At 65.0% G+C, this 55,594-nt stretch carries 56 protein-coding genes and 1 tRNA gene (2 of these 57 only partly in view); 27 read left to right on the top strand and 30 right to left on the bottom strand.

Annotation, left to right across the window (positions count from 1 at the left end):
- The 6 genes in view from IP83_RS14510 to IP83_RS14535 are tightly spaced (at most 52 nt apart) and all read left to right on the top strand, a layout consistent with a single transcriptional unit that may run on beyond the window.
- A protein-coding gene (locus IP83_RS14510; protein WP_231625061.1) for an acyl-CoA thioesterase II crosses the window boundary here: on the top strand, nt 1-89 show its final stretch. The gene continues 745 nt to the left of window position 1, outside the view; only the last 89 of its 834 coding nucleotides appear in the window; the start codon falls outside the window, past its left edge; its stop codon occupies nt 87-89.
- A complete protein-coding gene (locus IP83_RS14515) occupies nt 86-1,324 on the top strand; it encodes a serine hydrolase (protein WP_054122943.1) in 1,239 nt (412 codons plus the stop codon). Before IP83_RS14510 ends, IP83_RS14515 begins: the two co-directional genes overlap by 4 nt.
- A gap of 21 nt (nt 1,325-1,345) precedes the next feature.
- Nucleotides 1,346-2,602 carry a 3-hydroxyacyl-CoA dehydrogenase gene (locus tag IP83_RS14520; RefSeq protein ID WP_054122944.1) on the top strand — a complete coding sequence of 419 codons (1,257 nt, stop codon included), beginning with the start codon at nt 1,346-1,348 and terminating at the stop codon, nt 2,600-2,602.
- Between the two features lie 14 nt (nt 2,603-2,616).
- On the top strand, nt 2,617-4,197 hold the full coding sequence (locus IP83_RS14525; RefSeq protein WP_054122945.1) for a class I adenylate-forming enzyme family protein: 1,581 nt from the start codon (nt 2,617-2,619) through the stop codon (nt 4,195-4,197).
- Between the two features lie 11 nt (nt 4,198-4,208).
- On the top strand, nt 4,209-5,384 hold the full coding sequence (locus tag IP83_RS14530; RefSeq protein WP_054122946.1) for an acetyl-CoA C-acyltransferase: 1,176 nt from the start codon (nt 4,209-4,211) through the stop codon (nt 5,382-5,384).
- Nucleotides 5,385-5,436: 52 nt separating this feature from the next.
- Nucleotides 5,437-6,171: a hypothetical protein gene (locus IP83_RS14535; protein WP_156309735.1), complete on the top strand. Its 735-nt coding sequence runs from the start codon at nt 5,437-5,439 to the stop codon at nt 6,169-6,171.
- Between the two features lie 590 nt (nt 6,172-6,761).
- Here the strand turns inward: IP83_RS14535 and IP83_RS14540 are convergent.
- From IP83_RS14540 to der, 3 genes are all read right to left on the bottom strand, one after another.
- Nucleotides 6,762-7,088, bottom strand: coding sequence for a GIY-YIG nuclease family protein (locus tag IP83_RS14540; protein ID WP_054122948.1), 327 nt, complete (start codon nt 7,086-7,088; stop codon nt 6,762-6,764).
- Nucleotides 7,089-7,172: 84 nt separating this feature from the next.
- The gene (locus IP83_RS14545) at nt 7,173-7,562 is read right to left on the bottom strand and encodes a DUF983 domain-containing protein (RefSeq protein WP_231625062.1); all 390 of its coding nucleotides are present in this window, start codon (nt 7,560-7,562) and stop codon (nt 7,173-7,175) included.
- A 250-nt stretch (nt 7,563-7,812) separates the two neighbouring features.
- Nucleotides 7,813-9,213, bottom strand: coding sequence for a ribosome biogenesis GTPase Der (der, locus tag IP83_RS14550; protein WP_054122950.1), 1,401 nt, complete (start codon nt 9,211-9,213; stop codon nt 7,813-7,815).
- Nucleotides 9,214-9,346: 133 nt separating this feature from the next.
- Here der and IP83_RS14555 point away from each other — a divergent pair, with 133 nt between their 5' ends.
- Nucleotides 9,347-10,129: a CHAP domain-containing protein gene (locus IP83_RS14555; protein ID WP_082364724.1), complete on the top strand. Its 783-nt coding sequence runs from the start codon at nt 9,347-9,349 to the stop codon at nt 10,127-10,129.
- Between the two features lie 11 nt (nt 10,130-10,140).
- Here the strand turns inward: IP83_RS14555 and mmsB are convergent, their stop codons facing one another.
- The 5 genes from mmsB to IP83_RS14580 are packed head-to-tail and all read right to left on the bottom strand — an operon-like array spanning nt 10,141 to nt 14,819.
- Nucleotides 10,141-11,013, bottom strand: a complete 873-nt coding sequence (gene mmsB / locus IP83_RS14560; protein ID WP_054122951.1) for a 3-hydroxyisobutyrate dehydrogenase — start codon at nt 11,011-11,013, stop codon at nt 10,141-10,143.
- Nucleotides 11,010-11,813, bottom strand: coding sequence for an arginase family protein (locus tag IP83_RS14565; protein WP_054122952.1), 804 nt, complete (start codon nt 11,811-11,813; stop codon nt 11,010-11,012). The genes mmsB and IP83_RS14565 overlap by 4 nt, the downstream gene beginning before the upstream one ends.
- Before the next feature lie 10 nt (nt 11,814-11,823).
- A complete protein-coding gene (locus IP83_RS14570) occupies nt 11,824-12,606 on the bottom strand; it encodes an enoyl-CoA hydratase-related protein (protein WP_054122953.1) in 783 nt (260 codons plus the stop codon).
- Complete coding sequence (locus tag IP83_RS14575; RefSeq protein WP_054122954.1) at nt 12,603-13,649, bottom strand: enoyl-CoA hydratase/isomerase family protein; 1,047 nt, start codon at nt 13,647-13,649, stop codon at nt 12,603-12,605. Before IP83_RS14575 ends, IP83_RS14570 begins: the two co-directional genes overlap by 4 nt.
- Nucleotides 13,650-13,673: 24 nt before the next feature.
- Nucleotides 13,674-14,819 carry an acyl-CoA dehydrogenase family protein gene (locus IP83_RS14580; protein WP_054122955.1) on the bottom strand — a complete coding sequence of 382 codons (1,146 nt, stop codon included), beginning with the start codon at nt 14,817-14,819 and terminating at the stop codon, nt 13,674-13,676.
- Nucleotides 14,820-14,959: 140 nt separating this feature from the next.
- On the opposite strand from IP83_RS14580, the gene IP83_RS14585 reads away from it, so the two are divergent.
- Nucleotides 14,960-16,006, top strand: coding sequence for a helix-turn-helix domain-containing protein (locus tag IP83_RS14585; RefSeq protein WP_054122956.1), 1,047 nt, complete (start codon nt 14,960-14,962; stop codon nt 16,004-16,006).
- A gap of 93 nt (nt 16,007-16,099) precedes the next feature.
- Entirely contained in the window at nt 16,100-16,921 is an 822-nt protein-coding gene (locus IP83_RS14590) for a sterol desaturase family protein (RefSeq protein WP_054122957.1), read from the top strand.
- A 9-nt stretch (nt 16,922-16,930) separates the two neighbouring features.
- On the opposite strand, the gene IP83_RS14595 is transcribed toward IP83_RS14590, so the two are convergent.
- Complete coding sequence (locus IP83_RS14595) at nt 16,931-18,427, bottom strand: CoA-acylating methylmalonate-semialdehyde dehydrogenase (RefSeq protein WP_054122958.1); 1,497 nt, start codon at nt 18,425-18,427, stop codon at nt 16,931-16,933.
- A gap of 93 nt (nt 18,428-18,520) precedes the next feature.
- Between IP83_RS14595 and IP83_RS14600 the strand changes: the two genes are divergently transcribed.
- Nucleotides 18,521-19,411: a LysR family transcriptional regulator gene (locus IP83_RS14600; protein WP_054123017.1), complete on the top strand. Its 891-nt coding sequence runs from the start codon at nt 18,521-18,523 to the stop codon at nt 19,409-19,411.
- A 99-nt stretch (nt 19,412-19,510) separates the two neighbouring features.
- Here IP83_RS14600 and IP83_RS14605 read toward each other — a convergent pair whose 3' ends face one another.
- A complete protein-coding gene (locus IP83_RS14605; RefSeq protein ID WP_054122959.1) occupies nt 19,511-19,828 on the bottom strand; it encodes a DUF3297 family protein in 318 nt (105 codons plus the stop codon).
- A 90-nt stretch (nt 19,829-19,918) separates the two neighbouring features.
- Between IP83_RS14605 and IP83_RS14610 the strand changes: the two genes are divergently transcribed.
- Nucleotides 19,919-19,993: transfer RNA gene (locus IP83_RS14610), tRNA-Val, on the top strand.
- A gap of 133 nt (nt 19,994-20,126) precedes the next feature.
- Here IP83_RS14610 and IP83_RS14615 read toward each other — a convergent pair.
- The 6 genes from IP83_RS14615 to IP83_RS14640 form a co-directional block, all read right to left on the bottom strand.
- Nucleotides 20,127-20,774 carry an N-carbamoylsarcosine amidohydrolase gene (locus IP83_RS14615; protein ID WP_054122960.1) on the bottom strand — a complete coding sequence of 216 codons (648 nt, stop codon included), beginning with the start codon at nt 20,772-20,774 and terminating at the stop codon, nt 20,127-20,129.
- A gap of 16 nt (nt 20,775-20,790) precedes the next feature.
- On the bottom strand, nt 20,791-21,993 hold the full coding sequence (locus tag IP83_RS14620; RefSeq protein WP_054122961.1) for a CaiB/BaiF CoA-transferase family protein: 1,203 nt from the start codon (nt 21,991-21,993) through the stop codon (nt 20,791-20,793).
- Between the two features lie 3 nt (nt 21,994-21,996).
- Nucleotides 21,997-23,871 carry a hydantoinase B/oxoprolinase family protein gene (locus tag IP83_RS14625; RefSeq protein WP_054122962.1) on the bottom strand — a complete coding sequence of 625 codons (1,875 nt, stop codon included), beginning with the start codon at nt 23,869-23,871 and terminating at the stop codon, nt 21,997-21,999.
- 16 nt (nt 23,872-23,887) lie between these two features.
- Nucleotides 23,888-25,936 (bottom strand): hydantoinase/oxoprolinase family protein, encoded by a 2,049-nt coding sequence (locus IP83_RS14630; RefSeq protein WP_054122963.1) that lies wholly within the window; start codon nt 25,934-25,936, stop codon nt 23,888-23,890.
- A complete protein-coding gene (locus tag IP83_RS14635) occupies nt 25,937-26,857 on the bottom strand; it encodes a hydroxymethylglutaryl-CoA lyase (RefSeq protein WP_054122964.1) in 921 nt (306 codons plus the stop codon).
- A 66-nt stretch (nt 26,858-26,923) separates the two neighbouring features.
- A complete protein-coding gene (locus IP83_RS14640; RefSeq protein ID WP_054122965.1) occupies nt 26,924-27,598 on the bottom strand; it encodes a GntR family transcriptional regulator in 675 nt (224 codons plus the stop codon).
- Nucleotides 27,599-27,680: 82 nt separating this feature from the next.
- Between IP83_RS14640 and IP83_RS14645 the strand changes: the two genes are divergently transcribed.
- Entirely contained in the window at nt 27,681-28,430 is a 750-nt protein-coding gene (locus tag IP83_RS14645) for an aspartate/glutamate racemase family protein (protein WP_231625063.1), read from the top strand.
- A 56-nt stretch (nt 28,431-28,486) separates the two neighbouring features.
- The gene (locus IP83_RS14650; RefSeq protein WP_082364726.1) at nt 28,487-31,012 is read left to right on the top strand and encodes a TonB-dependent receptor; all 2,526 of its coding nucleotides are present in this window, start codon (nt 28,487-28,489) and stop codon (nt 31,010-31,012) included.
- A 90-nt stretch (nt 31,013-31,102) separates the two neighbouring features.
- Here the strand turns inward: IP83_RS14650 and IP83_RS14655 are convergent, their stop codons facing one another.
- Nucleotides 31,103-31,852, bottom strand: coding sequence for an SDR family NAD(P)-dependent oxidoreductase (locus tag IP83_RS14655; protein WP_143146839.1), 750 nt, complete (start codon nt 31,850-31,852; stop codon nt 31,103-31,105).
- 195 nt (nt 31,853-32,047) lie between these two features.
- On the opposite strand from IP83_RS14655, the gene IP83_RS14660 reads away from it, so the two are divergent.
- From IP83_RS14660 to IP83_RS14680, 5 genes are read left to right on the top strand one after another with little or no spacing between them, the layout of a single operon-like run.
- Nucleotides 32,048-33,670 (top strand): FAD-binding oxidoreductase, encoded by a 1,623-nt coding sequence (locus tag IP83_RS14660; protein ID WP_197274385.1) that lies wholly within the window; start codon nt 32,048-32,050, stop codon nt 33,668-33,670.
- Nucleotides 33,671-33,703: 33 nt separating this feature from the next.
- Nucleotides 33,704-34,768 (top strand): LLM class flavin-dependent oxidoreductase, encoded by a 1,065-nt coding sequence (locus IP83_RS14665; protein WP_054122967.1) that lies wholly within the window; start codon nt 33,704-33,706, stop codon nt 34,766-34,768.
- Nucleotides 34,769-34,772: 4 nt separating this feature from the next.
- On the top strand, nt 34,773-35,582 hold the full coding sequence (locus IP83_RS14670; protein ID WP_054122968.1) for an alpha/beta fold hydrolase: 810 nt from the start codon (nt 34,773-34,775) through the stop codon (nt 35,580-35,582).
- 34 nt (nt 35,583-35,616) lie between these two features.
- On the top strand, nt 35,617-36,789 hold the full coding sequence (locus tag IP83_RS14675) for a class I SAM-dependent methyltransferase (RefSeq protein WP_197274386.1): 1,173 nt from the start codon (nt 35,617-35,619) through the stop codon (nt 36,787-36,789).
- 11 nt (nt 36,790-36,800) lie between these two features.
- On the top strand, nt 36,801-37,160 hold the full coding sequence (locus IP83_RS14680; RefSeq protein WP_054122970.1) for a hypothetical protein: 360 nt from the start codon (nt 36,801-36,803) through the stop codon (nt 37,158-37,160).
- A gap of 262 nt (nt 37,161-37,422) precedes the next feature.
- Here IP83_RS14680 and IP83_RS14685 read toward each other — a convergent pair whose 3' ends face one another.
- The 5 genes from IP83_RS14685 to IP83_RS14705 are packed head-to-tail and all read right to left on the bottom strand — an operon-like array spanning nt 37,423 to nt 40,499.
- On the bottom strand, nt 37,423-38,199 hold the full coding sequence (locus tag IP83_RS14685) for an SDR family NAD(P)-dependent oxidoreductase (protein ID WP_054122971.1): 777 nt from the start codon (nt 38,197-38,199) through the stop codon (nt 37,423-37,425).
- A 22-nt stretch (nt 38,200-38,221) separates the two neighbouring features.
- Nucleotides 38,222-38,620: a nuclear transport factor 2 family protein gene (locus tag IP83_RS14690; RefSeq protein WP_054122972.1), complete on the bottom strand. Its 399-nt coding sequence runs from the start codon at nt 38,618-38,620 to the stop codon at nt 38,222-38,224.
- Nucleotides 38,620-39,051, bottom strand: a complete 432-nt coding sequence (locus tag IP83_RS14695; protein ID WP_054122973.1) for a nuclear transport factor 2 family protein — start codon at nt 39,049-39,051, stop codon at nt 38,620-38,622. The genes IP83_RS14690 and IP83_RS14695 overlap by 1 nt, the downstream gene beginning before the upstream one ends.
- Before the next feature lie 42 nt (nt 39,052-39,093).
- Nucleotides 39,094-39,780: a glutathione S-transferase family protein gene (locus IP83_RS14700; protein ID WP_054122974.1), complete on the bottom strand. Its 687-nt coding sequence runs from the start codon at nt 39,778-39,780 to the stop codon at nt 39,094-39,096.
- A complete protein-coding gene (locus IP83_RS14705) occupies nt 39,777-40,499 on the bottom strand; it encodes a glutathione S-transferase family protein (protein WP_054122975.1) in 723 nt (240 codons plus the stop codon). Before IP83_RS14705 ends, IP83_RS14700 begins: the two co-directional genes overlap by 4 nt.
- 94 nt (nt 40,500-40,593) lie before the next feature.
- Between IP83_RS14705 and IP83_RS14710 the strand changes: the two genes are divergently transcribed.
- From IP83_RS14710 to IP83_RS14720, 3 genes are read left to right on the top strand one after another with little or no spacing between them, the layout of a single operon-like run.
- Nucleotides 40,594-41,271 (top strand): cysteine hydrolase family protein, encoded by a 678-nt coding sequence (locus tag IP83_RS14710; protein WP_054122976.1) that lies wholly within the window; start codon nt 40,594-40,596, stop codon nt 41,269-41,271.
- Between the two features lie 13 nt (nt 41,272-41,284).
- Nucleotides 41,285-42,142 (top strand): TauD/TfdA family dioxygenase, encoded by an 858-nt coding sequence (locus tag IP83_RS14715; protein ID WP_054122977.1) that lies wholly within the window; start codon nt 41,285-41,287, stop codon nt 42,140-42,142.
- Nucleotides 42,142-42,792, top strand: coding sequence for a 2-hydroxychromene-2-carboxylate isomerase (locus tag IP83_RS14720; RefSeq protein ID WP_054122978.1), 651 nt, complete (start codon nt 42,142-42,144; stop codon nt 42,790-42,792). The genes IP83_RS14715 and IP83_RS14720 overlap by 1 nt, the downstream gene beginning before the upstream one ends.
- Before the next feature lie 4 nt (nt 42,793-42,796).
- Here IP83_RS14720 and IP83_RS14725 read toward each other — a convergent pair whose 3' ends face one another.
- Nucleotides 42,797-44,299, bottom strand: coding sequence for a 4-hydroxyphenylacetate 3-hydroxylase family protein (locus IP83_RS14725; protein ID WP_054122979.1), 1,503 nt, complete (start codon nt 44,297-44,299; stop codon nt 42,797-42,799).
- Between the two features lie 98 nt (nt 44,300-44,397).
- On the opposite strand from IP83_RS14725, the gene IP83_RS14730 reads away from it, so the two are divergent.
- The gene (locus tag IP83_RS14730) at nt 44,398-45,567 is read left to right on the top strand and encodes a CaiB/BaiF CoA-transferase family protein (protein WP_054123021.1); all 1,170 of its coding nucleotides are present in this window, start codon (nt 44,398-44,400) and stop codon (nt 45,565-45,567) included.
- On the opposite strand, the gene IP83_RS14735 is transcribed toward IP83_RS14730, so the two are convergent.
- Together IP83_RS14735 and IP83_RS14740 are read right to left on the bottom strand one after the other, a co-directional pair.
- On the bottom strand, nt 45,564-46,478 hold the full coding sequence (locus tag IP83_RS14735) for a CoA ester lyase (protein ID WP_197274387.1): 915 nt from the start codon (nt 46,476-46,478) through the stop codon (nt 45,564-45,566). The two genes, IP83_RS14730 and IP83_RS14735, sit on opposite strands and share 4 nt — an antisense overlap.
- Nucleotides 46,475-47,221 carry a GntR family transcriptional regulator gene (locus tag IP83_RS14740; protein WP_054122980.1) on the bottom strand — a complete coding sequence of 249 codons (747 nt, stop codon included), beginning with the start codon at nt 47,219-47,221 and terminating at the stop codon, nt 46,475-46,477. The genes IP83_RS14735 and IP83_RS14740 overlap by 4 nt, the downstream gene beginning before the upstream one ends.
- 141 nt (nt 47,222-47,362) lie before the next feature.
- On the opposite strand from IP83_RS14740, the gene IP83_RS14745 reads away from it, so the two are divergent.
- Complete coding sequence (locus tag IP83_RS14745) at nt 47,363-48,139, top strand: aspartate/glutamate racemase family protein (protein ID WP_054122981.1); 777 nt, start codon at nt 47,363-47,365, stop codon at nt 48,137-48,139.
- 78 nt (nt 48,140-48,217) lie between these two features.
- Nucleotides 48,218-49,381 (top strand): MFS transporter, encoded by a 1,164-nt coding sequence (locus IP83_RS14750; protein ID WP_255352080.1) that lies wholly within the window; start codon nt 48,218-48,220, stop codon nt 49,379-49,381.
- Nucleotides 49,382-49,414: 33 nt separating this feature from the next.
- On the opposite strand, the gene IP83_RS14755 is transcribed toward IP83_RS14750, so the two are convergent.
- On the bottom strand, nt 49,415-49,768 hold the full coding sequence (locus IP83_RS14755) for a Rieske (2Fe-2S) protein (RefSeq protein ID WP_054123023.1): 354 nt from the start codon (nt 49,766-49,768) through the stop codon (nt 49,415-49,417).
- Entirely contained in the window at nt 49,765-50,229 is a 465-nt protein-coding gene (locus IP83_RS14760; RefSeq protein WP_197274388.1) for a VOC family protein, read from the bottom strand. Before IP83_RS14760 ends, IP83_RS14755 begins: the two co-directional genes overlap by 4 nt.
- Before the next feature lie 154 nt (nt 50,230-50,383).
- Between IP83_RS14760 and IP83_RS14765 the strand changes: the two genes are divergently transcribed.
- Both IP83_RS14765 and IP83_RS14770 read left to right on the top strand, forming a co-directional pair.
- The gene (locus IP83_RS14765; RefSeq protein WP_054122984.1) at nt 50,384-51,613 is read left to right on the top strand and encodes an aromatic ring-hydroxylating dioxygenase subunit alpha; all 1,230 of its coding nucleotides are present in this window, start codon (nt 50,384-50,386) and stop codon (nt 51,611-51,613) included.
- Entirely contained in the window at nt 51,610-52,119 is a 510-nt protein-coding gene (locus IP83_RS14770; RefSeq protein ID WP_054122985.1) for a MaoC/PaaZ C-terminal domain-containing protein, read from the top strand. Before IP83_RS14765 ends, IP83_RS14770 begins: the two co-directional genes overlap by 4 nt.
- Here IP83_RS14770 and IP83_RS14775 read toward each other — a convergent pair.
- Genes IP83_RS14775 through IP83_RS14785 form a run of 3 tightly spaced genes read right to left on the bottom strand, consistent with a single transcriptional unit; the run spans nt 52,065 to nt 54,851 of the window.
- A complete protein-coding gene (locus IP83_RS14775; protein WP_054122986.1) occupies nt 52,065-52,712 on the bottom strand; it encodes an FMN-dependent NADH-azoreductase in 648 nt (215 codons plus the stop codon). The genes IP83_RS14770 and IP83_RS14775 overlap by 55 nt on opposite strands.
- On the bottom strand, nt 52,709-54,076 hold the full coding sequence (locus IP83_RS14780; RefSeq protein ID WP_231625064.1) for an SRPBCC family protein: 1,368 nt from the start codon (nt 54,074-54,076) through the stop codon (nt 52,709-52,711). Before IP83_RS14780 ends, IP83_RS14775 begins: the two co-directional genes overlap by 4 nt.
- 13 nt (nt 54,077-54,089) lie before the next feature.
- The gene (locus tag IP83_RS14785) at nt 54,090-54,851 is read right to left on the bottom strand and encodes an SDR family NAD(P)-dependent oxidoreductase (RefSeq protein ID WP_054122987.1); all 762 of its coding nucleotides are present in this window, start codon (nt 54,849-54,851) and stop codon (nt 54,090-54,092) included.
- 248 nt (nt 54,852-55,099) lie between these two features.
- Here IP83_RS14785 and IP83_RS14790 point away from each other — a divergent pair, with 248 nt between their 5' ends.
- Nucleotides 55,100-55,594: the beginning of a CaiB/BaiF CoA-transferase family protein gene (locus IP83_RS14790; RefSeq protein ID WP_054122988.1), read on the top strand. Its footprint extends 708 nt past the window's final position; 495 of the gene's 1,203 nt are visible here — the first part of the coding sequence; the start codon lies at nt 55,100-55,102; its stop codon lies off the right edge, out of view.

Here is a 55,594-nt window from a genome sequence, read left to right on the forward strand (position 1 = left end):
ACGGCTTCAGCAGCGAGACCTTGCGGCTGTGGAACAGCGAAGGCGTGGAAGTGATGCACGGCCTGCAATCGGTGGCGGTGTTCGGATGATCGCGCCTGATCTGACTTTGGCAGACCCCGCCGCCCATGGCTTCGACGCAGCCCGCCTCGCCCGCATCGGCGCGTTCCTCGAAGAGCGCTACGTCACACCCGGGCTGCTGCCGAATGCAGACCTGCTGATCGCGCGCGATGGCGAGGCCTTCCACCGCTTCACCACCGGCAAGGCCCGCGCCGATGGCAGGCCGCTGGGCGAGGATGCGATCTTCCGCATCGCCTCGATGACCAAGCCGCTCACCAGCGTGGCGTTCATGATGCTGCTGGAGGAAGGCAAAGTCGCGCTCGACGATCCGGTCACCAAGGTCATCCCCGAGTTCGCCGGGCTTGGCATCTACAACGGCGGTGGCGGCGATGCGCTGTTCTTCCCGACGCGCGCGGCCACCAACCCGATGCGCATGGTGGACCTCCTCACGCATATGTCGGGCCTCACCTACGGCATCCAGAACCGCACCAATGTCGATGCGGCCTATCGCAAGGGCAGGCTCGACGGGCACGCCTCGCTGCCGGGGAACGACCACTTCGTCGCCGAACTGGCCAAGCTGCCGCTGGAATTCGATCCCGGCACGAGCTGGAACTACTCGGTCAGCACCGACGTTCTCGGCGTGATCGTCGCGCGCCTTTCCGGCATGAGCCTCGGCCAGTTTTTTGCCACGCGCATTTTCGCCCCGCTCGGCATGGTCGATACCGGCTTCCACTGCCCGCCCGAGAAGGCCCACCGCCTGACCGACAGCTGGGCCTGGAACCCGCTCGGCGCGCCCACGCTGATCGACCATGCGGAGAAATCGAACACCTTGCGCGAGCCGCGCTTCGAAAGCGGCGGCGGTGGGCTGCTGTCGACCACTGCGGACTACCACCGCTTCTGCGGCGCGCTGGCGAAGGGCGGGGGACCGCTCATCTCGCCCAAGACGCTGGCGCTGATGGCGAGCAACCACCTTCCGGGTGGTGCGGACCTCACAACGCTGTCGAAGGCGCTGTTCAGCGAATCCGGCAATGCCGGTGTCGGCTTCGGCCTTGGCTTCGGCGTCGTGGTCGATCCAGCCAAGACGCTGATCCCCGGGACCAAGGGTGAATTCCACTGGGGCGGCATCCATTCCACCGCCTTCTTCATCGATCCGGTCGAGAAACTGCACATGGTCTTCATGACCCAGCTGTTCCCCTCGTCGAGCTATCCCATCCGCCGCCAGCTCAAGACGCTGGTCTATTCGGCGATGACCCACAGTCACGCCTGATCGCTTCCAAGGAGACCTGCAATGTCCGATCCTATCCCCGGCGCCAAGGACCACATCGACGCAGCGCGCAAGCTTGCCGCGACGATCGACGATATCCCCGCCGATACCGCGCTGCTCCCGGTGAACAAGGTCGGCGTGATCGGCGCGGGCACGATGGGCGGCGGCATCACGATGAACTTCCTCACCGCCGGCATCCCCGTCACCATCGTCGAGATGACGCAGGAAGCGCTCGACCGCGGCGTCGCCACGATGCGCCGCAACTACGAGAACACCGTGAAGCGGGGCAAGATGGACGCCGCACTCGCTGAAGCCGCCATGGGCCGCCTCACCCCGACGCTCGACTTCAATGCTCTTGCTGACGCCGATCTGGTGATCGAGGCGGTTTACGAGAGCATGGACGTCAAGAAGGACGTCTTCGGCAAGCTCGACGCCATCGTGAAGCCGGGCGCGATCCTTGCGAGCAACACCAGCTACCTCGACGTCAACGAAATCGGCGCCAGCACGAAGCGCCCCGAAGCCGTGCTCGGCATGCACTTCTTCTCACCCGCCAACGTGATGAAGCTGCTCGAAGTCGTGCGCGGCTCGGCTACCGCCAAGGACGTGCTCGCCACCGTGATGGCGCTGGCGGTGAAGATCGGCAAGGTCCCGGTCGTCTCGGGCGTCTGCCACGGCTTCATCGGCAATCGCATGTTAGCCAAGCGGCAGGAGCAGGCCAACGCGCTCATCATGGAAGGCGCGGACTACGCGGATGTCGACAACGCGCTGCTCGAATTCGGTTTCCCGATGGGGCCGTTCCAGATGGCGGACCTCGCCGGCCTCGACATCGGCTGGCACCGCGATCCCAATCGCATCGAGACGCTGCGCGAGGCGCTCTGCGCCTTGGGCCGCTGGGGCCAGAAGAAGAGCGCGGGCTTCTACGACTATGACGAGAACCGCCAGCGTACCCCCAGCGAGGTCACGCGCGGCCTGATCGCCGAATGGGCTGCCAAGGAAGGCAAGCCCCAGCGCAGCATCGACAGCCAAGAAATCCTCGAACGCCTGCTCTACCCGATGATCAGCGAAGGCGCGCTGATTCTCGAGGAAGGCATTTCGCAACGCGGATCGGACATCGATACCGTGTGGCTCAATGGCTACGGCTGGCCCGCGTGGACCGGCGGCCCGATGTATTGGGCAAACAACATTGGCCTGGACACGGTCGTCGCCGGGCTTGAGAAGCATGGCCTCCCCGTTGCGCCGCTGCTGGCGAAGAAAGCCGCCGCGGGCGAAGCCTTCGACTGAGGGAACGGGCGGCCATGCAGATCGAGGACATTGTCGAGAGCCCGTTCATCCCGCTGAGCGTGATCCTGCGCGCCCACGCCGCGCGGCGGGGCGAGGCCATCGCGCTGGCGGATGAAACCACCCGCCTTTCGTGGGCCGATCTCGACGTGATGCTTGACCGCGTGGCCGCTGCGCTCCAGCGCGAAGGGGTTCAGGCCAACGAGCCCGTCGCCATCGCGGCGAGCAATTCGGTCCGCACCGCGCTTGCTTTCCTCGGCGCCTTGCGCGCCGGTGCGGTCGCCGCGCCGCTCACCTCCACCGCCGCACCGCCAACAGTGCTTGCGATGCTGGCGGACAGCACCAGCCGCGTACTGCTGCTCGACAAGACGATGGCCGAGGGGCTGGCGGGCCTGCCCTTCCCCGATCGCGTCAAGCGCATCGCGCTGGATGATAGCGATGCAGGCATTCCCTTCTCGGAATGGATCGCCCCCGCAGGCGCCAAGCCCGAAGAACGCCTGCCCGCGCCGGAAGACCCGTTCAACATCATCTATTCCTCGGGCACCACCGGCGTGCCCAAGGGCATCGTCCAGTCGCACCAGATGCGCCACGAATATGCCCGGCGCACGATCGTCGGCGGCTATGACGATGATACCGTCACCATCAATTCCACCCCGCTCTATTCGAACACCACCCTCGTCAGCTTCCTCCCCACGCTCACCGCGGCGGGCAAGGTCGTGCTGATGAAGAAATTCGATGCGCGCACGTTCCTTGCCCTCTCGGAGCGCGAACGCGTCACCAACGCGATGCTGGTCCCGGTGCAGTACCGCCGGATCATGGAACTGCCTGACTTCGACAGCTTCGACCTTTCCTCCTACCGCCTCAAGGGCTGTACCTCCGCGCCCTTCCCGGCATGGCTGAAAGCAGACGTACTCAAGCGCTGGCCCGGCGGCCTTGTCGAAGGCTACGGACTGACCGAAGGCGGCGCGACGACCACGCTCATCGCACACAAGTTCCCGGACAAGCTCCACACCGTCGGCCAGCCCTCCCCCGGCCACGTGATGAAGATCATCGACGAGCAGGGCAACGAACTGCCGCAAGGCGAAGTCGGCGAGATCGTCGGCCGCTCCCCCATCATGATGAACGGTTACCACGGCCAGCCCGCCAAGACGCGCGAGATGGAGTGGTTCGACAAGGACGGGGTGCGCTACATCCGCCACGGCGATATCGGCAAGTTCGACGAGGACGGGTTCCTCATCCTGATGGACCGCGCCAAGGACATGATCATTTCGGGCGGGTTCAACATCTTCCCGACCGACCTTGAAGCCGAACTCACGCGCCAGCCCGCTGTGAAGGAGGCAGCCGTCGTCGGCATTCCCTCCGACCAGTGGGGTGAAACCCCGCTCGCGGTCATCGTGCTCGCCGATCCTTCCGCCGATCCCGAAGCTATCCGCCTTGAAGCCAACCGCGCGCTCGGCAAGACCCAGCGCATCGCCCGCATCGAAGTGGTCGACGAACTGCCACGCAGCCCGATCGGCAAAGTGCTCAAGCGCGAACTCAGAGATCACTTCGGCGGTAACCCCATTGCCCAGAACCCCGTACTCACCCCGGATGCCTAAGGAGATAAATCATGCGTGATGCCGTAATCGTCGCCGCCGCCCGTACCCCCATCGGTCGCGCCTACAAGGGCGCGTTCAACGCCACTGCCGGCGCCACGCTCGGCGCGCTTTCCTTGGAAGCCGCCGTCGCGCGCGCCGGGATCGAGGGTGCCGAGGTTGACGACGTGGTGTGGGGCGCCGCGCTTCAGCAGGGCGCACAGGCTGGCAATATCGCCCGGCAGGTCGCGCTGCGTGCCGGCCTGCCCGTCACCGTCTCGGGCATGAGCATGGACCGCCAGTGCTCCTCGGGCCTGATGACCATCGCCACCGCCGCCAAGCAGATCATCGTTGATCGCATGGATGTCGTCGCCGCGGGCGGGCAGGAATCGATCAGCCTCGTCCAGACCAAGGACATGCGCGTGATGCCCGATCGCAGCCTCGTTGCGATGCACAACGCGGTCTACATGCCGATGCTGCAGACCGCCGAGACGGTCGGCAAGCGCTACAACATCAGCCGCGAGGCCTGCGATGAATACGCGCTGCAATCACAGCAGCGCACCGCCGCCGCGCAGGAAGCGGGCAAGTTCGATGACGAGATCGTGGCGGCCAGCGCCTCGATGGGCGTGCAGAACAAGGAAACCGGCGAGATCACGATGCAGGACGTGACGCTGACCAAGGACGAGGGCAACCGCCCCTCGACCACGCTGGAAAACCTCCAGGCGCTGAAGCCAGTGATCGAGGGCGGCATCGTCACCGCCGGCAACGCCAGCCAGCTGTCGGACGGTTCGGCCGCCGTGGTGCTGATGGAAGCCGAAGTTGCTGCCAAGAAGGGCCTTACCCCGCTTGGCCGCTATGTCGGCATGGCGGCCGCCGGCACCGAGCCCGATGAAATGGGCATCGGCCCCGTCTTCGCGATCCCAGCGCTCCTCAAGCGCTTCGGCCTCAAGATGGACGACATCGGCCTGTGGGAGCTCAACGAGGCCTTCGCGGTTCAAGTGCTTTATTGCCGCGACAAGCTGGGCATTCCCAACGAGCTCCTCAACGTCAACGGCGGATCGATCTCGATCGGCCACCCCTATGGCATGACCGGCGCGCGCTGCACGATGCACGCCCTGATCGAAGGCAAGCGCCGGGGCGCGAAGTATGTCGTCGTCACGATGTGCGTCGGTGGCGGCATGGGCGCGGCGGGGCTGTTCGAAGTCCTCTGAGCAAAGGGCGCGGCGCTTGCCCAGTGGCAGCGCCGCGCCTACCCTCCTGCATATGACCGACGACACACGACCCTGGCCGCAGGACGGCCGCGAACGCCTGATCTACCCTTCGCCGGTCGGCTGGAAGGGCACTGATTTCGTCGACAACGAGGGCGAACTGCTGAAGCGCCTGAACCCCAAGACGGTGTTCATGATGGGCGACAACCCCGCCCTGCCGCGCATGCCCGAGCGGCCGCGCCTGCTCGATTTCTTCCGCTGCCGCTTCGGCGATATCACCGTGCGGCACTTGCTCGTCAGCGCCAAGCGCGCGCTGGATGACGGGCTGCCGGAAAAGGTCGTGATGGCCTGCCTGCTGCACGACATTTCCAACGGCTGCCTGATCCGCTGCGACCACGGCTACTGGAGCGCGCAGCTGGTCGAGCCCTATGTCGATCCCGAAGTCGCCTTCGCGGTGAAGTACCACCAGGCGCTGCGCTACGTGCCCGATGAAAGCGTCGGCTACGCCTACCCCGAAAGCTACCACGCCTTCTTCGGCCCGGACTATCAGGTGCCGGACTATCTCCTGCGCGACGCCGAGTACGCGAAGAACCACAAGTGGTACATGACCGCGCGGCAGATGACGCTCTACGACACCTATTTCTTCGACGATTTCCCGGTGGTGCAGCCGGAAGAACTGGAAGACGTGATCGGGCGGAACTTCAGGGAGCCGGAGGAAGGGCTGGGCTTCGATGGCTCACCCACGGCGCATATGTGGCGCACGATGATCTGGCCGAATAACTTTCTGTGAGGGGGCAGCTTTATCTATTCGTGACGTTGGCGCTAAGCTCGTGTGGCTCGCCAAAGCCCGAAGAGCTTATGTTTGTTCGCAAAGGCGCGCCTATCGTACAGGGTGATCCTAGCGCCTTGTTTTTGACTGACGCGCTCGCTCGTCTTACCCCTGAGGAGCAGCGCCGCTATGGACGATCAAACGATGTCGCGGGATTTCTTTTTCAAGGTGACGCGCTAACCTGCATCGTGGTCGTTACTCTCAAAAAAGACGTTGTCATTCATGCACCGACCCCTGCATTTTGCTACGACAAGGCAACGAACAAGTTCGTGAAGCGCCTTTGATGGCGATGACAACTTTCCACCCCCTTTCAGCCATTGCGGCTCACTGCTTAGCCACCCAAAACCCTCGTCGCCCCGTGCTTGACATGAGGCTTGGCTACCTCTCGGCCTCGCCATCTGGCGCTGCCTTAGAAGAACAGCCGAACCCCGGGTCAAGCCCGGGGTGACGAGAAGGGGGCGGGAACCGTCGCCAATCAGGCAACGCCAAAGGTGCCGATACCAATCCTCAAGCCCTCCTCATCGTCGCCCCGTGCTTGACACGGGGCTTGGCTACCTTTCGGCCTCGCCCTCCGGCGCTGCCCCAGCCGGATACCACCGGTCCCACAGGTCCAGCCAATCGGGATTGTCCGCCTCGATCAGCGCGAATTTCCATTCGCGGCGCCATTTCTTGACGAGCTTCTCGCGGGCGATAGCGGGTTCGATCTCCTCGTGGCGTTCGGCGTAGACCAGTCTGGTCTTGCCGAAATCGCTCACGTGGATTGAGCCTTTTCCCTCACGATGCTGCCAGACGCGGCGGGTCAGATCGGAGGTGACGCCGACATAGGTGCCGCCGCGATAGCGGTTTGCCATGATGTAGAGCCAACCGCCTTTCTCCATTGCTGCCTTGTGCCAAGCGCGAGGTCGCAAGGGAAGCCAAGCCCCGTGTCAAGCACGGGGCGACGACGGGGTGTTGGTGCTGGCCTAAGCAACCCCAGCCTCAACCTTCCCCGCGTGCCCCGCAAAGCCCTGCATTCCCAGCCACCACTGCAGCGCGATCACGCCGCCCTTGGCGGGGCGCAGGATCGCGGCGATGAGCGCGGCGGCCATGGTCAGCGCAATCAACATCATCGCCCACGCCGGCAGGGCTTCCATCTTGCCGAGGCCGATGATCACAGGCGCCATCAGGTGCCCGGTCAGAAGGATCGCGATATAGGGCGGGAAATCGTCCGCCGCATGCAGCGTCCAGTTCTGCCCGCACATCCGGCAGCGCTCGACCGGCTTCAGTCCGCCCATGAACAGATGCGTCCCCCCGCAGCGCGGGCATTTGCCAGTCGCGCCGCGCAGGATGGCAGCGCCTGCGCTATGCGGCAAGATTGCGGGGTCCAGCGGGAGGGCAGAATTGGGCATGATGAAACCTCAGGGGTCGAAACGAACATCGGCTCAAAAATCAATCGTCACCCTGAACTTGTTTCAGGGTCCATCCTTCCGCACGAACGGAGGTCAGCCTTCAGAACGCAACGCCGCAACGCAGCGCCTCCGCCAATAGCTGCGCGCTTTACGGCGCGATGGACCCTGAAACAAGTTCAGGGTGACGCTGGAGACGAGAAGCAGCGTCTAAAGCCTACTTCTTCGCGAACGGGTTGGTCGGGCTGCGCAAGGTCAGCCGGATCGGCACCGCATCGAAGCCCAGTTCGCGGCGGATGCCGTTCACCAGATAACGGCGATAGCTTTCGGGAAGCTGATCGAGCCGCGTGCCGAACATCACGAAGCTCGGCGGGCGGGTGCGCGCCTGCGTTATGTAGCGCAGCTTGATCCGCCTGCCGCCCGGTGCCGGGGGTGGATTGGCAGCGAGCGCATCGTCGAACCAGCGGTTGAGCGCCGAGGTCGGGACGCGCTTCGACCAGGCCGCGCGGATATCGAAGGCGGCGGTGAGCATCTGGTCGAGCCCCTTGCCCGTTCGCGCCGAGACCGCGAGCAGCGGCACGCCGCGCACTTGCGCCAGGCCTTCATCGAGCGCCGCGCGCACGCCGTTGAACAGGGCGGAAGGGTCCTCCGCAACGTCCCACTTGTTGATGGCGATCATCAGCGCACGGCCTTCCTCGAGCACCATCGAGGCGATCTTGAGGTCCTGATGCTCGAGACCCCGGGTCGCATCGAGCAGCAGCACGACGACTTCGGCAAAGTCGATCGCGCGGCGCGCATCGGCCACCGAAAGCTTTTCCAGCTTCTCGGTCACTTGCGCCTTCTTGCGCATACCCGCCGTGTCGATCAGCCGCACGGGCCGGTAACCATCGCGGCTTGCATCGAACCACTGCCAGTCGATCGCGATAGAATCGCGCGTGATCCCCGCTTCCGGCCCGGTCAGCAGCCGGTTCTCGCCGAGCAACTTGTTGATGAGGGTCGACTTGCCTGCATTCGGCCGCCCGACAATGGCGAGTTTGAGCACCGATTCGGGATCGAACTCTTCCTCGTCCTCGCCTTCGGCTGGCGGAGCCTCATCCGCATCGTCGTCCTCGTCCTTGGCGGCGCCTTCCACATGCGGGCGCAGCGCCTCGAACAGGTCCGCCAACCCCTGCCCGTGCTCGGCGGAGAACGCCACCGGCTCACCAAAGCCCAGCGCGAAAGCATCATAGAGCCCGGGATCGCCCGCGCGCCCCTCGGCCTTGTTGGCCAGGAGCACAATGGGCACCCGGCTGGAGCGCAGATAACGCGCGATTTCCTCGTCCAGCGGGGTCACCCCGGCGCGCGCGTCGATCACGAACAGCGCCACGTCCGCACCGATCAGCGAGGCTTCGGTCTGCTGGCGCATACGGCCTGGCAGCGTCTCCGGATCAAGGTCTTCCCAGCCCGCCGTATCGACAATGGTGAACGGCATGCCCAGCAGATTGGCATCGCCGAAACGGCGGTCGCGCGTAACGCCGGGCTGATCGTCGACAAGCGCAAGCTTCTTGCCGACCAGCCGGTTGAACAGCGTCGATTTGCCGACGTTGGGCCGGCCAATAATGATAACCTGAGGCAGCATCGCCCTCCGTTGGCCCCAACGGCAGCGGAACGCAAGCGCAGCGTGGACTCCCGGCGCGCGCCCGCCCGCGTCAAGGATGCATTAACCAGCTTCAATTCAGCCGCTTTAACCACGCGACGGCAATGGTGCCTGTATGAGCCCGGCACCTCTGCGACTCGCACTCCTTCTTCTGCTCGCCGCAGTGCCGCCGATGGCGCAGGCGCGCCCGATTGCGCCTGATCCGGCAGGTGCAAGCGATGATGATGCCAGTGATTTCGGGCGAGATTTCGCCCTTCCCTACATCCAGTGCGTGCCCTATGCGCGCAAAGTTTCCGGCATCCAGCTCTATGGCGATGCGCATACCTGGTGGGATCAGGCCGCCGGCCGTTATGCACGCGGCACCCGGCCCAAGGTTGGCGCGGTCATGGCCTTCCGCCCCTATGGCGCGATGCAGTTGGGCCATGTCGCTGCCGTCAGCCGCATTGTCGATTCGCGCACGATCCTTTTGCGCCACGCCAACTGGTCGCCCATCGATGGCCGCCGCGGCCAGCCTGAAGACAACGTTCGCGCGGTAGACGTCTCACCCGACAACGACTGGAGCGAAGTCCGCGTGTGGTACGCCCCGCTCGGCGGCCTCGGCACCACGCACTGGCCGGTTGAGGGCTTCATTTACAACAAGAAACCACTCGCGAACGAACGGCTGACGATGCTGGCGTCGGCCGACGCACCCAAGGCGACCTACACCTCGCGCATCGGCCCCGATTTCCTCAAGGGTATCGTGCCCGAAACGAGCCGGACAGCGGCGCGCAAACCGCTGACCGCTCGCGTTGTGGTGAAGGCCGAGCCCAAGCCGCGCGAGGAAGACCGCACTTTGGCGGTCTCCCCCAGCCTCGCCCGCGATCCCATCGGCCGCATCATCGCCGCCCGCGTGCGCTGAGCAGCGGCCCCTTACAGCGTCTTGATGATCGCCGAGAAGTCCATCCCGCCGTTCCCCGCCGCATCGAACGCCGCGTAAAGCTCCGCCGCGCGCGCGCCCATCGGCACATCGGCCCCGGCGCTCTTGGCGGCTTCCATCGCCAGCTTGAGGTCCTTCAGCATCAGCGCGGTGGCAAAGCCGCCCTGATAGCCGTTGTCCGCAGGCGTCGTCGGGCCGACACCCGGAACCGGGCAATAGCTCGTCATCGACCAGCACTGGCCCGAGGCCTTCGAGGAGATGTCGAAGAAGGTCTGCAGATCGAGCCCCAGCTTCTCGGCCATTGCGAAGGTCTCGCAGGTCGCGATCATCGAAGCCCCGAGCAGCATGTTGTTGCAGATCTTGGCCGCCTGCCCCGCACCGCTGTCACCCGCATGGATCACCGCCTTGCCCATCGCGGCGAGGATGGGCTCGCCGCGCGCGAAGGCCTCTGCCGTGCCGCCGACCATGAAGGTCAGCGTGCCGCCATTGGCCGCCGCGATGCCGCCCGAAACCGGCGCATCGACCATGGCATAGCCTGCGTCAGCGGCTAGGCCCGCCACTTCGCGCGCGGTGGCGACGTCGATGGTCGAGCAATCGAGCAGCAGCGCCGAGGTGGGGGCGTGGCCGATCACATCGGCGGTGTAGACCGCCTTCACGATGGCGCCATTGGGCAGCATCGAGACGACGGCATCCGCGCCCTGCACGGCTTCCTTCACCGAGGTGTAGGTGGTGCAGCCATTTTCCTTGGCGCGCGCCAGCGCCGCTTCGGCAAGATCGAAGGCGTGGACGTCATGCCCCGCCTTCACGAGATTCGCGGCCATGCCGCCGCCCATGTTGCCCAGGCCGATAAATGCAATCTTGCTCATGACTTGTTTCCCTCGCAGGCCGCAGCGACAATCGCGGCAAGGACATCCGCTCCCTCTCGCGCCGCCTGTTCATCGGCGGGCGCGAATTCGGTCATGGTGAACCCGACGACGTCGCAGCGCCGGGCAATGCCGGTGATCAAGTCGATGGCCACATCGATCGCCATTCCATCCGGCTCAGCAAAGGCGAGATGTGGAAAGGCGAGCGGATCGAGCACATCGAGATCAAAGTGAATATGGACCTGCGCGTTCTCCGGCAGGCATTCAATGTCGAGCGAGCGCAGACCCCGTTCCTCCCGGAAGGCCGCTTCCGCCGGGTCCGCGACGCGCGTGCCGCAATAAAAGAACCGCGCCTCATCAAGGGGTTTGCCAAGCTTCGACCGCATTGGCGCCGGAGCCTCGCCGAACAGCGCGGCAACTGGCATGCCGTGGAAATTGCCGCTCGGCGAAGTCTGCGGGGTGTTCGCATCGAGATGCGCCTCGAACCACACGACATGCAGGTCCGGATGCTGCCGGTGCAAGTAATCGATTGCCACCACATCGACAGCGCAGTCGCCGCCAGCTGTCAGCAATCGGCGCGGTGCCAGACGCCCGAGCACGTCCTGCGCGGTTTCGAATTGCGCCATGATTGCGCCCCACGAATTGACACCGTCGCTGTCGGTGCCGCTGCCGGCAAACGGTGGCAGCGCATGGAGCGGCGCGTGGCGACCGATCACATCGGCCGCCACGGCCGCACCGCGCGGCAGGTGCTCAGGACGGCCCGAGCCCTGCCATTGCGGAATACTCAGAGCGAGGTCGAACATGGCAGAGGACTTAGCGCCCCTTCCACACGCCGGGGCGCTTTTCGATGAAGGCGGCCATGCCTTCGGCCTTGTCCTCGGTCGCGGTGAGGATCTGGAACACACGGCGTTCGAACAGAATGCCCTGATCGAGCGTCATCTCGAACGCGGCGTTGACCATTTCCTTGTTGGCGATCACCGCCACCGGAGCCATGCCGGCAATCGCCTCGGCGGCGGCCATCGCTTCATCGATCAGCGAAGCGAGCGGCACGACGCGGCTGACGAGCCCCGAACGTTCGGCTTCCACCGCATCCATCATCCGGCTGGTGAGGCACATGTCCATCGCCTTGGCCTTGCCAACCGCGCGGGTGAGGCGCTGCGAGCCGCCCATGCCGGGCGCGACACCCAGCTTGATTTCGGGCTGGCCGAACTTGGCGTTCTCAGAGGCGATGATGAAGTCCGCCATCATCGCAAGCTCGCACCCGCCGCCGAGCGCAAACCCGTTGACCGCCGCGATCCACGGCTTTCGGGTGGTCTTCACGAGGTGGCTGGTCCACCGCGAGAAGAAGTCGCCAGTGTAGAAATCGGTCGCGGCCTTGTCGGCCATTTCCTTGATGTCGGCGCCGGCGGCAAAGGCCTTCTCGCCCGAACCGGTGAGCACTGCGCAGCGCTGCGAGGGATCGGCCTCGTAAGCGCCGAACGCCACGATCAGCTCTTCGAGCACCTGCGAATTGAGGGCGTTCAGCGACTTCGGGCGATTGAGCGTGATCAGCGTGACCGCACCGCGCTGTTCAACCAGGATCGTTTCGTACGTCATAGGGGGCTCCATTCCTCGCTTTCAGGCAGGGGCGCGAAGATCGCGTCCAGCAAATCGTCGGTCACGCCTTCGGGCGTCGCCGGATCCCACTTGGGGGCATTGTCCTTGTCCACGATGACCGCGCGCACGCCCTCGGCGAAATCGGGGCGCAGCAGCACGCGGCTGCAGATTCGGTATTCCATCACCATGTTCGCGGCGAAATCGGGCAGCGTCAGGCTCGTCGCCAACTGGCGCAGCGCGACCTTGCAGGTCTGCGGGCTCTTGGTGTGGAGTGCCTTCAGAGTCGCGGCGGCGAACTCGCTACCATCGGCTTCCAGCGCGGCGAGAATGTCCTCGTAGCGGTCCGACGCGAACAGGCGCGCGATGTCGTCGGCTTGCGCGGCGATCTTCGGCTCGGGCGGGACCGCCGCGGCCGCATGCAGGATCGCCGGAATATCGCCGGGGTTTGCCGCGATTTTCGCCTTCACTTCGGCAAGCGCGGAAGAAGGCAGGTAGTGGGTCGCGGAACCCGCCAAGAGGCACTCCGCCCCGTCCATCCGCGCGCCGGTGAGCGCAAGGTACTGCCCAAGCCGCCCCTTCATGCGCGAAAGGAACCAGCCGCCGCCGACGTCCGGGAACAGGCCGATGCCGGTCTCCGGCATGGCAAGCCGCGTGTTCTCGGTCGCGACGCGGTAGCGCGCAGGGTCCGCGATGCCGACGCCGCCGCCCATGGTGATGCCGTCCATGAAGGCCACGATAGGCTTCTCGTAGGTCATGATCAGGTGGTTGAGGCGGTACTCGTCGAAGAAGAACTTGCGGCCCGAAACGCCGCCATCGTTCAGCGCGGAGTTGCGCAGGAAGGCGATATCGCCGCCCGCGCAGAAGCCGCGGCCTTCGGAATGGTCGATGATGACCGCGCCAATCGCGGGATCATCACGCCACTTCAGCAGCGCCGCGGTCATGCCATCGACCATCGCCCGGTTGAGCGCGTGGATCGCCTTGGGGCGATTGAGCGACAGCACGCCCATCCCGCCCTCGACGCGCACCAGAACATCTTCGCTCATTGCCTGTCCCTCTCCCAAATCCATTTACTGGCGCAGCAGATCGCGCCCGACGATCAGCTTCATCACCTCGTTGGTGCCTTCGAGGATGCGGTGGACGCGCAGGTCGCGCCAGAAGCGTTCGATCGGATAGTCTTTGAGGTAACCGTAGCCGCCGAAGATCTGCAGCGCGCGGTCGACCACCGAGGAGCCGGTGTCCGTCGCCAGCTTCTTCGCCATCGCCGAAAAGCGCGTCTTGTCCGGCGCGTTCTGCGTCACCTTCGCCGCCGCCAGATAGAGCAGCGCGCGCGCAGCTTCGAGGTCGGTCGCCATGTCGGCCAGCGCGAACTGGGTATTCTGGAACTCGGCGATCGGCTGGCCGAACTGGCTGCGCTCCTTGGCATACTTGATCGCCTCATCAAGGCAGCGCTGCGCGCCGCCCAGCGAGCAGGCGCCGATGTTGAGCCGCCCGCCATCGAGCCCCGCCATGGCGAAGCGGAAGCCATCGCCTTCCGCGCCGACCCGGTTCGCCACCGGCACCTTCACGTTCTCGAGGATCACTTGCGCGGTGGGCGAGGAATTCCAGCCCAGCTTGCGCTCGGGCGCGCCGAAGCTGACGCCGGGCATGTCCTTCTCGATCACGAGGCATGAAATGCCCTTCGGCCCCGCTTCGCCCGTGCGCACCATCGTCACGTAGAGATCGCTCACGCCGCCGCCCGAGATGAACTGCTTGGTGCCGTTCACGACATAGTGATCGCCTTCCAGCTTGGCGGTCGTGCGAAGCGCCGCCGCGTCCGAGCCCGAACCCGGCTCGGTCAGGCAGTAGCTGGCGATCTTGTCCATCGTGATCAGCTCGGGAAGGTAGCGCGCCTTGATTTCCGCGCCGCCGAACCGGTCGATCATCCACGAGGCCATGTTGTGGATCGAGATGAACGCGCTCGTGCTGGGGCAGCCATAGGCCATGGCTTCCATGATCAGCGCCGCGTCCAGACGGCCGAGCCCGATGCCGCCGCTTTCCTCGCTCACGTAGATCGAGGCGAAGCCCAGCTCTGCCGCCATCTTCACCGTATCGCGCGGGAAGGTGTGCTCCTCGTCCCACTGCGCCGCATAGGGCGTGATCGCATCGGCGGTGAAGCGTCGCGCCATCTCCTGAATGGCGATCTGGTCGTCGGTAAGGGCGAACTGGTCGGTCATGCTCTGGCCTTGGCTTGCAGGGATGGTGAAATCGGGGGGCGCCGCACGGCCCGTGCCCGTCCTAGACGAAGCACAGGGGCAGGCAAGGTTTGGCGCGGGCCATGGACCTTGGGGCGAGCGCAGGTCATAACCGGGCGTGCATGGAAAACCTCGACACTGCCTTGCGCCTGATCGGCATCGGCCAGCTCGTGCTCGTTGCGCTCGTCGTCTGGCGCAGCGCCGCCGGGCCGGCGGTACGCCGGGTGACGGTCGCGCTGCTGATCGGCGTGATCGGCTATCTCATCAATTCGGCGCCGCAGTTTCCGCAAACGCCCTCGCCCACGCGGTTCGCTGTCGTGCTGGCCAGCAATCTTGCGCCCTGGTTCCTGTGGCTCTTCGCGCATGTCGTGTTCGACCGCGCGGCGGACCGGCGCATCGCCGGGGCGAGCATCGGGCTGATCCTTGCCAGCGTGATGATCTTTGTCCTGCGCCGCTGGTGCGAGCCGCTGATCCCGCTCGCCGATGCCGTCGGTCACCTCACTGCTGCGCTGCTGGTGATCCATGCCATGGCCATTGCGGTCCGCGAACGCGACGACGATCTGGTGGAGCAGCGCCGCCGCTTCCGCGTGGCTTTCGTGCTGGTGATCGCGGTGCTCTCGATCGGCGTGCTGGCGAGCGAGGCCTGGTTCGGCTTCGGCCACGAACCGGTGTGGATGCTGGCCAGCCAGTCGGTCGTCATCGCGCTTGCGATTCTCGGCATCGGCGTGGCCATGCTGGAAGCCGATCCCGCGCTGCTCGCTCCGCCGCGCGCGCCTGGTCCCACGGCTCCGAACGATGACTGGAGCCCTGCCGAACGCGTCCTCGCCGCCAAGCTGAATGCCGCGATGGAGGCCCGCGTCTGGCTCGAACCCGGCCTCACCATCGGCATGCTCGCCGCCCGGCTCGACGTGCCCGAGCACCGCCTGCGCGCGCTCATCAACCGCCGGCTCGGCCATCGCAACTTCTCGGCCTTCCTCAACGCATACCGCATTGCCGAAGCCAAAGCCGTGCTCGCCGATCCGGTGCGGGTCGACCTGCCTGTCCTCACCATCGCGATGGACCTCGGCTACGGCTCGCTCGCCCCGTTCAACCGCGCCTTCCGCGAAAGCGTCGGCCAGACCCCCACGGAATTTCGTCGTCAGGCCTTTGCCGATCCTGAAAAAGGCTGATCGATTCCGGAAAGCATCAGCATTTTCGGGGCCAGCGGAGCCGCCGTGCCGCCGCTGTGACAAGCTCTGGGCATCCCCTTCCCGGAGAGTCCCATGCCGATCACGCTTGCTTTTCTGGCCTACCGCATATTCGACAGCATCTGGATCGAAAGCATCCGCTACTTCGCGGGCGCTGCCGGCGTCGCGCTGCTGTGCTGGCTGCTGGCGGGCCGCATCGCCCACCGCCGCATTCAGACCCGCCATGCCACCAATGCCGACCGCCTGCGCGAGGTGCGCCAGTCGATGTGGTCGATGGCGGTGTTCGCCTTCGTCGATCTGATGACCGTGGCGCTGATCGTCGCGGGCGCGATCGCCTTCAATCTTGGTCCGCCCGTGCTCGCCACGATCCTGTGGCAGACCGCAGCGCTCATCTTGATGCACGATGCCTATTTCTACTGGATGCACCGCTGGATGCACAGCAAGGCCATGTTCCGGCTGCTCCACTCGGTCCACCACCTCAGCCGCACGCCGACGAGCTGGGCCGCCTACAGCTTTGCCACGGGCGAGGCCGTTTTCGAAGGGATCATCACACCGCTGATGATCGTAGCCATCACGATCGCGGCCCCGGCAGAGCCTTGGGCGGTGTTCATTTTCCTCGCCCACCAGATCGCCCGCAACGCCTTTGGCCATGCCGGGTTCGAACTCGCCTGGCCGGGCTTCACCCGCTCGCCGTGGACGGGCTGGATGACGACGACGACCCACCACGATCTCCACCACAGTGAAGGGCGCTACAACTTCGGCCTCTACTTCACGTGGTGGGACCGCTGGATGGGCACCGAGCACCCGCGCTACCACGAACGGTTCGAGGCGGTGGTGAACCGCCGCCGCGAAACCGCTGCGCAGGGTAGCCCGGGGCATGGTGCCGTCAGCCCGTAAGCGTCCGGCTCAGCTCATCGTCGGGATGACGAAGGCGTTCCCGCCCGAGGGGACGCCTTCGGGCCAGCGCTGGGTCACGGTCTTGATCTTGGTCCAGAACTTGACGCCTTCCATGCCGTGCTGGTTGGTGTCGCCGAACGCCGAGCGCTTCCAGCCGCCGAAGGTGTGATAGGCCACTGGCACCGGGATCGGCACGTTGATGCCGACCATGCCGACATTGACCCGCGCCGCGAACTCGCGGGCCGCGTTGCCGCTGCGGGTGAACAGGGCGACGCCATTGCCGTACTGGTGCTTCGACGGCAGCGCGAGGGCTTCCTCGAAGGTCTTGGCACGCACGATCTGCAGCACCGGGCCGAAGATCTCGTTGTGGTAGCTTTCCATGTCAGGCGTGACGTGGTCGATCAGCGTCGGGCCGACGAAGAAGCCGTCCTCATGACCCTGCAGCTTGAAGCCGCGACCGTCGATCACGATCTGGCCGCCTTCTTCCTCGCACTTGGTGATCCAGCGCTCGATGCTCGCCTTGTGCGTGGCGGTGACGACCGGGCCGTAGTGGCAGTCCTTGTCGGTCGACAGGCCGACGCGCAGAGCCTCGATCGCCGGGATCAGCTTGGCCTTGAGCGCTTCGGCCGTCTCGTCGCCCACCGGCACGACCACCGGCAGCGCCATGCAGCGCTCGCCCGCCGAGCCGAACGCGGCACCGGCTAGATCGTTGACCACCTGATCGAGGTCCGCATCGGGCAGCACTACGCCGTGGTTCTTCGCGCCGCCCATGGCCTGCACGCGCTTTCCGGCGGCCACCCCGCGGTTGTAGACATAGTGCGCGATGTCCGACGAGCCGACGAAACTCACCGCACCGATGGCCGGGTGATCGAGGATCGCGTCGACCATTTCCTTGTCGCCATGGACGACTTGGCAGATACCCTCGGGCAGGCCCGCTTCGAGGAACAATTCGGCGAAGCGCACCGGCACCGAAGGATCGCGCTCGGACGGCTTGATGATGAAGGCATTGCCGCAGGCGATCGCCACGCCCGCCATCCACAGCGGGATCATCGCCGGGAAGTTGAACGGCGTGATGCCCGCGCCGATACCGATTGGCATGCGCATCGAATAGACGTCGATGCCCGGGCCGGCGCCATGGGTATATTCGCCCTTCAGCGCATGCGGGATGCCGCAGGCGAACTCGATCACTTCGAGGCCGCGCTGGATGTCACCCTTCGAGTCGGCAATAACCTTGCCGTGCTCGGACGAGAGCAGATGCGCCAGCTCGTCGATATTGGCTTCGACCAGCCGCTTGAATTCGAACATCACGCGGGCGCGGCGCTGCGGGTTGGTCGCGGCCCACGCGGGCTGCGCGGCCTGCGCGGCGGCAACTGCGCGCTCCAGCGTTTCCGCCGTGCCCAGCGCCACTTCGGCCTGCACGGCGCCGGTGTTGGGATCGAACACCGGGCCCTTGCGCGCCGGCGCGCCGCCGGAACCGCCGACAATGAAATGATCGATCTGGCGCATGGGTTTGCTTCCTTTCCTGACGAACTTGACGGGCTTCCTGCACCCCCGACGAATTGCAAGCAAGGTGAGAAAATGCGAGGGAGGCCTGCAATGATGCAGGTTCCCGACTGGAGCGATTTCCAGACCTTTCTCGCCATCGCCCGCGCCGGACAGCTCGCTCGCGCCGCGCAGGCCATGGGTGTCGATGCCACCACCATGGGCCGCCGCCTGCGCCGCCTCGAAACGCGCATCGGCGCCACTTTGTTCGAGCAGACGCGCGAGGGTCAGGTGCTCACCGAAGCGGGTGAGGCGATGCTGGTGGAAGTCGAAGCCATGGAGCGCGCCGCCAGCCGCATTGCCGAACATGGCGGCGGCGGTCCGGCGGGGCTGCTTCGGGTGAGCTTGTCGGAAGGCTTCGCAAGCTGGATCGTGGCGCCCGCTCTCGCTGATTTCACCGCCGCGCACCCGCGACTCGTGATCGACCTTGTCGCGAACTCGGGCTTCCTCAGCCCCTCGAAGCGCGAAGCAGACCTCGCCGTCACTCTTTCGCGCCCGCGCGCCGGGCCGGTTATCGCCGGCAAACTCTCGGACTATCACCTGCGGCTCTACGCATGCCCGGATTACCTGTCCGGCCACGCCCCGCTGCGCCGCCCGTCAGACCTCGCCAAGGGTCATGCGCTCGTCGGCTACGTGCCCGATCTGCTTTACGCGCCGGAACTGCGCTACCTCGCAGAAATCGAACCCGGCCTCGCCGCCACGGTCCGCTCGTCCTCGATCAACGCCCAGTACCGCCTTATCGCCGCGGGCGCTGGCATCGGCGTGCTGCCATGCTTCATCGGCGATGCGGATCCGCGCCTTGTCCCGGTCCTGCCGGAACGCCGGATCACGAGATCGTTCTGGTTGGTGATGCACAAGGACACGCACAGCCTTGCGCGTGTCCAAGCCTTCAAGACCTGGCTGACAACACTCGTCGAAAGAGAACGCAGCCGCCTGCTACCCCACTAGGCCCTCCCCATTTTTGTCCTGAGCTTGTCGAAGGGCACAAATGGGGAGGTGGCCTGCCGCAGGCAGGTCGGCGGGGTATTTCCTTGGAGGGGTACTTCCTTAAAGCTTCGCTACCGGCGCGTCGTCACCCAGATCCTCATACCACGCCTCGACCGGCCCGGAGAGCTTCAGCGTCAGCGGGTTGCCCTTGCGGTCCATGGTCTTGCCTGCCTGCACGCGAACCCAGCCTTCGGAAATGCAGTATTCCTCGACATTGCGGCGCACCGTGCCCTTGAAGCGGATGCCGATGCCCCGGCGCAGCTTCTCGACATCGAAGAACGGGCTGCGCGGATTGATCGCAAGGCGATCGGGCGGCACGTCGGACCCGGCAGTGGCGGCGGGTGCGGCGGATTCGGGCGATGAGGCGTCTTCGGTCATAGGCGGAGCCAAATATCTTGATCCCCCCACTTGTCAATCAAGCCCCACCATGGCAGAGGCGCGCCCCTGTCTGGCCCGATCCGGCCATGCGGGCGCGTAGCTCAGTGGTAGAGCACACCCTTCACACGGGTGGGGTCGCAGGTTCAATCCCTGCCGCGCCCACCATCTTTTCGGCTGGTTCGAGAGATGGTCGCGCGTTCCATCGAAGATGCATGGAACAGGCGCAGCCGCGCTCCGCTTGAATTGTTCGGCGCCCTGATCTCGCGCAAAGCCGGGCCTCCAGGAACGGTGTCGGGGTTCAGCGACTGGCTGCGCGCGAGGCCTGCAGGTGCGTGATCGCGCGCTCTTCCGAGACGACTTCGGCGTACTTCGCCTGAAGGTCGAACAGATTCGCTTCATGCGGCCCCGGATGGCGATCGCCACAGGCATCGCGCACGACGAAGGGCAGGAAGCCGCTCTGGCACGCATCGAGCGCGGTGGCCCGGACGCAGCCGGATGTCGAGACACCGGTGATCAGCAGGGTATCGACGCCGAGCGAGGTCAGCGTCGCCGCCAGATGCGTGGCGAAAAAGGCCGAGGCGTAGCGCTTGGTGATGACGAAATCGCCGTCTTCCGGGCTGAGCTGCGGCGGGAAGGCGCCGAGCGGGGAGCCCTTCTCGAACACCTTGAGCGCCGGTACCTTGCGGAAGAAGACGCCCCCGTCCGCTCCGCCGGGCTGGTACTCGACATTGGTGAAGAACACCGGCGCGCCGCATTGCCGGGCCACCGCGACGAGGCGGGCGGCGCTTTCGACCGCCGCCTCGATCCCGGCATAGAGCGGCGAGCCCGGCTGGAGATAGGCCTCGACCATGTCGATCACGATGATTGCGGGCCGCTTGCCGAACGGCAGCGATCCGTCGAAGGCGCCGGTGTAGTTGGCCGCGATCTCGCCGTAGTCGGTGCTCATCGTGTGCCGCTTCCCCTCAGATGATCCCGCGCGCGGCAAGGTCGGCCAGCTGGGTTTCGCCAAGCCCGAGCAGCCCGCCGTAGATCTCGGCATTGTGCTGGCCGACGATCGACGGTGCCGGGGTGCGCACGCTGCTCGGCGTAGCGGAGAGGCGCGGCACGACGTTCTGCATCTTGAGCTTGCCGAAGCGTTCGGTCTCGACCTCGATGATCGCCTCGCGCGCCTGGAAGTGCGGATCGGCGAGCATTTCCGGCGCGCGGTAAACCTTGCCCGCCGGGATCGAGTGCTTGATCATCAGCGCATCGACTTCCTCGATGGTGAGGGTCTTCGTCCACTCGTTGATGAGCGCATCGAGTTCGAGCTGGTTGGTGCCACGCGCCACGTGGGTGGCATAGCGCGGGTCGGTCGCCAGTTCGGGCCGGCCCATGGCTTCGGCCAGCCGCGCGAAGATCGCGTCCTTGTTGGCACCGATCATGAAGTCGCCGTCGCTGCACTTGTAGACGTTGGACGGCGCGATGCCGGGCAGGAACGAGCCCGAGCGTTCGCGGATGATCCCCGAATGGTCGTATTCCGGGATCACGCTTTCCATGACCTGCAGGACCGCTTCGTAAAGGGCGGTGTCGATGACCTGCCCCTTGCCGGTCGAGCTGCGCGAATGCAGCGCGGCGAGCACGCCCATGCAGCCATAGGTCGCGGTCAGCGTATCGCCGATCGAAATGCCCATGCGGCTCGGCGGACGGTCCGGTTCGCCGACGATGTAGCGCCAGCCGCCCATCGCCTCGCCGATCCCGCCGAAGCCGGCCCGGTCCGAATAGGGCCCGGTCTGCCCATAGCCCGACATGCGCGCGATGATCAGGCCCGGATTGATCGCGTGCAGCGCATCAGGGCCGAGGCCCCACTTTTCCAGCGTGCCCGGCTTGAAGTTCTCGACCATTACGTCGGCCGTGGCGAGCAGCCGGCGCACCAGCTCCTGGCCCTCGGCCACCCGCAAGTTGGCCGAAACCGACTTCTTGTTGCGCGCAATGACTTCCCAGTTGACCTTGTCATCGCCCAGCCCCCAGTCGCGCATCGGATCGCCCGCACCCGGCGGCTCGACCTTGATCACGTCCGCGCCCATGTCGCCAAGAAGCTGCCCGCAGAACGGACCCGCCAGCAACTGACCGAGTTCGACCACCCGGATGCCCTTCAGAGCACCCTCGTTCGCCACTGCCCCAGCCATGGCTTACTCCGCTGCCTGCGCCGTCTGCCAAACAGGCTGGACGGGAGCGGGAAGGCCGGTTTCTGCCTCGCAATTGGCGCGCAAGGTTTCGATATCCGGGCCGAAGTTGAACAGGCCGAGCGGCGGACGTTCGGCGCGCAGCTTGACGCGCAGCGCCTCGGTTGCCGCCAGATCGACCTCGCCATTGTCGTTCGCGATCACGCCGTAGGCCTTCGCGCCTTCCGGCGTGACCAGCCCTTGCGTGATTTCCTTGCCGACGAGCGCGGGATCGCGCTCGAGCGGATCGCCCCAGCCGCCGCCGCCCCAGGTGATGAAGTGCAGCAGGTCGCCCGCCTCCACCGGATAGGCATCGACCTTGTTGCCGATGATGATCCTGCGGCCATCGGGCTTCTCCACGATCTTGCGCGCGCGGGCGCCCGGCTCGCCGCCGTTGACGCCCCAAGGCGGCACGAACCAGCGGTCGTCATGCGCCGAGATGGTGCCGTCCGCGAGGAAGCGGTAGGTCATGTTGATGCCGTTGCCGCCGCGGTGGAGGCCGGCGCCGCCGCTGTCGGGCACGGTTTCATAGTTCTCGATCAGCAGCGGAAAATAGCGCTCGAGGAACTCGTTCGGCACGTTGGTGAAGCCCGGCCACAGCGAGTGCCCGTCCGGCCCGTCGCCCATCGGACGGCCCGGAATGCCGCCGAAGCCGATCTGGAACAGCTGGAACCATTCGCCCTTGGCATCAAGGCCCGAGTAGAACAGGTGCGGGCTCGACGAGAAGCCGGCGGCGTTGAGGAACTCCGGTGTCTTCTGGCCCAGCAGGCCGCCAAGGATGTCGAAGATGCGGCCCAGCGCATGGGTGCGGCCCGAGAGCGCGGCGGGGAACTTCGGCTTGAGCAGCGAGCCTTCCGGAATGCGCACGTCGATGAGATCGTAGAATCCGTCGTTGAACAGGATCTGCGGGTCGAACACCATGATCATGTAGATGCCGAAGAACATGCGGAACATGTTCTCGTTGAGCAGGAAATTGATCGAGTACTGGCTCTGCGGGTCGGTGCCGTCGAAATCGAGGATCACTTTCTCGCCTTCGCGCCACATCGTGCATTTGATCTTGAACGGCCCGGCGCCCATGCCATCATCGCAGATATAGTCCTCGAAGCTCACCGGATCCTCGGCGATCGCCATGCCGATCAGTGCTTTCATCGCGCGGTGGTTGCGCGCCAGCAGCTCTTCGGTGGCGGAAACGTAGACGTCCTCGCCGAAGCGTTCGGCCATCTCGATCACGCGGCGCGCGGCGACGCGGCATGAGGCGATCAGCGCGTTGAGGTCCGCCTGGCACCAGTCCGGCTTGCGCGTCTGGTGCATGACGAGCTTTATCAGGTCTTCGTTGTACTCGCCCTTCTTCCAGATCTTGACCGGCGGAATGCGCACGCCCTCCTCGAAGATCGAGCGCGAATCGATCGGCATCGAGCCGACCACCTTGCCGCCGATATCCGCCTGGTGGCCGAACATCGCGGTGTAGCCGATCAGGCGGCCGTTCTTGAACACAGGCAGCAGGACCAGCCAGTCGTTCGAGTGGCTGATTGCGCCGCCGACCGAATAGGGGTCGGACAGGAAGATCATGTCGCCGTCTTCGAGCGTGCCTTCGTAGCCCTCGAGGAAGCCGCCGATGAAGCTGCCGAACTGGCCGACGATCATGCGCCCGGCATGGTCCGCGATCAGCGGAAAGGCGTCGCCCTGCTCGCGGATGCCTGGCGACATCGCGGTGCGCTTGAGCGTGGCGTCCATTTCATTGCGCGCGTTGCGGAGCGCGTTCTCGATGATGTCGAGCGTGACCGGATCGATTACCAGCTTCTCGAAGGGCGCAGGATTGGTCTGGATGATGGTTGCGGGCATGGGCTCTTGCCTCCTCTCAGGCCAGGTTGATCAGGATGTTGCCGACACGGTCAACAACCGCAACACAGCCGGTCTCGATCAGGGTCGTGGAATCCATTTCGATGACGATGGCGGGGCCGGGGATCACGTCGCCCTGGCGCAGCTTCGCGCGGTCATAGATGACGGCCGCCTGCTCCTTGCCATCCATCCACAGCGTGTGGTCGCGCATCTTCGCCGCGATGGGATTGCCATCGCCCTTGGGCAGTTCGGCAGCCGGCAGGTCGAGCGCCTGGCCCAGCGCGACCGCGCGCAGGTTCACGATCTCGTGCGGCGTATCCATGTTGAAGGTGAACAGGCGCAGGTGCTCTTCGTCGAAGCGCTTGATGATGCCGTCGATGCCGTCGCGCTCCAGCACTTCGGCTGTGATCGTGAGCGGCACTTCGAAGGCCTGCCCGGCGTAGCGCACGTCCACTTCGAACTCGCTTTCGATGCTCGCGTCGGCAAGCCCGTCGGCGCGCAGTTCGGCGCGGGTCTGCTCTGCCATGTCCTTCAGGACCGCGATCAGCTCGGCCGCATCGGTCTGCGTGGCAAGGCGCGAGAACGAACGCGCGGTTTCGGTGCGCATCCGCGTCGTCGCATCGCCAAGTGCGCACAGCACGCCCGGCGAGACCGGAGAGACCGCCGGCCAGCTGCTCATCAGGCGGGCCACGGCATTCACGTGGAGCGGCCCTGCGCCGCCGAAGCCCATCAGCGCGAAGTGGCGCGGATCATAGCCCTGCTGCACCGAAATCATCCGCAGCGCGCCGAACATGTTCTCGTTGACGATGTCGATGATGCCGCGCGCGGCGGCCATCAGGTCGATCCCCAGCGCATCGGCGATGGTCTGCACCGCGCGCTTGGCGCCTTCGCGGTCGAGCTTGAAGCTGCCGCCGAGGAGATTTTCCGGCAGATAGCCGAGCACGACATTGGCGTCGGTCACCGTCGGCAGTTCGCCGCCCTTGCCGTAGGCGACCGGCCCCGGCACCGCGCCTGCGGACTGCGGCCCGACACGCAGCGCCTTGGTGAGTTCGGGGACATAGGCGATCGAGCCGCCACCGGCGCCAACCGTCTTCACGTCGAGCGCCGAGGCGCGGACCGAGAGGTGGCCGACTTCGGTCGTGCGCTGGCGGCGCGGCTCGAGGTTCTCGATCAGCGCGACGTCGGTCGAAGTGCCGCCGACGTCGAGCGTCAGGATATTGCGGATACCGGCATTCTTGCCGACCCACAGCGCGCCCGTCACGCCGCCGGCAGGGCCGGACATCAGGATGTTGACCGGCTGCTCCTCGGCCTTCTGGGCCGACATCAGGCCGCCATCCGACCGCAGCAGCGAGAGCTTGCCGTTCATGCCGGAGGTGGCCAGCTTGTCGCGCAGGCTGCGGACATAGCGGCCGACAACCGGGCGCACCGCGGCGTTGGCCACGGTGGTCAGCGTGCGTTCGTACTCCTGCATTTCGGGCAAGACTTCGTGGCTCAATGAGACGGGGATGTCCTGCATCATCTCGCGCGCCATTTCGCCGATGCGGGCTTCGTGGCTGCCGTTCACGTAGGCGTTGATCAGCGAGACAGTGATCGCCTCGACGCCCTGGTCCTTGAGCTTGAGCAGCGCCGTCCTGACGCTGGCTTCATCGAGCGGGCGCACTTCCTTGCCTGCGGCATCCATGCGGCCGCCGACCGTCACGGTATCCTCCAGCGCGGCGAGCGGTGTCGGCTTGGGCCAGATGATCCAGCCCGCAAGGCCGCCCGGCACATAGGAGCGCGCGATCTGCAGCACATGGCGATAGCCATCGGTGGTGATCAGGCCGACGCGTGCGCCTTTGCCTTCAAGCACCGCGTTCGTCGCGACCGTCGTGCCGTGAAGGAAGTATTCGATCTCCTTGGGATCGACCGACGCCTTCTCGCAGATCGCGGTGACGCCGGTGAGGATGCCTTCCGAGCTGTCGTGCGGGGTGGACGGCGTCTTGTGGCGCCAGAAGGCGCCGGTCGTCTCGTCGAACAACAGCAGGTCGGTGAACGTGCCGCCGACATCAACCCCCAAACGGTAACCCATCTATGCGTCCTTTGTTTGCTGCTGCGGGAATCGCGGCGCCTGCGCCACCATGCCCGGCAATTTCCGACCGATGATTCCTGTGAGCCAGGCACTGCTCTCGATCAGCTGATCAAGGTCCATGCCTGTCGAAATGTGCGCGCGCTCCAGCATGTAGACGACGTCTTCGCTGGAGACGTTGCCAGCCGCGCCGGGCGCGAACGGACAGCCGCCGAGGCCGCCGAGCGCGGCGTCGACAACAGTCGCGCCGGCGGTGACCGCCGCCCAGACATTGGCGAGGCCCGTGCCGCGCGTGTTGTGGAAATGCACCCGCACCGGCAGCGGATCGATGGCAGCGCGCACTGCCGCCACCAGCCGCGATACGTGCCCCGGATCGGCAACGCCGATGGTATCCGCGAGGGCGACCTCAACCGGCTCTGCTTCCGCAAGCCGGCGCGCCATCTCCACCACACGCGCCTCGTCCACCTCGCCCTCGAAAGGGCAGCCGAACGACGCACCGATCGTCGCCTGCGCGGTCAACCCCGCATCGCGGGCCTTGCTGATGATCGCCTTGGCGGCATCGACCGAATCGTCGCTGGTCTGGCCCTGGTTGGCGATGGCGAACTTGTCTGTGGCCACGGCCACTGCGCCAAGCTGGTCAATCCTGCCGGTCGCAATCGCCCGGTCGGCCCCGCGCGCATTCATGACGAGGCCGATGAAGGTGACGCCTGCCCTTTCGGGCAAGGCGGCGCAGACCGCCTCGGCGTCCGCCATCTGCGGAACTCGCGTGGGGTTCACGAAACTGGTCACTTCGATTCGCCGGGCACCGGCCGCTATCGAACGCGCAATCAGTTCGAGTTTGTCGGCGGTCGAAACCACCGTCCGCTCGTTCTGAAGGCCATCCCGCGGACCGACCTCGACGAACTCTATGCTTGTTGATCCCATCTTTCGAGCATCGCAGTTTTGCATACAAAATCAAGAGGGCTCACCCGCCGCCCCCATTCTTTGCGACTATTCAGCAGCTTGCGACATATCCGGTATCCGCTGGTCGATATGCGCGTTGGCATAGGTGTGGAACGCGCGGCGGATATGGGAAACCATCACCGCTTCCGCCCATGCCGGATCGCGCTGCTCGAACGCGGCAACGAGCTCGCCGTGCTGGCGATGCGAGCGCTTGAGATCGTCGAAAGAGTAGTTGCGGGCCGTACGATGCACGATCGGCCGCTCAATGATCCGCGCCAGCATGCTGGTCAGTTCAGCCGATGCGGAGGCTTCCAGAATTACGCTGTGAAACAGATGGTTGTGCTCGACAAACTGCTGCGTGTCGGGCGTCGGCGCGTTGATTGCCTCGCCAATTGCGGCGTGATGCGTCTTCAGCCGCTCGATCTGGCTGCGGCTGATGCGTGTGGCTGCGCGGCGTGCGGCGCGGCTTTCGAGCAGGCCGCGCAGTTCAAAAACCTCCTCGACATCCTCCAGCGACCAGTCCGCAACGAAGCTGCGCTGCGTGTCGCTGCGGCGGATGAGCAGTTCAGCCTCGAGACGGCCCAGCGCTTCGCGAATCGGGGTGCGTGAAACTCCGCATTGCTCCGCCAGCGCCTCTTCGCCGATCTTTGCCCCAGAGGGCAGGTCGCCGGACAGGATCATGTCGCGGATCATCACGTAAGCTCGATCGGACGCGCGCGACATTCTTTATTACTCCTGCTTGACCGAGTGTCATTGTATACATTAGGTTCGTACACAATCGCAACAGGCCGGGGTGCATCGTCGCGTGACCGAACATCGCATCAAAGTCATCGTTCCGATCCCGATGGACGAAGCCGGCGTCGCCAACCGCGCTGCCCAGCTTGCGCCCGATGTGATTGCTCCAGGGTTCAGCCCCGAATTCGTCGCCGTCAAGTGGGGCGCCGCGCTCGGCGACTCCTACCACGACACGATGCTGATGGATTGGACTGTCTTCCAGGCCGGGATCGATGCCGAGGCGGAAGGCTACTCGGCAGTGGTGATCGATACGGTCAGCGACTCAGGACTGCGCGCGCTGCGCTCGCGTCTCTCGATCCCCGTGGTCGGCCCCGGCGAGTGTGCCTTTCACGCGGCCATGATGCTCGGCAAGAAGTTCTGCGTGCTGACGATGTGGGACGAATGGTTCCCGCTCTATGAGAAGACGCTGACCGAATACGGCTTCTGGCCTCGCTGCTCCGGCCTGCGTTCGATCAAGACGCGTCCTGACCTCGCCGAACTGCTCGATGGCAAGGAAGAGGTGGTTTTTGCCAAGCTCAAGGCCGAGGCCGAAGCAGCGATGGCCGAAGACGGCGCGGACGTGATCGTGCTCGGCTCGACGACGATGCACCAGTCCGCGCACTGGCTCGCGCAGAACCTGCCGATTCCGGTGATCAATCCGGGGCTGATTGCCTACAAGCAGGCCGAACTGCTGGTCCAGCTCGGACTGTCGCACAGCAAGAAGGCGTTCCCGGCTCCGCAGGTAGGCAATGACGCAGGCATTCGCAGAGGGAGCGCCTGAGACAGTTATCAGACATTAATAATTATTGAAATTCAGGGATATATAAGGGGGTAAACATGAGGAAGACCAAGTATCTGATCCTGAGCTCGGTTGCCATATCCGTGCTTGCGCCAGTGTCTGTCCATGCCCAGGAAGCGCCGCAGGCGGCCGCTCCCTCGGATGAGATCGTCGTCACGGCACGGCGCGAGGACGAGAAGCTCAAGGATGTGCCGGCCTCGGTCACCGTCATCACCGCAGCCGCGATCGCCAATACGGGTGCGCGCGTCGCGGCAGACTATGTCCAGCTGACACCGGGCGTCACCATCGTCTCCGGCGTGGTTGAGGCTGGCGATACCCAGATCGCGATCCGCGGCATCAACGGCGCCCGCGACGGTGAGAACAACGTCGCGCTCGTCGTCGACGGCGTGCTCAAGTCGAACACCGCGCTGCTGGCGCAGGATCAGGGCGCGCTGACCCAGATCGAAATCCTGAAGGGGCCCCAGGGCGCGTACTACGGCCGCAGCGCGGTTGCCGGCGCGATCGTGATCGCCACCAAGAAGCCCGGTGACAAGCTCGAGGTCTCGGGCCGGGCATCGGCTGCCAACAACAACACTTTCGCTGGTGCGGCCGTCGTCAGCGGACCGCTGGGTTCGAACCTTGGCTTCGTGGTCAACGGTGAATATGCCACCACCGACGGCTTCTACCGCGACATTTTCCAGACCAGCCCGCTCTACGCCAGCACCTATCCCAATCAGCCCAAGGGCATCGGCGCTTCGGTTGACGACAACCAGCGCTGGAACATCAACGGCCGCCTGCTCTACACGCCAAGCAGCGACACCGAGATCGACCTCAAGGCGCGCTACAGCAAGCTGAAGGGCGCGGCGATCGCGTTCAACGCGATCTTCCAGCTGCCGGGCCTCGCCGCCGCCTTCAATGCGCCGGTTTTCAACATCGACGCGAACAAGCACCAGTTCGTCTTCGCCCGCAACATCAACCCGGAAAACAACCAGTCGTCGTTTGAAACCTCGGTCCGCCTGTCGCAGACCCTGACCGATGCGATCAAGCTGACCGGCTACGTCTCGTACAGCAACACGAAGAACGACTTCTACGCCGACGGCACCAGCGGCACCTTCGGGTTCTTCAATAACGAAAGCACCTGCATCGCAACCGCTGCGGCGCTCAAGGGCTTCCCGGTTCAGGCGCCGTTCGGGGTCGATCTCGGCAACCCGGCCGTCTTCCTCAATCCCTATTCGCCGGTCACCTGCGACGGTTCGCAGTATCAGCGGCGCAACCAAAGGGACATTTCGGCCGAAGTGCGCCTTGCCGGCGATGCAGGCAGCGGTCTGAACTGGTCGCTGGGCAGCTACTATCTCAACATCGATCGCTTCAACTGCAACAACCTTGGCGTCGACACCGGCCAGGGCGTGATCCGCGAGTGCTACACCACCGATCCTCGCAACCGGACCGAAGCGCTGGCCGAGGATACGTTCAAGACCAACGTCTACGCGTTCTTCGGCTCGCTCGAGTACAAGCCGACCGACAAGCTGAAGCTCAGCTTTGCCGGCCGCTACGACATCGAGCAGCGCGAAACCGAAAACGGCATTCCGGCCGGCCGCCTGACGCGCTGGGTTGGCAACGTGCTTACCGGTAACCCGAACGGCACCGCGACCACGCCGGCCAACTACTACCTCAACCCCGGTCTCGATCCGGCCTACAACCCCAGCGGCGTGCTTGCCCCGCGCAAGCAGACCTACAAGCACTTCCAGCCGAAGATCTCGATCAGCTACGCGGCGACCGACAACGTCAACCTGTTCGCCAACTGGGGCATCGGCTTCAAGACGGGCGGCTTCAACAACGCCGGTTCGGCCGCGATCGTGAACGGCTTCTTCAACGCGGGTATCGGCGCGGGCCTGACGATCTTCGACGACTACAAGAAGGAAATCTCGAGCGCCTGGGAAGCCGGTGTGAAGGGCACGATCGTACCGGGCGTGAACTTCGAACTGGCGGGCTACATCACCAATGTCCGCAATTCGCAGTTCTTCGAATTCTTCGTCGGCCCGTTCGGTCTGCTCCGCGTCGTCTCCAACATCGACAAGGTGACCTTCAAGGGCGTCGAAGGTTCGTTCAACGCGCGCATCGCGAAGGGCTTCACCGTGTTTGGTTCAGCCAACTACACCGACAGCGAGATCAAGAAGAACTCGGCTCGTCCCTACACGGTGGGCAACGACGCTCCGGCGACGTCGAAGTACACCGTCAACCTCGGCGCCCAGTATGACGGTCCGATCACCGACAGCCTCGGCCTGCTGCTGCGCGCCGACTATCGCCTGACCGGTCCGACCTACTTCCACACCGTCCAGAACAACAATGTGCCGACCATCTTCGGTCTGGGCGCGAACTACACCAACAGCCGCCGCGATGCTTACGGCATCCTCAACCTGCGTGGCGGTCTGAAGGGTGATCACTGGTCGCTGGTGGCGTTCGCCAACAACGTGACCAAGAAGCGCTACCTTCAGGAAGTGATCGTCGCGCCGGAATTTGGCGGCGCGTTCGTCGCTCCGGGTGCGCTGCGCACCATCGGCGTCGAAGGGACGTTCAAGTTCTGAACTGAACCGTCAGCCTGAAACAGAACCGGGCCATGCAGCGCTGCATGGCCCGGTTTTTTTGTGCCCCTTGCAGAGCGCGCGGCGGCAGTTTCAGAGCGCGACGGTCAGGCCGCCGTCCACCACGATCGTCTGCCCGGTCACGTAGCTCGCCTTGTCGGACAAGAGGAAGGCGATCACTTCACCGATTTCCGAAGCATGTCCGGCCCGGCGCAGCGGCACCGTTGTTTCGGCCGCGGCCAGCCCCTCCGGCCCCAGCGAGTTCTCTTCGGAAAGAATCTGGGCCGTGCGGATGAAGCCCGGTGCGACGGCATTGACCCGCACATTTGCCTTGGCAAGTTCGCAGGCCGCCGCCTTGACCATGCCGGTGATCCCGGCCTTGGCGGCGGAATAGTGCCAGTGATCGTCCCAACCGACCACTGCGCCGGCAATGGAGGAAACGCAGACGATCGCGCCTTGCTGCCGCGCGCTCATAGCCGGGGCGGCAGCGCGGATCAGGCGCAGCTGGCCCTTGAGGTTTACGTTCAGGACTTCGTCCCACTTCCCGTCCGTCAGGATCGGATAGGCGGCTCGCGGCGCGATCCCGGCATTGGCGACGAGCGCCGAAAGCGCGCCGAACCGCGCATCGATATCGGCAATCACGGCATCGCACGCTTCGGTATCGCCGACATCGAGCGTGACATGTTCGGCCGAGCCGCCTGCTGCCCGGATCTCCTCGGCCACAGCCTCGCCTTCTGCCTTCAGAATGTCGCTCACGATCACATGATAGCCCTCGCGCCCGAGGATTTTTGCTGTCGCCGCGCCGATGCCGATTCCGGCGCCGGATACCAATGCTGCTCGCATGTGAAACATCCTTTCAAACTGCATTTTGCTGACGTTTTTGCCGCCCGGCAGGATGCATCCCAAGAGATCAAGCGACAAGGCTACTTCGGGAACTTTGGCGAGAAATGTGCACAAAGATTGCCGAGTAATTGGATTTGAGCTTGCGGATCATCAAACCTAGTATACATTTTTGCGAGTAAAGCGAGGGAGATGAGCATGGCGGCGATTCCTCAGGATCAAGCGGGCGAAGGTAGCAGCGGCGGTCCTTCCGCCGACGGCGCGACGATTGAGCAGCTCCGGCAAATTCTTGGCCGCGACAATGTCCTGCTCGATGATGCCAGCCGCGCCTTCTACTCTCAGGACCTCAGCTTTCGCCCGCATGAAGTCGCTGCGATGGTGCTCCAGCCAGCCAGCGTCGAAGCGCTCGCCGATGCAGTGGGCGTTGCCACACGTGCCGGTTTCGCGGTGGTCCCGCGCGGCGGTGGGATGAGCTATACCAGCGGCTATACGCCCGAACGCGCGCGCAGCGTGCTGATCGACATACGCAAGATGAACCGCGTGATCGAGATCAATGCCGACGACATGTACGTGATCGTCGAAACCGGCTGCACCTGGAAGGAACTGCACGAGGCGCTCGCGCCGCACGGCGTGCGCACACCCTATTGGGGGCCGCTGTCCGGCGCCTATGCCACGGTCGGCGGCGCGCTATCGCAGAACAGCCTGTTCCACGGGTCCGGCACCGGCGGCACGGCAGCGCAGACAGTGATTGGGCTCAAGGTCGTGCTCGCCGATGGCAGCGTGCTGACCACGGGCAGTTGGGCGCACAAGAATTCGAGCCCGTTCTGGCGCCATTTCGGCCCCGACGTGACCGGGCTGTTCACCGCCGATACCGGCGCGATGGGCGTGAAGGCGGTCGCGGCGCTGCGGCTGGTGCGCACGGCGGGCCACACCGGCTACCTCTCGTACAAGTTCGATACGCTCGAGGCGATGCTCGCAGCGCAAGTGCGCATCGCGCGGCTTGGCATCGCGTCCGAATGCTATGGCTTCGATCCCTATTACAACGCCGGATTCGAAAATCAGGGCATCACCTTCGAGGAAGGGCTCTCGCTCGTCGGCAAGATTGCGCGCAAGGGTGGTCTCAAGGGCCTGAAGAACGCGGCGCGCGTTGCGCTGGGCGGCAAGAAGATTCTCCGCAACGTGCCCTATTCGCTGCATATGACACTCGATGCGCTCACCGAGGTTGTGGCGGCCGAGCATACCGATCTGGCTGCCGAGATTTGCGCCGATGAAGGCGGCACCGAAATGGCCAATTCGATCCCGACCGTCTTCCGCAACGCGCCGTTCGGCGGCGTGCGGACGATCCTCCTGGGCTCGCAGGGCGAGATCTGGATCCCGGTGCACGGCTACTTCCCGCTTTCGCGCGCCATTCCGGCGGCGCAGGCGACCGAGCGCTTCCTCGCGGAGCGCAAGCCGCTGATGGAGCAGTGGAGCATCAAGACCAGCTACCTCACATGCTTCTCTGGCCCGGAATTCGTGATCGAGCCCAGCTTCTACTGGCACGATCAGCTCGGAGAATTCCGCCTTTCGCTGATCGAGCCTGAGTTTGCCGAGAAGTGGCGCGACATTCCCGCCGACGAAGCGCGCCGGGCGGTCGCGCTCGGCCTGCGCGACGAATTGCGCGACCTCTTCGATGAACTCGGCGGGCTGCATCTGCAGATCGGGAAGTACTACCCCTACCGCGAGATCATGAACAACGAGGCGCTGGGCGAGCTGGTCGCACGTGTCAAGGCCGTGGTGGACCCGGATCGCCTGATGAACCCCGGAGCGCTCGGGCTATAACGGCTGCAAGAAAGAGGCATCGGAGCGATTGGCATGAAATTCGGTGTTTTCCTCCCCAACGGCAGCAACGGCTATATCCCGTCGAAGGGCAGCCCGGTCTATCTGCCGACCTACCAGCACAACAAGGCCATTTCGCAGGAAGCCGAGCGCCTGGGGCTCGACTTCGTGCTGTCGATGATGAAGTTCAAAGGCTTCGGCGGCGAGACCGGCTATTGGGACGCCTGCCTCGAAAGCTTCACGCTGATGGCGGCGCTTGCGGCTGATACCAAGACCATCGGGCTGTTCCCAAGTGTGACACTGTTGAGCGCGCATCCGCCCGTGGTCGCGCGGATGATCTCGACCATCGACGACATCAGCGAAGGGCGCTGCGGGCTCAACATCGTCACCGGTTGGAACAAGCCCGAATACACGCAGATGGGCCTGTGGCGCGGGGATGAGTACTTCGACCGCCGCTACGACTACGCGCGCGAATACCTGACGGTCCTCAAGGATCTGTGGCGCACCGGCGAGACCTCGTTCAAGGGCGAGTTCTTCTCGCTCGATGGATGCAGCGTCTATCCACAGCCGGGCCGCGAAATCCCTATCGTCTGCGCCGGGCAAAGCCCCAAGGGTATCGCCTTCACTGCCGAGATGGGCGACCAGAACTTCGTTATCGCGCATCCCGAAGCGCTCAAGTCGATCGTCGCCAACGTGCATGCAGCCGCTGCAGCGCATGGCCGCAAGGTGGGCACTTACGCGCTGATGCACATGATCGTCGCGCGCACCGATGCCGAGGCCAAGGCGCAGGCGGATACGATCATCGCGGGAGCGGACCACGGCGCCATTGCCAACATCATGGCTAGCGCGGCGATGGACACCAACGCCGGCGGCATTGCCGAGCGCCTCAAATCCGGGCTCTCGCTTGGTCTTGAAGAAGGCAACATGGCCTTCATGGGCATTCCCGTCCTGGCGGGCAGCCCGGAGACGCTTGCCCTCCGCATCGACGAGATCGCAGAGGAGACCGGCATCGACGGCATGCTGTTCAGCTGGCCCGATTTCGTCGGCGGGATCACCGATTTCGGCGAGCGGGTCATGCCGCTGCTCAAATGCAGGAACTGACGAAATGAGCGAAGCGGGCGTGCGCAAGAGCTTCGTGGATACGAGCGGCGGGCAAATCCATGTCCGCAGCATGGCGGCCGACAGCGGTGTGCCCGTGGTATTCTTCCACCAGACCGCGAGCTCGGGCCAGATGTGGCTCAAGACCATGCAGCGGCTGAAGGGCGAATGGCCGATGCATGCGCTCGACACGCCCGGCTTCGGCGGCTCGTTCGACGTGCCCGAGGATCACTATCCCTCGATGACCGAATATGTCGGCTGGCTCGGCGAAGCGGTGCGCGCGCTGGGCATCACGAAGTGCCATGTCGTCGGCCATCATACCGGTTCGTGCATCGGGGTGGAGCTTGCCGCGCGCCAGCCGGACCTTGTCGCCTCGCTGACTATGATCGGGCCGGTGCCGCTGACCACCGAGGAGCGAGTCGAGTTTTCCAAATACTATGGCGTGCCTTTCTCGCCGGTGGTCTCTGGCAGCTATCTGCTCGAGAACTGGGAATACCTGCGCCAGCTGGGTGCCCATGCCGATCCGCAGCTGATCCACCGCGAAATGTGCGATCAGATGCGCGCCTACATCGGCCGCGTGAAGAGTTACAGTGCGGTGTGGGGGCAGGATTTCCCCTCGTTCTACAAGGCGATCAAGGTGCCGATGATGATCGCCGCCGCACCGGACGACGTGCTGCATCCCTATCTCGGCCGCGCCGCCGAAATGCGCCCTGATGCGCGGGTGCTGCCGATCGACGGCGCCAACTTCGAACCCGACCTTGACGCTGACAATTTTGCCGCTGGACTGGCGTCGTTTTTGCGGGAAGTCTCGGTTTAGCGTTGTTTTCGAACCTCACCAAAGGATGGATGTCATGACTGCCACCCAGGATCTGACCACCCAATTCCGCCACGGCGTTCTGCCGCAGACAACGTCTGACGAGTTTGCGCGTCAGGAGTTCGTGAAGAGCCTCAAGTTCCACCTCGCCTCCAAGGTCTCGCTGGGCAACCATGATGCCTACGAAGCGCGCGCCAAGCCTGCTTTCACCAAGGCGACGGGCGCAGAACCCGAAACCTATGCCGATATCCGCAAGGCGATGAGCAACGATCCCTATTTCGCCTTCTGGAGCGCGATGCAGCGCAACAGCCAGGAGATGATGTGGAAGTCGGTGCAGATTCCGGTCGAGCGCCAGCTGCCCGACCTTATCGCCGCAGCTGGGAAGGGCGGAGAAGCGGCGGGCACCCTGCGCCTCAACCCGGACCTTGAAATCCCGAAGTACCATCGCGGCGTGGATATCCACTGCATGCCGGGCGGCTACCACACCGAATTCACGGCCGACGACGTCGCCAACGGCGCGGTCTACGATACCGCCGTCTACATCTACGCGATGGGCCGCATGGGGCCGCTCAACAGCGACATCGGCGATACGACGATCGCGTGGATCAAGGAGAACCATCCCGATTTCAAGCCGCGCCGCATTCTCGACATGGGCTGCACGGTCGGCCATTCGACGCTGAGCTATTGCGACGCCTTCCCCGATGCCGAAGTCTACGGAATCGACGTCGGCGCACCGGTGCTGCGCTATGCCCATGCCCGCGCGCAATCGATGGGCAAGACCGTGCACTTCAGCCAGCAGAATGCGGAAAGCACCGATTTCGCAGATGGCTTCTTCGATTTGATCGTCAGCCACATTCTGGTCCACGAGACCAGCAACGCGGCGATGCGGCGCATCATGCAGGAGTGCAACCGCCTGCTCACCCCGGGCGGGCTGGTGGTCCACGCCGAAACGCCGCCCTATCGCGACCTGCCGGCCTATGACGCGTTCATGCTCGATTGGGACACGCGCAACAACAACGAGCCCTACTGGGGCGCAAGCCACGAACTGGTGCCTGCCGATCTTGCGGCGCAGACCGGGTTCGATCCGGCCAAGGCGTTCGAAGCCTATCAGCCCAGCGCCTTCGAGGCGACCGAGCGCCGCACCAAAGTGTTCCAGGGCGGCGATTTCGGTGGCGGCGGGGCCTGGTGGCTCTGGGGCGTGCAGAAGTAAGGAAGACCCGGATGGCCGAGACTATCACCCTTCAGAAGAAGGCCCGCGGCGAGCGGCCGCAGTACTTTGCCGATCCCGCCATCGACAAGACGCTGGCGATCACGCTGGCGCTGGCCGGTGAAGTCGCGGTGCTGCGCGACCGGATCGACACCATCGAGCGGCTGGCCGAGGCGGGCACCGCGCCCACCCGCGCGGCCGTCGATGCCTACAAGCCCGACGCCAAGGTGCGCGCCGAGCGCGATGCCTGGCGCGACAGCTACCTCGATACGGTGCTGCGCATCGTGCATCAGGAGCGCGAGGAACTCGAACAGCGGGCGGCCGATACCAAGCCCTATGCGGCCGTGATCGAGGAAGTGGTCGCAAACGACTAGAGCACTTTCCGACCAATCTGGCTCGCCGGGACGGAGCCGATTTTGGCCCAGCGCTAGGCGAGAGGAGGGAGCTATGCTTGTCCATAGTGACCGACGATCAACGTGGCGATGGGCCAAGAGCGGCCCGCCGCTTTGCGGTTGCGTCAGGAAGCCCCTAGGACAGCGTCGCGCCGAGAAGCTTCCTGACGCAATCACGGTGAGCCAGATTGGTTGGAAAGCGCTCTAGGCGGCGCTCTCCGGGCAATCCCCGGAGAGCGGTCCGTCACAGGAAGTGATCACCCCCATTGGGGCTCAGCACCTGCCCCTGAAAATGCCGTCCGGCTTCGCTCGCAAGGAACACGTAAGACGGCACGATATCGGCAACATCCGCGAGATGGCCGATGGGAATGCCAGCGCGGATCGCCTCCAGCACATCGGCAGGCACGGCATCGAGGATCGGCGTGCGCGTCGCGCCCGGTGCCACGCAATTGACCCGCACGTCGCGGCTGCCGATTTCCAGCGCGAGCGAGCGCGTGAACGAGATGATCCCGCCTTTCGCCGCCGTATAGGCCGAAAGCCCCGGCGCGCCCTTGTAGGCAAGCTGCGAGGCGGTGTTGATGATCCGGCCGAACCCAGCAGCATACATGCCCGGCAGCACGGCATGGGTCATCAGGAAGGTGCCGCGCAGGTGGATGCCGATCACGCGGTCCCATGTGGCGATGGGCAGGTCTTCGACCGTGTCGCCATGACCGATACCGGCATTGTTGACGAGAATGTCGATCCGGCCTGCCGCTTCTAGCGCCGCCGCGACAAGGGCCGTCACCTGGCCTTCATCGGAAACGTCGGCCTGCACCGCCAGCGCCTTCGCGCCAAGGCTGCGCACTTCCTCTGCCACGGCCTCGGCAGCCACGGCCTCTGCTTCATGCGGATAGTTGATGATGACAAACGCCGCCCCGGCGCGGGTAAAGGCAAGCGCCACCCCCGCGCCGATGCCCGACGAGCTGCCGGTGATGAGCGCGGTGCGCCCGAGGAGCGGCGCCGCGCCGGTCGTGTCCGTCATGATCGCCGCTCCCTTGGCAAGATCAGACGAGGACGTTCGCCCCGCTGAAGTAGACGTAGACTTCCTGGAACTTCCCATCGCGGATGCGCCAGAAATTGGTATTGAACAGCCGCGTCACGGTGCCATCCTCGGCGGTCAGCACCGCTTCGAAGCTCGCCGTGATGCGCCCGTTCTTCTCGTCCACCGTGCAGACAAAGTCCTTGTGCACGATGGTTTCGTAGGCCCCCATGAAGCCTTCGAACATCTTGCGGATCGCGGCCTTGCCCGCATGGCGGGTGAACTCGGTCTGGACGCAGAACAGTGCTTCCTCATGGAAGCAATCGAGCGCGGCTTCGATATCCTTGCGGTCCACGCTGGCGAAATACTTCTGCGTGGCCAGCTCGATCAGTTCGGCGCGGCTGAGAGTGGGTTCGTACTGCATCAGGCGTCCCCTTCCTTGAGCAGGTTGTCGCCGCTCATGTAGACATAGACCCGGTGAAACTTGTCGCCATTGAGGTAGAAGCGGTTGCAGTTCTCGTAGCGCAGCTCGTCACCGCCATGGGGCGTGATCAGCACGGTGAACTGCGAGCAGACCGAGTTGCTGGCGGGGTCTGCGGTGTGGACGAAATTGCCGTGCCAGATGTCCGAGAAGTCGGCGAAGAGCTTGGTGAACATCGCCCGGATCGCAGCCTTGCCGTTGTGGACGGTGTTCGAGGTCACTTCGGTCAGGATCGCGTCTTCGGTGAAGCAGTCGAGAACCTGGTCCATCGCCTTGTTGTCGACGCCGTCGAAGTAACGCTTCGTCACGATGTCGATGTAGTAGGGATAAGGCAGCGCTGTCTGCCCCGGTCCCGCCTCTTGCCATTCGCTCATTGCGGATTCCTCCTTGTGATATTCTGCTGAGATTTCAGGGGTTCAGGCTTTTCCGAAGAGCGCTTCGCGGGCTTTCTCGTCGGGGTTGCCGATCTTCATCACATCCCCCAGCACCGCCATCCCGCGCTGCACAGCAGGCCGGCGCTCGATCTCGCCCACCCAGCGCTTCACGTTGGGGAACTGCTCGATTTCGATGGCATGGAGATCGCGGATCTTCGGCGCACACCACGGGTAAGTCGCCATGTCGGCCAGCGAATAGTCCGCGCCCGCAAGATAGGCCCGCGTGCCGAGCACCCGGTCCATCACGCCGTAGAGCTTCACCGTCTCGCCGCAGTAGCGGTTGATGCCGTATTCGATCCGCTCCGGCGCATAGCCGCGGAAGTGGCCGCACTGGCCGAACATCGGACCGACGTTGGCGCACTGGAAGAACAGCCACTGGATCATGTCCGACCGCGCCGCAGCGTCCTCGGGCCAGAAGCGGCCCGACTTTTCAGCGAGGTACATCAGGATCGCGCCGGATTCGAACACACTGTGCGCCGCACCGCCCGGCCCGTCATGATCGACAATCGCCGGAATGCGCGTGTTGGGGCTGAGCGCTGCAAACTCCGGCGTATGCTGTTCAGCGCCCAGAATGTTCACCGGCTTCACCGTGTAGGGGAGCCCCATCTCCTCCAGCGCGACCGTGATCTTGTGGCCGTTTGGAGTGGGCCAGTAGTAGAGGTCGATCATGACCGGAGCGCGAGGCAGGCCTTGACAGCCGCCTGACAGGCAGCGGCGCTGTCATCGCCTTCGAACGGCTTGTTGTAGTGCGATTGGACCGAAGGCCGCTGGATCGCCTCATCGAACCATGCGGACAGTGCCGGGCGGCCTTCGCGCCAGTTGAAATTGGGGTGAATCGGGTCCTTGGCCTCATAGAATTCGGCGCGGAAGCCGAGATAGCTGATCGCGTGCAGCATCGCGGCATGGCCGACATCGAACTCGTCCCATCCGGCCTGAGCATCGCGCTCCAGCGAATCCAGCCCGGCGATGAACTTGGGCCAAAGCCATTCGAACAGGCCCATGTTCCACTGTTCCTTGGGCTTCCACTGCTCCATCACCATCTGGACAGTGCTCTCGAAAATCGTGTCCGAAAGCGAGAGGCGGCGCAGCGCGTCCCAGCGCTTCGGCCCCGGCGCGGGATACATCTTCCTCGCGGTCGCGGTGCTGTCGAGGTATTCGCAGATCGCCTGGCTGGCGAAGATCACCTGGCCATCGTCGGTGACCAGCGTGGGCACTTTGTCCAGAGGATTGAGCGGCGAGATGTCGTAGCTGTCACCGCAATCCTCGCCCGCGTTGTTCTTGAACGGGAAAGTCGCGACACGCTCCAGATTGTCCCAGTGCCCGCACTCGTGCGCGGTCACCAGCACCTTGTGCACGAAGGTGTGAAAGGGCGAGTAGAACAGTTTCATGGCCGGTTTCCTTTCGTCTCATGGTTCTTCCTATTGCACCGCTTGTCAAGGCGGTGTTAGGAAAAGGTCCAGACCAATCAAAAGGGCTCCCGCGATGTCGAGCTACGTTGAAGGCTTCACCGCACCCGTCAGCATGAGTGCGCGGACCACGGCACTCGTCGTGGTCGACATGCAGTACGCCAGTGGCAGCCGCGACCATGGGCTTGGCGCGCTGCTGGCACGCCAGGGCACCCTCGACAGCGCCGCCTATCGGTTCGACCGGATCGATGCGCTGCTGATCCCGAACATCGGCAGGATGCTCGCCGCATTCCGCGCCAATGGCACCCATGTCGTGCACGTGACGGTGGGCAGCGAGCGGCCGGACTACAGCGATGCGCCGCGCCACATGCGCCCGTTCTTCGAAGGTACCAACAACCACGCGGGCACGCGCGAGCACGAGATCGTCGATGCGCTGAAGCCCCTTGCGGGCGAACCGGTGTTCAACAAGGTGACGATGGGTGCGTTTGCATCCACCGGGATCGGCGCGCACCTCACCTCGAAGGGCATTCGCGAGATCATCGTGACGGGCGTTTCCACCAACAACTGCGTGGGCATGACCGGGCAGGAAGCGGCGGACCGGGGCTTCGGCGTGGTGCTCGCCTCGGATGCCTCGGGCACCTGCAGCGATCTCATGCAGGACGCCTACGAGAACACCTTCCGCCGCCTCTGGGGCCGGGTGGCCACCACGGCAGAAATCATCGCGGAAATCGCCCAGACCACCAACGCGGGCTAAACAGGGACAGGACATGGTTGCAAAGTCACTCGAAGTCAGGCCGCTGGCCGAGACGTTCGGCGCCGAAGTGGTCGGCGTCACGCTCTCGCGCGATATGGATGCCGACGTCTTCAACGAGATCAAGGCGCTGTGGCTGCGCTATGAAGTGCTGCTGTTCCGCGATCAGCAGATCGAGAAGGAAGATCTGATCGAGTTCAGCCGCCGGATCGGTCCGCTCGAGATCCACTTGCGCGAAGAGTGGCTCAACAAGACCCATCCCGAACTGCTGCAGATCACCAATATCCGCGAGAACGGCAAGCCCACCGGGGCGCTGGCCGATGGTGAGGTGGGCTGGCATTTCGACCAGATCTATCTGCCCAAGCCGGCGATCGCCTCGCTGCTCTACTCGGTGAAGATCCCGCCTGCGGGCGGCGGCACGCATTTTGCCGACATGACCGCGGCCTATGCCCGGCTGCCACGCCATCTCAAGGACGTGGTCGACGGGCGTACCGCGATCCAGTCATACGTCGCGTTCAACCGGATGTATTCGACCGACACGAACGCCAAGCAGAAGAACCTCACGCCCGATATCGTGCACCCGCTGGTGCGCACGCATCCCTATAGCGGGCGGCGCGCGCTCTATGTCTGCCCCGGCATGACTATAAAGATCAATGGGTTGCCGGAGGACGAGAGCCGTTCCGTGCTCGACGAGCTGTTCGCCTGGACCGCGCGGGAGGAGTTCATCTACCGCCACGACTGGCGCGTGAGCGATGCCATCCTGTGGGACAATGCCTGCACCATGCACCGCCGCGACGATTTTGATGGCGAGCATGAACGGCTGATGCTGCGCACCACGATCCTGCCGCAGCCAGACCGCGCGATCCCGTTCTGATGGAGACGGGACAGCAGCCGCCGACACCGCCCCTCGTCTGGTATTTCGATGTCATCTCGCCGTTCGCGGCGCTGGCCGTTCCGGAGATCGAGGAGCTTTGCGATCGGCACGAGGTCACGTTCCGCCCCGTGCTGTTCGCCGGCTTGCTGAAGGCGTTCGGCCATCTCGGCCCGGCGGAAATCCCCGCCAAGCGCACGCAGACCTACCGCATCGCGCAGTGGATCGCGGACGAGCGCGGCATCCCGTTCCGCACGCCGCCCGCGCATCCGTTCAATCCGCTGGCCTTGCTGCGGCTGCTCTGCGTGCGTGACCTCAGCGTCGCCGATGTGGCGGTTGCTTTCTGGCTGGTGTGGGGTGAGGGGCGCAATCCGGAAAGTCCCGAGACAGCAGCAGCCCTCGCCGATGCGCTGGGTGTACCGCTGGAGGCCGCGAACGGCCCGCAGGTGAAGGACCGGCTGCGCAGCAACACTGAAGCAGCCGTCGCAGCGGGCGTCTATGGCGTGCCCACGCTGGCTATCGGGGACGAATTGTTCTGGGGCCTCGATGCCATGCCGATGGCGCGGGCCTATCTGGCTGATCCCGGCCTGTTCGCGAGCGGCGAAATGGCGCGCGTTTCGAACCTGCCGATGGCAACCGTGCGCCCGCGCTGAGAGCTTATTCCGCGCAACCCTTGGTGCAGCACCGGCCCGGCTGCTTGTCGCGCGCGGGGCCCTTGCCCAGATCGAGCGCGCCGCGATCGAGCAGCGCCTGCACGAGGTCCTTGCGGTCCTGCACCGGATAGTTGCGCAGGATTTCCAGCTTCATCGCCTCGGGCGAGCCGCCGCCGTGGAGGCTGATCACCGAATACCAGCCGCCCGTTTCCGAAGCAGTGAGATCCTCGATGAACCGCGCGACATTGGCGCGGTGGGCATAGGGAACGTCGGGCCGTCCACGCAGCAGGCTCTCGATCATCGGGGCGGTATCCGGGTTGTGGTCCTCCTCCGGGCCGGGCAAGCCGACCACCAGCCCGCCCGACACTTCGTGCGCGAGCCGGTGCATGTCGTAGATCTGGTTGGCCAGCAGCAGTTTGCCGATGTTGGAATAGATCTGCTCGGGGCGGAAATTGCCCGCGGCGTCTTCCTCGCCGAAGGTCGAGGCCGCCACGCCGCAGGCATAGAAGCCTTCGGTGATCTTGATCAGTTCGACCATCCTGTCCTTGAGATGGGCGATACGGTCGAGGTCCAGCCCGTTGGCCTCCATCATCAGCGCGCCCGCGCCGATCAGCAGATCGCCGAAGCCCGCGCGTGCGCCGATGCAGCTGTGCCGGTGGTGCGAAGCGTAATTGGTGGTCATCAGGTGCGCTTCTTCGGTCTCGCCATCGATGAACACCCGGTCCCACGGCACGAACACATCGTCGAAGTGGACTGCCGCGACCGACTGCGCGAACTTGGCGCTGAACCTGGCCGCCGCATTGCCGGGACGGCCCGCCGGGCGCGAGACCACGGTGATGCCCGGCGCGTCGATCGGCACCGAGCAGGCGACGGCAAAGTCGCGGTCTTCGGCACGCATCCGGCGGCATGGCAGCACGAGGAACTCGTGCATATAGGGCGCCCCCGTCACGATGGCCTTCACGCCGGCAATCACGATGCCATCCGCGCGCCGCTCGCGCACATGGACATAGGACAGCGGCTCGACCTGCTCCGAAGGGCGCCTGGAACGGTCGCCCTTGCCGTCGGTCATGGCGATGCCGATGGCGAGGTCATGCGCCTGCGCGTGGGCGATATAGGCCTTGAGCCGGTCATGGCTCTCGCTGCCGGTGCGCTGGGTGATGCGCCAGGTCGCTTCCCACAGCCCGTTGAACGCGTCGTGGGTCAGGTAGCGCTGGGTGCAGCCGCCATACTGGCAGGTGAGGCGCACCGCCTCGAGCTTGTCGAGCAGGTCCTCCCGGCTGCGATTGATCGCGAGGAAGCGGTTGACCGGATCGCCGGAAAGTCCGGTCGTGACCATGACCTTCGCGGATTCGGGCAGGAGCGCAAAATCGTAGGTCAGCCCCACCGCGTTGATGCCGGGCTCCAGCCGGGGCTCATCCGCCACCGAGGCCACCAGATCGCCGCCGACATAAACGCGCGGGGCAAGGCTGCGCAGCGATTCACGATAGGCTTCGGCGGACTTGAGCACGGCGCAGGCTCCCCTTCGGCATACAACATTCGGCCTTGATGGCCCTTTGCCATTCCCTTACGCGGGAAAAAGGTCTGGACCAATAGAAAGTGTGCGAAATGCCTCCCGCAAGCCTGCCCCAAGGTGCCTTCGAAGGCCTCAAGGTGCTCGATCTGGCCACGTTCATCGCCGGGCCCTATTGCGCGACCTATCTTGCGGAATTCGGAGCGGACGTGGTCAAGGTCGAGCTCGCCGGCAGCGGCGATCCGGTCCGCAAGTTCGGCACACCGACCGAGGCCGGCGATACGCTCGTCTGGCTGAGCGAGGGGCGCAACAAGCGCTCGCTCGAGCTCGACCTGCGCACCCCGGAAGGCGCGGAGACGCTGCTCCGGCTGGCGGCCAAGGCGGACGTGCTGGTCGAGAACTTCCAGCCCGGGACGCTGGAACGCTGGGGAATCGGACCCGATGTACTGCAGGCCCTCAATCCGCGCCTCATCATCGCGCGGGTGACGGCCTATGGGCAGACCGGCCCTTATCGCGACCGGCCCGGTTTCGGCCGCATCGCCAATGCCTTCAGCGGCATTTCCTTCCTCTGCGGCGAGCCGGACGCGCCGCCGGCCTCGCCGGGCACCGCAACCCTCTCGGACTATCTCACCGGCGTCTACGCCGCGCTCGGCGTGCTTACCGCGCTGCATGTCCGCGAGCGCACAGGGCGTGGGCAAATCATCGATCTCGGGCTCTACGAGGGCACCTTCCGGCTGCTCGACGAGCTGGCGCCCGCCTATGCCCGGCACGGCTACGTGCGGCAGCGGATGGGAGCGGGCACGGTCAATGCCGTGCCACACAGTCACTACCCCACCAAGGACGGGAAATGGGTGGCGATCGCCTGCACGAACGACAAGATCTTTGGCCGCCTCGCCGAGGTGATGGACCGCATGGACGTGACCGGCGACGGCATCTACGGCACGATCCGGAAACGCGAGGCCCGCCGCGCCGAAGTGGACGCCTTCGTCAGCCACTGGACCAGCGGCATGACGCGCGACGAGGTGCTCGCCGCCTGCGAAGCCGGGCAGGTGCCCTGCGGACCTGTCTACGGCATCGACGAGATCTTCGAGGATCCGCAATATGCGGCGCGTGGCAATCTGGTGTGCATCGAGGATGAGCGCGCCGGGGAACTCACGCTTCCCGCCGTGTGCCCCCGCCTCAGCGCAACGCCGGGCGCCATCCGCTGGGCCGGGCGCGCGCTGGGCGCAGACAGCGCGGCCGTGTTGGCGGATTGGCTCGGCTAGAGCCGCTCGGCCATGGCGAGGACCTGCTGCGCCTTCTCGACGATCGGATAGTCGACGAAGTACCCGTCGACCTTGATCGAAGCGGAGCCTGCGTTCTCGGCGGCGGTGAAGGCGTCGACGATCTTGCGCGCCCGCGCGATCTCCTTCTCGCTCGGCATGAACGAGCGGTTGGTGAGCGCCACTTGCTTGGGATGGATCAGCAGCTTGCCCTGGAAGCCGAACTTCACGCCGGTCACTACCGAACCGGCAAAGCTCTCCTCGTCGTCGAGGTCGATATGCACCGTGTCGATCGGCGCCTCCAGCCCGCCGACCCGCGACGCCAGCACCAGCCGCCCGCGCGCATAGGCCAGCTCGGCCTCGTCCGCGCTCCATTTCATCCGCATGTCGCGGGTAAAGTCGCCCGCGCCGAACGAGATGCGCTTGATCCGTGTCCCTGCGGCAATGATCGCGTCGAGCGCATGGAGCCCCGCGCCGGTCTCGATGATAGGCATCAGGTCAATCCGGCCGATCGGCAGGCCGCGCTCGCGCTCGAACTGGGCAATGAGCCAGTCGATCAGCACGATCTCCTCGGGCTTTTCGATCTTCGGCGCGACAATGCCATCGAGCCAGGGCCCGATCACGCCATCAAGATCGCGCAGGCACCATTCGGTATCGGCGGCGTTGATCCGCACATAACCGAGGCAGGGGCGCGGCGCGGAAAGCGCATCCACCGCACTCGCCCTGCTCGCGGCCTTCTCCGCCGCCGCGCAGGCATCCTCAAGATCGAGGATCACCGCATCCGCCCCGCTCGCAAAGACCTTCTCGACCTTGCGCGGGTGATTGGCCGGGGCGAACAGGAAACTGCGGATCGGCATGGCGGTGATTACCGGGCCGCTTTTCAATTGCGCCATGGTGGTGAATTGCTCTGTCATGACGCCGCGAGGCTTCCTTCCTTGCGCTTGAGATCGACCGAATAGGAAAAGCGCCCAGCCGGGTGTTCGCTGACCGAAACCTCGAACAGGCGCCCGGTGCGATCACGGTAGCGGCGCACGATGATGAGGGCCGGGCTGCCGGGCGCGACGTCGAGCGCCTCGGCCTTGCGCTGCGAGAGCGAGCCTGCGAACAGCTCCGCGTTGATATCGGCGGCGTGCATCCCGTAGATCTGCTCCATCAGCTGGAACACCGGCGTGGTGTCCTTGCCGATGCGCTCCGCCACGCCTGCAAATTCGGCCGGCACGTAGATGTCGCTCCAGCAGACCGGGCTGCGCTTGGCCTCGGTGCGGATGGTCTCGATCCGCGCCCAGGACGCACCGACCGAACAGGGCAGCATCTGCGCCAGCGCGACATCGGCTTCGACGATGCTCGTGCGGATCGGCTTGAGCCGGGTTTGTGGCGCATATTGCAGCAGTTCGTCCATCGAACCGAGCTTCTGCACCATCTGCTCGACGGGGTGCTGCGCCGTCACGATCGTGCCGCGCCGCCGCTGGCGGCTGATCAGGCCGCTTTCCTCGAGCCGGCTCATGGCCTCGCGGATGGTGAAGCGGCTGACGTCGTATTCGCTTGCCAGCACGTGCTCGGGGGCCAGTTGCTCGCCCACCGGCCATTTGCCCGACGCGATCTCGCCCTGGATGCGGTCGGCGATTTCGCGATAGCGCGGAAGGGGCTGGCTGGACATGGCAGGCAATCCGTGGGTCGTTCGAATTCCGGTGGGTGGATTATTGGTCTGGACCATTGGTGATTAAGCTAGCATAGTTCCTGCCTCAGGCAAACCCGATGCCGCGGTGCCGGCGCACCGCGCTCCGAAGAGGATCCCGTCATGGCCGACAAGCGCGTTCTGGTGATCGTTCCGTTTCCGCTCGACGACGAAGGCGTCGCCAACCGCAAGGCCCAGCTCGATTCCGTCCGGCTCGGGCCGGGGATCACGTTCGATTACAAGCCGGTCAAGGCCGCGCCCGCGCTGTACGACAGCCATCACGACTATGTGCTCGCCGATATCTCGATCTTCGAGGCCGGGCTGAGCGCGGAAATGGACGGCTACGATGCCGTCTGCATCGATACGATGAGCGATTCCGGCATGAATGCGCTGCGTTCGGTGCTCGATATCCCGGTGATCTCGCCGGGCCGGGCCTCGTTCCTGACCGCGCTGCTGTTCGCCAACAACTTCTCGGTGCTCACCCAGTGGGCGCCGTGGAAGGGGCTCTACACCAAGACGCTGCGCGAATACGGGCTGGAGGACAAGTGCGTCTCGGTCCGCTCCCCCAATATCGCACCGGATGTGGCAAACCTCCTCGGCGGCAAGGAGGAAGACGTCTTTCCCAAGCTGCTCGAGAGCGCGATGCAGTGCGTAGAGGACGGCGCTCAGGCGATTTGCCTCGGCTCGACCACCATGCACCAGAGCCACGCGTGGCTTGCCGAACGTCTGCCGGTGCCGCTGATCAATCCGGGCCCGCTCACCTACAAGCTGGTCGAGGCGGCGCTTTCGCTCGGGCTCAAGCACAGCCGCGCGGCCTATCCCAAGCCGCATGTCTACATGGGCGACATGATCAGCGGCATGCTCGATGGCGGGGCACGGGTCCAGCGGGGCCAGGGCTGACCCGCCATCTCCGGTCCTGCCTCCTCCGCGCCGCACCGAAGCGGCCTCGGAACACTGTTTGCCACCTCGCTGATCCAGATCGCGGCGTCGTTCACGATCGCGGGTCCGCTGGCGATCTCCCTGCTCATCGTCCGCTCGCAGCACCTGCCCGAAAGCTGGATCGGCTATTACACCTCGCTGATCTATGCGGCGGCCATAGTCGGCTCGATCAGCACTGCACGGCTGATGGCGAGCTTCAGCGTGCGCACCATCCAGCTTGGCTCCGTGGCGGCGACGGGGCTTGGCTATGCCCTGTTCGCCTGTATCGCGCCGCCGCCGCTGCAGGTCGCCGCAGCCTGCCTCGGCATCGTCCTCATGGGCCTCGCCTACGGGGTGATCGTCCCGTCGAGCTCGCTGGTGCTGGCCGAATGCTATTCGTCCGCCATGCAGCCGCTGGTCGTTTCGGTGCGGCAGACGGGCGTACCCGTGGGCACGACGCTGGTCGCGCTCATCGCGCCCCATGTCGCGCAGCAGGCGGGGTGGCAAAGCATGACCCTGCCGGTGCTGGCGCTGCTCGCCGCCACGTTCGTGCTGTCGCTCCCCGGGCTGCGTCCGTTCGGCGCGCTTTCGGCCAACCTGCCGCCGCGGCAGCGCCTGCTGGGGTCTGTGCGCAGCGCCTTGAGCGAACGCGCCACACGCCAGCTCGCCCTGATCGCAGGGGTCTACGCGATCAATCAGGCCGCTCTCACGACCTATCTCGTGCCGGGACTGGTCTGGCTGCACGGCCTCTCCGTAGGCAAGGCCGCCGGATACCTGGCGATCGCGACGATGGCAGGAGCTGCGGCGCGCATCGTGTTCGGCATGACGACGTCGCGCTGGGGTCGGGCGATGCTTCACCTTGCCCTCATCGGTCTCCTGACCGGCGCGGCCTGGTTGCTCCTGCTCTGGCCGCTGCCATCCGCCTTCAGGCTTGTGGTTGGCAGCATGCTGCTCGGAATGACCGCGATGGGCTGGAACGGCATCCTGCTCGCCGAGCTCGGGCTGCGCGCCGCACCGACAGGCCGTACCGCCGAAGCCGTCGCCACCGGAACGTCGTTTGCCTATCTCGGCGTGCTGATCGCCCCGCTTGCCTTCGTGCAGCTCGATCACGCGCTGGGCAGCAAGGCCGCCGCGCTCGGCGGGCTGGCATTGCTGGCTGTCCTTGCCGGAGCCTCGCTCCTGAAAGGCAGTGCGCAGCTGCCGAACCGCCCCTCTCCGTCCTGAACCGGATCAGCCCGGGCCTCGCGGCATGGCCGGCTACAGAACGACCGGCGTCTCGCCCGGCCCGGGCTGCGCATCGGGAATTTCCACCGTGATCCGGCCAGCCTCCACGCGCACCGCGAATGTCCGGAGGTCGGGATAGGCGGCCCCCAGACACTTGCCTGTCAGCACATCGAAACGCGCGCCGTGGAGTGGGCACATCACCGCACCGCGCCGCACACGGCCTTCCGAAAGCAGCGCGGCCTGATGCGTGCAGCGGTCATTGACCGCGCGGTAGCTCCCGTCATCCGCACGCAGCACCAGCACGTGCCACCCCGCCAGCCGCGCCGCCAGTTTGCCTTCGGCCGGGAACTCGGCCTCGGGCAGCAAGTCGTGCCAGGTCGTGCTCATGCGGTTGCTGCCCACCACTCTTCCATCACCGGCGTGATCGCGCGGGCCACCAGTTCGATCACCGGGCTGCCGGGCTTCGACAGGTAAGCGATTGCGCCGTGACCTTGGTCCGCCGGTGCGCCGCCCAAAACGAGTTCCCAGCCGTCCGCCAGCATCGCCTCTGCGCTGTCCGCCACCGAATCGACCCAGACGCCAAGGTGCGAGGGGCCCAGCGCCCGCATTGCGTCATAGGCGGTGCCGGGCACGCTCTCGATCAGTTCCATGCGCAGCGGCCCTTGGTGCGAATAGACCACGCGCAGTTTGGCCGTGAGCTGCTCGCCTGCCGCGTTCCACACCGGCATCGGATCGAAGGTGCGCACCGGGGTCCAGGTGCAGCCCATCGTCGTGCTGAAATGCGCCATCGCCGCTTCCAGATCATCCACGATCACGCCGTGGTGAAAGATACCCGCCAAAATCTCCATTCGCATCACTCCCGCAGCGCCCATCATCATGACGCAAACCCATGTTATACAATTGAAAAATTCACCAAAATCACCCCGAAAACGATCACTTTACAAGCATACATGAATGTTTTTAAATGGCAATCGGAACCCCGTCGTTCCGGGAGAGAGTCATATGTCCGAAGTGCTCATTGCAGAGCCCCCTGCCGACGATCTGGCACGCATGGCGTGGGAACGCGAGCGCAATGGCCCGCCGGTCGATTTCCCGGCGCTGCCCTCGATCCCCGGCGGCCGCTACGTCGATCCCGCCTTCCTCGAGCTTGAGGACACGGGGATGTGGAAGAAGGCGTGGCTCTATGCGGGCCATGTCGACCAGCTGCCCGAGCCCGGCTCGTGGTTCCTCTGCCGCAACTCCGGCTCCCCCGTGATCGTCACCCGCACGCTTTCAGGCGTCATCCGCGCGTACTACAACACGTGCCAGCACCGCGGCGCACCTCTCGTAAAGGAGGAGAGCGGCACCGCGCGCGGGTTCATCTGCGGCTATCACGGCTGGTCCTACACGCTGGAAGGCAAGCTCACCGCGGTCCGCGACCGGCGCGACTTTGCCGAAGACTTCGACTTTTCCTGCCACGCGCTGAGCCAGGTGCGCTGCGAACTGCTCGGCAGCCTGATCTTCCTCAATGCCGACCCGAATGCCGAACCGCTCCTCCAGCATATCGGCCCGATGGCGGCGGAGCTTGAGCAGCTCCAACTGGACACCCTGCGCCTTGTCGACAGTCGGACGTACGAGACGGATTGCAACGTCAAGGTACTGCTCGATGCGTTCCTCGAGGTCTATCACCTCAAGTCGATCCACGAGAACACGGTCGACCGCTTCCTTGATCACCGCGCGATGATCGTCACGCTCTGGCCCAATGGCCACAGCCGCATGGCGACCCCCAACCGCCGCGAGGGCTGGATCGATCCCGGTACCGTCGGCGTGCCTGAGATTCCGACGATCTCGGAATTCGTGGCGAAGAACAACGTCAGCTACTCAATCTACCCGAACTTCGTGATGCCACCTGCACCCACCGGTATTCCGCTGCTGCAGTTCTGGCCGATGGGCCCCAAACGCACCCGCGTCGTCTCGACCTGGCTCGCGCCCGATCACGATCCCGCCAATCCCCACCCGCTGTGGGAGATGCGCATCAAGAACTGGGAGCGCATTCTCTACGAGGACCTGCAGTTCGCCCCGCAGATCCAGGAATCAGTCGAAGGCCCCGGCTTCAAGGGCATGTCGCTCAACTATCAGGAGCGCCGTATCTACAACTGGCACGAAGAGCTCGACCGCCGCATCGGCGTGGAAAACGTGCCCGAGCACCTGCGGGTGAAGCCCGTGCTCGCGCCCTTCATCGTGCGCGAATGACGGACAGCCTTTCGCCGCTCGGCACGCCGTGGCGGACCTTCGAAGACCTTGTGGTGGGTGAAAAGAAGCTCTCGCCCCCGCGAACCGTCACCGAAGCGGAAATCGTCGACTTCGCCCGCGCGCACGATCCGCAGTGGTTCCACACCGATCCCGAAGCCGCGCGCGCCTCGGTATTCGGCGAGGTCGTCGCGAGCGGCATCCATGTGCTGGCGATCTGGCGGCAGATGGATCATGCCATCAATGGCGACATCGATTTCGTCTGCGGCGTGGGCTGGGACCGCCTGCGGCTGAAGCGTGCGGTCCGCGCAGGCGACACCTTGCGCGTCTCCAGCGAAATCCTCAGTCTCGAACCCTCGCGCAGCGGCAAGCCGCGCGGCACCGCCGTCACCCGCTATGTCGTCATGCTCGAAGACGGCACCGAATGCGTGACCTTCGAAAGCACCAACCTCGTCTACACGCGCGAGGCGCGCGACAGGTCCGCCACCAGCGCCTCGGCGGAGGCATAAGCTTCCGCCATTGCCGCTTCGACAGTTTCGGGCGGGCCATAAGTCGGGCGCAGGTGCACCACATGTACATCGGTGATCCCGATGAAGCCGAGCCAGGCATGCATGAAGCGCACCTGATGATCGAGCTCCGCGCCCGGAGCGCCGGACCGGATATCGAGCGCGCCCGATGCGACCAGGATCGCCCGCTTGCCCGCGCCCAGCCCTTCGACGCCGGTTTCCGAAACGCGGAAGGCCATGCCCGGCTGGGTGATCGTGTCGATATACTGCTTCAATTGCCAGGGAATACCGAAGTTCCACATCGGCACGCTGAACACCACGGTGTCGAAGGAAAGGAAATGCGCCACCGCCTCACCGATCCGGCCCCACTCCGCGCGCACCGCGTCCGCCACCTCGCGGCCCTCGATCAGCGCATAGCGCCCCTCGATCACCGGCCCCGTCAACGCTGGCAGATCGGCTTGGCAGACGTTCAGCGTCTCGACCACCGCGCCGGAGCTCGCCGACACCAGTCCTGCGATCAGCCGCTCGGCCACCTTGACCGAACGCGAGCGATCCCCGCGCGGGCTGACGATCACATGGAGGATGCGCTCGCTCACAAGTCCCCCGCCTGCTTGCCGCCCGGCCCGTAGATGTAATCGTCGAGCACCTTGTGGAAATGGCGGATGCGCAGTTCCTGCTCGCCGATCCACAGCCCCGGGAAGCTCTCGCTCTTCATGCCCGCCTGCACTGTCGGCAGATTGTAGGCATCCTGATCCAGCACCTGCCCGATGCTGCGTTCGCCATGCCTGAAGCGGCGGTGCTTCACGCGCTCGGGCCACGGCTCGCCTTCCGGCACCAGCTCGAACACCCACACATCGTAGAGCATCTTGTTCGGATCGCTCGCGTGCGGACGCTGGCGGAACATCATCACGTCGTCCGCGTGCACGTTGAGCGCCACGTTGGGGAAGATCATGTAGTGATAATCATCGGTCAGCTGATCATCGTTCAGCGCCGAATAGTCCTTCCCTTGCGCCTTGCCGTGCTTGCGCTTGAACAGCTGCACATCGCGGCGAATGTCGCTCACCCGGCCCTCGTACTCTGCCGGGTCCATGCCCGCGTGCCGCATGATCTCCTCGATCGCCGGCGGGATCGCGCTCGGCATAGCGACGCGTGGGCTGATCGCGGCAAACGGGATCAGGTAGCGGTTGTGCCGCTCGTAGCAGTCGATCTGCACGTTCACGTCATCGAGATACCACTGCAGCTGCGGGTGGATGCCCTGCACGTGATAGGTCTCGTTGAAGGCATCGACCGAGGCCTTCCAGTTGCAGTCCCACTCAACCGTCACATCGCGTTTCCACGCCATGCGTTCGGGGTGATAGGGCTCAAGATGGTCCTTCAGCGGCGCGATGTAATCATCAAACGGCTCGACGTCGGGGTTCAGCGAGAACCACACGAACGCATTCCATTCCGTCACCGGCAGGCTCGGCAGGGTCATCCCCGGAGGACCGCCCTGCGGGAAGGTGCACAGATCCGGCAGCCGCTCGATCTTGCCATCCAGACCGTAAGTCCAGTGGTGGTACATGCAGCGGAACATCTGCGCATTGCCGATCCCCTCCGGCCGCAGCCGGTTGCCGCGGTGGAGGCAGACGTTTGGAAAACAGCGCAGCGAGCCATCGTGCTGCCGCACGATCAGCACGCTTTCCTTGCCGATCTCGGTGCAGATGTAATCGCCCGGCTCCGGGATATCGTCGGCCCGCCCGCCGAGCAGCCAGACCTTGGTCCAGATTCGCTCCCATTCCAGCATCATGAACTCGGGCGAATAATACCGCGCCGCCGGGATCACATCATGGCCCAGCTCCGGATCGGGCGCCTTGTCCACCGGCGTGCGGCTGGTGTTCGTCTCGGGCGTCACGCGGATCACGTCGACGACGCGCTTCACGTCCATCTTCGACGTGTCCCACGTGACGGGCTTGTGCGTCACCGGCCGGTCCATCTCAGAAATGCGTCCGGTTGGTGTAGGCGCCGTCGACCACCAGATGCGAACCGCTGCACCAGCTTGCCGCCTCGCTGGCGAGGAACACGATCGCCTTCGCCACTTCCTCCGGCCTGCCCAGCCGCCCCATCGGCTGCTGGCGCAGCTGCGATTGGTAGAACTTCTCCATCGTGCCCTTGATCATGTCCCAGTTACCGCCCTCGAACTCGATCGGGCCCGGCGAGACGACGTTGACGCGGATGCCGTCCTTGCCATGCGCCAGCGCCAGCTGCTTGCCCCAGGTGATCAGCGAAGCCTTCATCGCGTTGTAGGCCTGCGGACCGCCCATGGCTTCGAGCGCACTCGTCGTCGCCACCAGCACGATCGAGCCGCCCTTGCGCTGCGTCATCACCGGGATCACCGCCTCGACCGCGCGGACCGGGCCCATCACGTCGGTCTCGAACGCATTGTGCCAGTATTTTTCGCTGCCCATGCCGCCGCCCGCCGAGCTCAGTGGCACGAGCACATCGACGCCTTCAAGTGCCTCGATCGCCCATTCAAGCCATGCCTTGTAGTCGTCCGCCTTCTTCACGTTGCAGGGCTTGCCGACCACGTGCGTGCCATAGCGCCCCAGTGCGGCAACCGCGTCCTTCACGCTGTCCTCGCCGCGCGCGCTGATCGCGACATCGGCACCTTCGCGCGCCAGGATCTCGGCCACTGCATAGCCGATGCCGCGCGCGCCGCCGACGACGATCGCCTTCTTGCCCTGAAGTCCCAGATCCATGTCTTGTCCTTTCCTTCGGCGGGGCTACCAAGTTCGCGGGTAGCCTACGCACCCGGAATGCCCGAAGCCAGCGCCGCTCCTCTCACGGCTGCACACTCTATGGAGGCGGAGCCAAGCCGCCAAGAAAAAAACATGCTTGAATGCTTTTTTGTCGTCCTTCATAGCGGACCCAAGTGCCACGAAACGGCCAGACGAAACGGGAGAATCATGGGGCATTCAGGGCTCATCTTCAGCACCGGGAACGCGACATGAGCGGGCGCGGAAACGGCCCTTTGGCAGGCGTGCGCGTGCTCGATCTCACCGCCGTGCTGATGGGCCCCTATGCCACGCAGATCTTCGCGGATCTCGGTGCAGACGTGATCAAGATCGAAGGCCCCGCCGGCGATACCACGCGCTTTATTCCGCCGGGTCCAGACCCGACGCGCGGCGCGATGTTCCTCAATGTCAATCGCGGCAAGCGCAGCCTTGCGCTGGACCTCAAGCAGCAGGCCGCGCGCGATGCCGTGCTGCGCCTCGCCAAGGATGCCGATGTCTTCATCCATTCGATGCGCGCGCAGGCCATCGCCCGGCTCGGGCTCGACTACGCCGCGCTGAAGGCCGCCAACCCGAAGATCATCTACGCCAATCTCTATGGCTATGGCCGCACCGGCCCCTACCGCGATTACCCGGCCTACGACGATATCGTCCAGGCCGCCTCAGGCATCGTAGACCTTCAAGCCAAGCTCTCCGGCGGAGAGCCGACC

The organism is Novosphingobium sp. AAP93, assembly GCF_001296055.1.
GTDB lineage: Bacteria > Pseudomonadota > Alphaproteobacteria > Sphingomonadales > Sphingomonadaceae > Novosphingobium.

Bases quoted from the DNA above. Each gene is read 5' to 3' on its own strand.
- IP83_RS14515 (WP_054122943.1), top strand. From the start codon at position 86: ATGATCGCGCCTGATCTGACTTTGGCAGACCCCGCCGCCCATGGCTTC.
- IP83_RS14520 (WP_054122944.1), top strand. From the start codon at position 1,346: ATGTCCGATCCTATCCCCGGCGCCAAGGACCACATCGACGCAGCGCGC.
- IP83_RS14525 (WP_054122945.1), top strand. From the start codon at position 2,617: ATGCAGATCGAGGACATTGTCGAGAGCCCGTTCATCCCGCTGAGCGTG.
- IP83_RS14530 (WP_054122946.1), top strand. From the start codon at position 4,209: ATGCGTGATGCCGTAATCGTCGCCGCCGCCCGTACCCCCATCGGTCGC.
- IP83_RS14535 (WP_156309735.1), top strand. From the start codon at position 5,437: ATGACCGACGACACACGACCCTGGCCGCAGGACGGCCGCGAACGCCTG.
- IP83_RS14540 (WP_054122948.1), bottom strand. From the start codon at position 7,088: ATGGAGAAAGGCGGTTGGCTCTACATCATGGCAAACCGCTATCGCGGC.
- der (WP_054122950.1), bottom strand. From the start codon at position 9,213: ATGCTGCCTCAGGTTATCATTATTGGCCGGCCCAACGTCGGCAAATCG.
- IP83_RS14555 (WP_082364724.1), top strand. From the start codon at position 9,347: ATGAGCCCGGCACCTCTGCGACTCGCACTCCTTCTTCTGCTCGCCGCA.
- mmsB (WP_054122951.1), bottom strand. From the start codon at position 11,013: ATGAGCAAGATTGCATTTATCGGCCTGGGCAACATGGGCGGCGGCATG.
- IP83_RS14565 (WP_054122952.1), bottom strand. From the start codon at position 11,813: ATGTTCGACCTCGCTCTGAGTATTCCGCAATGGCAGGGCTCGGGCCGT.
- IP83_RS14570 (WP_054122953.1), bottom strand. From the start codon at position 12,606: ATGACGTACGAAACGATCCTGGTTGAACAGCGCGGTGCGGTCACGCTG.
- IP83_RS14575 (WP_054122954.1), bottom strand. From the start codon at position 13,649: ATGAGCGAAGATGTTCTGGTGCGCGTCGAGGGCGGGATGGGCGTGCTG.
- IP83_RS14580 (WP_054122955.1), bottom strand. From the start codon at position 14,819: ATGACCGACCAGTTCGCCCTTACCGACGACCAGATCGCCATTCAGGAG.
- IP83_RS14585 (WP_054122956.1), top strand. From the start codon at position 14,960: ATGGAAAACCTCGACACTGCCTTGCGCCTGATCGGCATCGGCCAGCTC.
- IP83_RS14590 (WP_054122957.1), top strand. From the start codon at position 16,100: ATGCCGATCACGCTTGCTTTTCTGGCCTACCGCATATTCGACAGCATC.
- IP83_RS14595 (WP_054122958.1), bottom strand. From the start codon at position 18,427: ATGCGCCAGATCGATCATTTCATTGTCGGCGGTTCCGGCGGCGCGCCG.
- IP83_RS14600 (WP_054123017.1), top strand. From the start codon at position 18,521: ATGCAGGTTCCCGACTGGAGCGATTTCCAGACCTTTCTCGCCATCGCC.
- IP83_RS14605 (WP_054122959.1), bottom strand. From the start codon at position 19,828: ATGACCGAAGACGCCTCATCGCCCGAATCCGCCGCACCCGCCGCCACT.
- IP83_RS14615 (WP_054122960.1), bottom strand. From the start codon at position 20,774: ATGAGCACCGACTACGGCGAGATCGCGGCCAACTACACCGGCGCCTTC.
- IP83_RS14620 (WP_054122961.1), bottom strand. From the start codon at position 21,993: ATGGCTGGGGCAGTGGCGAACGAGGGTGCTCTGAAGGGCATCCGGGTG.
- IP83_RS14625 (WP_054122962.1), bottom strand. From the start codon at position 23,871: ATGCCCGCAACCATCATCCAGACCAATCCTGCGCCCTTCGAGAAGCTG.
- IP83_RS14630 (WP_054122963.1), bottom strand. From the start codon at position 25,936: ATGGGTTACCGTTTGGGGGTTGATGTCGGCGGCACGTTCACCGACCTG.
- IP83_RS14635 (WP_054122964.1), bottom strand. From the start codon at position 26,857: ATGGGATCAACAAGCATAGAGTTCGTCGAGGTCGGTCCGCGGGATGGC.
- IP83_RS14640 (WP_054122965.1), bottom strand. From the start codon at position 27,598: ATGTCGCGCGCGTCCGATCGAGCTTACGTGATGATCCGCGACATGATC.
- IP83_RS14650 (WP_082364726.1), top strand. From the start codon at position 28,487: ATGAGGAAGACCAAGTATCTGATCCTGAGCTCGGTTGCCATATCCGTG.
- IP83_RS14655 (WP_143146839.1), bottom strand. From the start codon at position 31,852: ATGCGAGCAGCATTGGTATCCGGCGCCGGAATCGGCATCGGCGCGGCG.
- IP83_RS14660 (WP_197274385.1), top strand. From the start codon at position 32,048: ATGGCGGCGATTCCTCAGGATCAAGCGGGCGAAGGTAGCAGCGGCGGT.
- IP83_RS14665 (WP_054122967.1), top strand. From the start codon at position 33,704: ATGAAATTCGGTGTTTTCCTCCCCAACGGCAGCAACGGCTATATCCCG.
- IP83_RS14670 (WP_054122968.1), top strand. From the start codon at position 34,773: ATGAGCGAAGCGGGCGTGCGCAAGAGCTTCGTGGATACGAGCGGCGGG.
- IP83_RS14675 (WP_197274386.1), top strand. From the start codon at position 35,617: ATGACTGCCACCCAGGATCTGACCACCCAATTCCGCCACGGCGTTCTG.
- IP83_RS14680 (WP_054122970.1), top strand. From the start codon at position 36,801: ATGGCCGAGACTATCACCCTTCAGAAGAAGGCCCGCGGCGAGCGGCCG.
- IP83_RS14685 (WP_054122971.1), bottom strand. From the start codon at position 38,199: ATGACGGACACGACCGGCGCGGCGCCGCTCCTCGGGCGCACCGCGCTC.
- IP83_RS14690 (WP_054122972.1), bottom strand. From the start codon at position 38,620: ATGCAGTACGAACCCACTCTCAGCCGCGCCGAACTGATCGAGCTGGCC.
- IP83_RS14695 (WP_054122973.1), bottom strand. From the start codon at position 39,051: ATGAGCGAATGGCAAGAGGCGGGACCGGGGCAGACAGCGCTGCCTTAT.
- IP83_RS14700 (WP_054122974.1), bottom strand. From the start codon at position 39,780: ATGATCGACCTCTACTACTGGCCCACTCCAAACGGCCACAAGATCACG.
- IP83_RS14705 (WP_054122975.1), bottom strand. From the start codon at position 40,499: ATGAAACTGTTCTACTCGCCCTTTCACACCTTCGTGCACAAGGTGCTG.
- IP83_RS14710 (WP_054122976.1), top strand. From the start codon at position 40,594: ATGTCGAGCTACGTTGAAGGCTTCACCGCACCCGTCAGCATGAGTGCG.
- IP83_RS14715 (WP_054122977.1), top strand. From the start codon at position 41,285: ATGGTTGCAAAGTCACTCGAAGTCAGGCCGCTGGCCGAGACGTTCGGC.
- IP83_RS14720 (WP_054122978.1), top strand. From the start codon at position 42,142: ATGGAGACGGGACAGCAGCCGCCGACACCGCCCCTCGTCTGGTATTTC.
- IP83_RS14730 (WP_054123021.1), top strand. From the start codon at position 44,398: ATGCCTCCCGCAAGCCTGCCCCAAGGTGCCTTCGAAGGCCTCAAGGTG.
- IP83_RS14735 (WP_197274387.1), bottom strand. From the start codon at position 46,478: ATGACAGAGCAATTCACCACCATGGCGCAATTGAAAAGCGGCCCGGTA.
- IP83_RS14740 (WP_054122980.1), bottom strand. From the start codon at position 47,221: ATGTCCAGCCAGCCCCTTCCGCGCTATCGCGAAATCGCCGACCGCATC.
- IP83_RS14745 (WP_054122981.1), top strand. From the start codon at position 47,363: ATGGCCGACAAGCGCGTTCTGGTGATCGTTCCGTTTCCGCTCGACGAC.
- IP83_RS14755 (WP_054123023.1), bottom strand. From the start codon at position 49,768: ATGAGCACGACCTGGCACGACTTGCTGCCCGAGGCCGAGTTCCCGGCC.
- IP83_RS14760 (WP_197274388.1), bottom strand. From the start codon at position 50,229: ATGGAGATTTTGGCGGGTATCTTTCACCACGGCGTGATCGTGGATGAT.
- IP83_RS14765 (WP_054122984.1), top strand. From the start codon at position 50,384: ATGTCCGAAGTGCTCATTGCAGAGCCCCCTGCCGACGATCTGGCACGC.
- IP83_RS14770 (WP_054122985.1), top strand. From the start codon at position 51,610: ATGACGGACAGCCTTTCGCCGCTCGGCACGCCGTGGCGGACCTTCGAA.
- IP83_RS14785 (WP_054122987.1), bottom strand. From the start codon at position 54,851: ATGGATCTGGGACTTCAGGGCAAGAAGGCGATCGTCGTCGGCGGCGCG.